64 protein-coding genes and 1 tRNA gene (1 of these 65 running past the window's edge) are annotated in these 42,904 nt (G+C 48.1%); 50 read left to right on the top strand and 15 right to left on the bottom strand.

Going from position 1 to position 42,904, the window contains the following annotated elements:
• The 31 genes from H5985_RS04750 to H5985_RS04600 all read left to right on the top strand — a co-directional run.
• On the top strand, window positions 1-108 hold a 108-nt coding region (locus H5985_RS04750), incomplete at its 5' end, for an EF-Tu C-terminal domain-related protein (RefSeq protein ID WP_478219400.1).
• 103 nt (window positions 109-211) lie between these two features.
• Window positions 212-523, top strand: a complete 312-nt coding sequence (gene rpsJ / locus H5985_RS04745) for a 30S ribosomal protein S10 (RefSeq protein WP_022472433.1) — start codon at window positions 212-214, stop codon at window positions 521-523.
• A 133-nt stretch (window positions 524-656) separates the two neighbouring features.
• Window positions 657-1,301 carry a 50S ribosomal protein L3 gene (gene rplC / locus H5985_RS04740; protein WP_205050163.1) on the top strand — a complete coding sequence of 215 codons (645 nt, stop codon included), beginning with the start codon at window positions 657-659 and terminating at the stop codon, window positions 1,299-1,301.
• 10 nt (window positions 1,302-1,311) lie between these two features.
• Entirely contained in the window at window positions 1,312-1,932 is a 621-nt protein-coding gene (gene rplD, locus H5985_RS04735) for a 50S ribosomal protein L4 (protein ID WP_205050162.1), read from the top strand.
• Window positions 1,932-2,228 (top strand): 50S ribosomal protein L23, encoded by a 297-nt coding sequence (gene rplW, locus H5985_RS04730; RefSeq protein ID WP_205050166.1) that lies wholly within the window; start codon window positions 1,932-1,934, stop codon window positions 2,226-2,228. Before rplD ends, rplW begins: the two co-directional genes overlap by 1 nt.
• Entirely contained in the window at window positions 2,228-3,055 is an 828-nt protein-coding gene (gene rplB / locus H5985_RS04725; RefSeq protein ID WP_205050161.1) for a 50S ribosomal protein L2, read from the top strand. Before rplW ends, rplB begins: the two co-directional genes overlap by 1 nt.
• A gap of 9 nt (window positions 3,056-3,064) precedes the next feature.
• The gene (gene rpsS / locus H5985_RS04720; protein ID WP_205050160.1) at window positions 3,065-3,331 is read left to right on the top strand and encodes a 30S ribosomal protein S19; all 267 of its coding nucleotides are present in this window, start codon (window positions 3,065-3,067) and stop codon (window positions 3,329-3,331) included.
• 14 nt (window positions 3,332-3,345) lie between these two features.
• Entirely contained in the window at window positions 3,346-3,693 is a 348-nt protein-coding gene (gene rplV, locus H5985_RS04715) for a 50S ribosomal protein L22 (RefSeq protein ID WP_205050165.1), read from the top strand.
• A 9-nt stretch (window positions 3,694-3,702) separates the two neighbouring features.
• Entirely contained in the window at window positions 3,703-4,533 is an 831-nt protein-coding gene (gene rpsC, locus H5985_RS04710) for a 30S ribosomal protein S3 (protein WP_022472426.1), read from the top strand.
• Between the two features lie 3 nt (window positions 4,534-4,536).
• Entirely contained in the window at window positions 4,537-4,953 is a 417-nt protein-coding gene (rplP, locus tag H5985_RS04705) for a 50S ribosomal protein L16 (protein ID WP_022472425.1), read from the top strand.
• Between the two features lie 17 nt (window positions 4,954-4,970).
• Entirely contained in the window at window positions 4,971-5,165 is a 195-nt protein-coding gene (rpmC, locus tag H5985_RS04700; RefSeq protein ID WP_205050159.1) for a 50S ribosomal protein L29, read from the top strand.
• Window positions 5,162-5,437, top strand: coding sequence for a 30S ribosomal protein S17 (gene rpsQ, locus H5985_RS04695; protein ID WP_205050158.1), 276 nt, complete (start codon window positions 5,162-5,164; stop codon window positions 5,435-5,437). The genes rpmC and rpsQ overlap by 4 nt, the downstream gene beginning before the upstream one ends.
• 217 nt (window positions 5,438-5,654) lie before the next feature.
• Window positions 5,655-6,023 carry a 50S ribosomal protein L14 gene (gene rplN / locus H5985_RS04690; RefSeq protein WP_022472422.1) on the top strand — a complete coding sequence of 123 codons (369 nt, stop codon included), beginning with the start codon at window positions 5,655-5,657 and terminating at the stop codon, window positions 6,021-6,023.
• Between the two features lie 11 nt (window positions 6,024-6,034).
• Window positions 6,035-6,355: a 50S ribosomal protein L24 gene (gene rplX / locus H5985_RS04685; protein ID WP_205050157.1), complete on the top strand. Its 321-nt coding sequence runs from the start codon at window positions 6,035-6,037 to the stop codon at window positions 6,353-6,355.
• A 14-nt stretch (window positions 6,356-6,369) separates the two neighbouring features.
• The gene (gene rplE, locus H5985_RS04680) at window positions 6,370-6,909 is read left to right on the top strand and encodes a 50S ribosomal protein L5 (RefSeq protein WP_205050156.1); all 540 of its coding nucleotides are present in this window, start codon (window positions 6,370-6,372) and stop codon (window positions 6,907-6,909) included.
• A gap of 13 nt (window positions 6,910-6,922) precedes the next feature.
• Complete coding sequence (rpsN, locus tag H5985_RS04675) at window positions 6,923-7,228, top strand: 30S ribosomal protein S14 (protein WP_205050155.1); 306 nt, start codon at window positions 6,923-6,925, stop codon at window positions 7,226-7,228.
• Window positions 7,229-7,242: 14 nt separating this feature from the next.
• The gene (gene rpsH, locus H5985_RS04670; RefSeq protein ID WP_205050154.1) at window positions 7,243-7,638 is read left to right on the top strand and encodes a 30S ribosomal protein S8; all 396 of its coding nucleotides are present in this window, start codon (window positions 7,243-7,245) and stop codon (window positions 7,636-7,638) included.
• A 20-nt stretch (window positions 7,639-7,658) separates the two neighbouring features.
• Window positions 7,659-8,192 (top strand): 50S ribosomal protein L6, encoded by a 534-nt coding sequence (gene rplF / locus H5985_RS04665; protein WP_022472417.1) that lies wholly within the window; start codon window positions 7,659-7,661, stop codon window positions 8,190-8,192.
• A 17-nt stretch (window positions 8,193-8,209) separates the two neighbouring features.
• A complete protein-coding gene (gene rplR / locus H5985_RS04660; protein WP_205050153.1) occupies window positions 8,210-8,578 on the top strand; it encodes a 50S ribosomal protein L18 in 369 nt (122 codons plus the stop codon).
• A 9-nt stretch (window positions 8,579-8,587) separates the two neighbouring features.
• Complete coding sequence (rpsE, locus tag H5985_RS04655; RefSeq protein WP_205050152.1) at window positions 8,588-9,109, top strand: 30S ribosomal protein S5; 522 nt, start codon at window positions 8,588-8,590, stop codon at window positions 9,107-9,109.
• A gap of 20 nt (window positions 9,110-9,129) precedes the next feature.
• Window positions 9,130-9,309: a 50S ribosomal protein L30 gene (gene rpmD, locus H5985_RS04650; RefSeq protein WP_022472414.1), complete on the top strand. Its 180-nt coding sequence runs from the start codon at window positions 9,130-9,132 to the stop codon at window positions 9,307-9,309.
• Between the two features lie 13 nt (window positions 9,310-9,322).
• Window positions 9,323-9,757, top strand: a complete 435-nt coding sequence (gene rplO, locus H5985_RS04645) for a 50S ribosomal protein L15 (RefSeq protein ID WP_205050151.1) — start codon at window positions 9,323-9,325, stop codon at window positions 9,755-9,757.
• A 22-nt stretch (window positions 9,758-9,779) separates the two neighbouring features.
• Entirely contained in the window at window positions 9,780-11,108 is a 1,329-nt protein-coding gene (gene secY / locus H5985_RS04640) for a preprotein translocase subunit SecY (RefSeq protein WP_205050150.1), read from the top strand.
• 230 nt (window positions 11,109-11,338) lie between these two features.
• On the top strand, window positions 11,339-11,452 hold the full coding sequence (rpmJ, locus tag H5985_RS04635) for a 50S ribosomal protein L36 (RefSeq protein ID WP_008810441.1): 114 nt from the start codon (window positions 11,339-11,341) through the stop codon (window positions 11,450-11,452).
• An 11-nt stretch (window positions 11,453-11,463) separates the two neighbouring features.
• Window positions 11,464-11,829 (top strand): 30S ribosomal protein S13, encoded by a 366-nt coding sequence (gene rpsM, locus H5985_RS04630; RefSeq protein WP_205050149.1) that lies wholly within the window; start codon window positions 11,464-11,466, stop codon window positions 11,827-11,829.
• 16 nt (window positions 11,830-11,845) lie between these two features.
• Complete coding sequence (gene rpsK / locus H5985_RS04625; RefSeq protein WP_022472410.1) at window positions 11,846-12,259, top strand: 30S ribosomal protein S11; 414 nt, start codon at window positions 11,846-11,848, stop codon at window positions 12,257-12,259.
• Between the two features lie 83 nt (window positions 12,260-12,342).
• On the top strand, window positions 12,343-12,978 hold the full coding sequence (gene rpsD, locus H5985_RS04620) for a 30S ribosomal protein S4 (protein WP_205050148.1): 636 nt from the start codon (window positions 12,343-12,345) through the stop codon (window positions 12,976-12,978).
• 174 nt (window positions 12,979-13,152) lie between these two features.
• Entirely contained in the window at window positions 13,153-14,157 is a 1,005-nt protein-coding gene (locus H5985_RS04615; RefSeq protein ID WP_205050147.1) for a DNA-directed RNA polymerase subunit alpha, read from the top strand.
• A gap of 164 nt (window positions 14,158-14,321) precedes the next feature.
• Window positions 14,322-14,723 (top strand): 50S ribosomal protein L17, encoded by a 402-nt coding sequence (rplQ, locus tag H5985_RS04610; RefSeq protein WP_205050146.1) that lies wholly within the window; start codon window positions 14,322-14,324, stop codon window positions 14,721-14,723.
• A gap of 79 nt (window positions 14,724-14,802) precedes the next feature.
• The gene (locus H5985_RS04605) at window positions 14,803-15,459 is read left to right on the top strand and encodes a YczE/YyaS/YitT family protein (protein WP_275096283.1); all 657 of its coding nucleotides are present in this window, start codon (window positions 14,803-14,805) and stop codon (window positions 15,457-15,459) included.
• Complete coding sequence (locus H5985_RS04600) at window positions 15,460-15,852, top strand: RNA-binding S4 domain-containing protein (RefSeq protein WP_205050144.1); 393 nt, start codon at window positions 15,460-15,462, stop codon at window positions 15,850-15,852.
• Window positions 15,853-15,909: 57 nt separating this feature from the next.
• On the opposite strand, the gene hemB is transcribed toward H5985_RS04600, so the two are convergent.
• From hemB to lptM, 5 genes are all read right to left on the bottom strand, one after another.
• On the bottom strand, window positions 15,910-16,926 hold the full coding sequence (gene hemB, locus H5985_RS04595) for a porphobilinogen synthase (RefSeq protein ID WP_205050143.1): 1,017 nt from the start codon (window positions 16,924-16,926) through the stop codon (window positions 15,910-15,912).
• A gap of 26 nt (window positions 16,927-16,952) precedes the next feature.
• Window positions 16,953-17,588 carry a ribosome biogenesis GTP-binding protein YihA/YsxC gene (gene yihA, locus H5985_RS04590; protein ID WP_205050142.1) on the bottom strand — a complete coding sequence of 212 codons (636 nt, stop codon included), beginning with the start codon at window positions 17,586-17,588 and terminating at the stop codon, window positions 16,953-16,955.
• A gap of 108 nt (window positions 17,589-17,696) precedes the next feature.
• Window positions 17,697-19,382, bottom strand: a complete 1,686-nt coding sequence (locus H5985_RS04585; RefSeq protein WP_205050141.1) for a putative transporter — start codon at window positions 19,380-19,382, stop codon at window positions 17,697-17,699.
• A 121-nt stretch (window positions 19,383-19,503) separates the two neighbouring features.
• Window positions 19,504-20,778, bottom strand: a complete 1,275-nt coding sequence (gene lysA / locus H5985_RS04580) for a diaminopimelate decarboxylase (protein WP_205050140.1) — start codon at window positions 20,776-20,778, stop codon at window positions 19,504-19,506.
• Between the two features lie 10 nt (window positions 20,779-20,788).
• Window positions 20,789-20,935 carry an LPS translocon maturation chaperone LptM gene (gene lptM, locus H5985_RS04575; protein WP_205050139.1) on the bottom strand — a complete coding sequence of 49 codons (147 nt, stop codon included), beginning with the start codon at window positions 20,933-20,935 and terminating at the stop codon, window positions 20,789-20,791.
• Window positions 20,936-20,960: 25 nt separating this feature from the next.
• On the opposite strand from lptM, the gene cyaY reads away from it, so the two are divergent.
• A complete protein-coding gene (gene cyaY / locus H5985_RS04570; protein WP_205050138.1) occupies window positions 20,961-21,272 on the top strand; it encodes an iron donor protein CyaY in 312 nt (103 codons plus the stop codon).
• 18 nt (window positions 21,273-21,290) lie between these two features.
• Here cyaY and H5985_RS04565 read toward each other — a convergent pair whose 3' ends face one another.
• Window positions 21,291-23,654 (bottom strand): penicillin-binding protein 1A, encoded by a 2,364-nt coding sequence (locus tag H5985_RS04565; RefSeq protein WP_205050137.1) that lies wholly within the window; start codon window positions 23,652-23,654, stop codon window positions 21,291-21,293.
• A 232-nt stretch (window positions 23,655-23,886) separates the two neighbouring features.
• Here H5985_RS04565 and H5985_RS04560 point away from each other — a divergent pair, with 232 nt between their 5' ends.
• The 17 genes from H5985_RS04560 (at window position 23,887) to H5985_RS04480 (ending at window position 35,376) form a co-directional block, all read left to right on the top strand.
• Window positions 23,887-24,372: an acyl-CoA thioesterase gene (locus H5985_RS04560; RefSeq protein WP_205050136.1), complete on the top strand. Its 486-nt coding sequence runs from the start codon at window positions 23,887-23,889 to the stop codon at window positions 24,370-24,372.
• 115 nt (window positions 24,373-24,487) lie between these two features.
• Window positions 24,488-25,288: an ATP-binding cassette domain-containing protein gene (locus tag H5985_RS04555; protein WP_205050135.1), complete on the top strand. Its 801-nt coding sequence runs from the start codon at window positions 24,488-24,490 to the stop codon at window positions 25,286-25,288.
• A complete protein-coding gene (gene mlaE / locus H5985_RS04550) occupies window positions 25,285-26,061 on the top strand; it encodes a lipid asymmetry maintenance ABC transporter permease subunit MlaE (RefSeq protein WP_205050134.1) in 777 nt (258 codons plus the stop codon). Before H5985_RS04555 ends, mlaE begins: the two co-directional genes overlap by 4 nt.
• A gap of 13 nt (window positions 26,062-26,074) precedes the next feature.
• Window positions 26,075-26,563, top strand: coding sequence for an outer membrane lipid asymmetry maintenance protein MlaD (mlaD, locus tag H5985_RS04545; RefSeq protein ID WP_205050133.1), 489 nt, complete (start codon window positions 26,075-26,077; stop codon window positions 26,561-26,563).
• A gap of 11 nt (window positions 26,564-26,574) precedes the next feature.
• Window positions 26,575-27,327 (top strand): MlaA family lipoprotein, encoded by a 753-nt coding sequence (locus tag H5985_RS04540; RefSeq protein ID WP_205050132.1) that lies wholly within the window; start codon window positions 26,575-26,577, stop codon window positions 27,325-27,327.
• 17 nt (window positions 27,328-27,344) lie between these two features.
• Complete coding sequence (locus H5985_RS04535; protein WP_205050131.1) at window positions 27,345-27,992, top strand: MlaC/ttg2D family ABC transporter substrate-binding protein; 648 nt, start codon at window positions 27,345-27,347, stop codon at window positions 27,990-27,992.
• A gap of 20 nt (window positions 27,993-28,012) precedes the next feature.
• Window positions 28,013-28,291, top strand: a complete 279-nt coding sequence (locus tag H5985_RS04530; protein ID WP_205050130.1) for an STAS domain-containing protein — start codon at window positions 28,013-28,015, stop codon at window positions 28,289-28,291.
• 106 nt (window positions 28,292-28,397) lie between these two features.
• The gene (gene murA / locus H5985_RS04525; protein ID WP_205050129.1) at window positions 28,398-29,654 is read left to right on the top strand and encodes a UDP-N-acetylglucosamine 1-carboxyvinyltransferase; all 1,257 of its coding nucleotides are present in this window, start codon (window positions 28,398-28,400) and stop codon (window positions 29,652-29,654) included.
• Between the two features lie 25 nt (window positions 29,655-29,679).
• Window positions 29,680-30,021, top strand: a complete 342-nt coding sequence (locus H5985_RS04520; RefSeq protein WP_022472201.1) for a histidine triad nucleotide-binding protein — start codon at window positions 29,680-29,682, stop codon at window positions 30,019-30,021.
• Between the two features lie 3 nt (window positions 30,022-30,024).
• Window positions 30,025-30,252, top strand: a complete 228-nt coding sequence (gene tatA, locus H5985_RS04515; protein WP_205050128.1) for a Sec-independent protein translocase subunit TatA — start codon at window positions 30,025-30,027, stop codon at window positions 30,250-30,252.
• Between the two features lie 59 nt (window positions 30,253-30,311).
• Window positions 30,312-30,920, top strand: coding sequence for a Sec-independent protein translocase protein TatB (tatB, locus tag H5985_RS04510; RefSeq protein WP_205050127.1), 609 nt, complete (start codon window positions 30,312-30,314; stop codon window positions 30,918-30,920).
• 9 nt (window positions 30,921-30,929) lie between these two features.
• Window positions 30,930-31,715, top strand: coding sequence for a twin-arginine translocase subunit TatC (gene tatC / locus H5985_RS04505; protein WP_205050126.1), 786 nt, complete (start codon window positions 30,930-30,932; stop codon window positions 31,713-31,715).
• A gap of 28 nt (window positions 31,716-31,743) precedes the next feature.
• Window positions 31,744-32,487, top strand: a complete 744-nt coding sequence (locus tag H5985_RS04500; protein ID WP_205050125.1) for a Nif3-like dinuclear metal center hexameric protein — start codon at window positions 31,744-31,746, stop codon at window positions 32,485-32,487.
• 140 nt (window positions 32,488-32,627) lie between these two features.
• Window positions 32,628-33,230, top strand: coding sequence for a glutathione S-transferase N-terminal domain-containing protein (locus H5985_RS04495; RefSeq protein ID WP_205050124.1), 603 nt, complete (start codon window positions 32,628-32,630; stop codon window positions 33,228-33,230).
• A gap of 22 nt (window positions 33,231-33,252) precedes the next feature.
• Window positions 33,253-33,633, top strand: coding sequence for a stringent starvation protein B (locus H5985_RS04490; RefSeq protein ID WP_205050123.1), 381 nt, complete (start codon window positions 33,253-33,255; stop codon window positions 33,631-33,633).
• 13 nt (window positions 33,634-33,646) lie between these two features.
• A tRNA-Thr gene (locus H5985_RS04485) sits at window positions 33,647-33,722 on the top strand.
• 229 nt (window positions 33,723-33,951) lie between these two features.
• The gene (locus H5985_RS04480; protein WP_205050122.1) at window positions 33,952-35,376 is read left to right on the top strand and encodes a tyrosine-type recombinase/integrase; all 1,425 of its coding nucleotides are present in this window, start codon (window positions 33,952-33,954) and stop codon (window positions 35,374-35,376) included.
• A gap of 83 nt (window positions 35,377-35,459) precedes the next feature.
• Here H5985_RS04480 and H5985_RS09535 read toward each other — a convergent pair whose 3' ends face one another.
• The 9 genes from H5985_RS09535 to H5985_RS04440 all read right to left on the bottom strand — a co-directional run bounded on the left by H5985_RS09535 (window position 35,460) and on the right by H5985_RS04440 (window position 42,133).
• Window positions 35,460-35,588: a hypothetical protein gene (locus H5985_RS09535; RefSeq protein WP_275096270.1), complete on the bottom strand. Its 129-nt coding sequence runs from the start codon at window positions 35,586-35,588 to the stop codon at window positions 35,460-35,462.
• A 1,224-nt stretch (window positions 35,589-36,812) separates the two neighbouring features.
• Window positions 36,813-37,133 carry a hypothetical protein gene (locus H5985_RS04475; RefSeq protein ID WP_205050121.1) on the bottom strand — a complete coding sequence of 107 codons (321 nt, stop codon included), beginning with the start codon at window positions 37,131-37,133 and terminating at the stop codon, window positions 36,813-36,815.
• A gap of 74 nt (window positions 37,134-37,207) precedes the next feature.
• Window positions 37,208-37,528: a hypothetical protein gene (locus tag H5985_RS04470; RefSeq protein WP_205050120.1), complete on the bottom strand. Its 321-nt coding sequence runs from the start codon at window positions 37,526-37,528 to the stop codon at window positions 37,208-37,210.
• 80 nt (window positions 37,529-37,608) lie between these two features.
• On the bottom strand, window positions 37,609-37,929 hold the full coding sequence (locus H5985_RS04465) for a hypothetical protein (protein ID WP_205050119.1): 321 nt from the start codon (window positions 37,927-37,929) through the stop codon (window positions 37,609-37,611).
• Between the two features lie 75 nt (window positions 37,930-38,004).
• Window positions 38,005-38,325: a hypothetical protein gene (locus H5985_RS04460; protein WP_205050118.1), complete on the bottom strand. Its 321-nt coding sequence runs from the start codon at window positions 38,323-38,325 to the stop codon at window positions 38,005-38,007.
• 205 nt (window positions 38,326-38,530) lie between these two features.
• Window positions 38,531-39,799, bottom strand: a complete 1,269-nt coding sequence (locus H5985_RS04455; RefSeq protein ID WP_205050117.1) for a hypothetical protein — start codon at window positions 39,797-39,799, stop codon at window positions 38,531-38,533.
• Window positions 39,800-39,884: 85 nt separating this feature from the next.
• Complete coding sequence (locus H5985_RS04450; protein WP_205050116.1) at window positions 39,885-41,132, bottom strand: hypothetical protein; 1,248 nt, start codon at window positions 41,130-41,132, stop codon at window positions 39,885-39,887.
• Window positions 41,133-41,137: 5 nt separating this feature from the next.
• Window positions 41,138-41,362 carry a hypothetical protein gene (locus H5985_RS04445; protein ID WP_205050115.1) on the bottom strand — a complete coding sequence of 75 codons (225 nt, stop codon included), beginning with the start codon at window positions 41,360-41,362 and terminating at the stop codon, window positions 41,138-41,140.
• Window positions 41,363-41,398: 36 nt separating this feature from the next.
• Complete coding sequence (locus H5985_RS04440) at window positions 41,399-42,133, bottom strand: helix-turn-helix domain-containing protein (protein WP_205050114.1); 735 nt, start codon at window positions 42,131-42,133, stop codon at window positions 41,399-41,401.
• A gap of 498 nt (window positions 42,134-42,631) precedes the next feature.
• On the opposite strand from H5985_RS04440, the gene H5985_RS04435 reads away from it, so the two are divergent.
• A protein-coding gene (locus tag H5985_RS04435) for an AAA family ATPase (protein WP_205050113.1) crosses the window boundary here: on the top strand, window positions 42,632-42,904 show its 5' end (the start). It continues 804 nt past the right edge of the window; only the first 273 of its 1,077 coding nucleotides appear in the window; the start codon lies at window positions 42,632-42,634; its stop codon lies beyond the right edge, outside the window.

Genomic DNA, 42,904 nt, shown 5'->3' with positions numbered 1-42,904 from the left:
ACGGTTCAATTGATCAGCCCGATCGCCATGAACGAAGGCTTGCGTTTCGCTGTTCGTGAAGGTGGTCGTACGGTTGGCGCCGGTGTGGTGGCCAAGATCATCGAATAATTTCAGAAACTTAGTCTCTGAAAATATTTGACAAACAGAGGATGCAGAGGTAAACTCCGCATCCTCTGTTGTTCTTTAGTGTTCTTTTTAAAGGAAAAACGAAATGCAATCTCAACGCATTCGCATTCGCCTTAAGGCGTTCGATTACAAGCTGATTGATCAATCCGCTCAAGAAATCGTTGACACGGCCAAGCGCACCGGCGCTGTGGTTCGCGGTCCTGTTCCTCTTCCCACTCGCATCCAACGTTTCGATATTTTGCGTTCTCCGCACGTCAACAAGACGAGCCGTGACCAATTCGAAATCCGCACTCATCAACGCTTGATGGACATCATTGACCCGACCGATAAGACGGTTGACGCTTTGATGAAGTTGGACTTGGCTGCCGGCGTGGACGTCGAAATTAAGGTACAATAATTTTTTGCTTTTGACTTGCAAGCTTTTTATTTGCAAGGTACAATCGCGCCTTTCTCGTGGAAAAATTTTGATATTTTGACACGACTTTTCTTAAAAATGGTCCCGGCCAATCGTAGCCGGGGTGGAGATAACAATGAGTGAAAAACTCGGCTTAGTCGGTCGTAAAGTCGGCATGACGCGCATCTTTACCGAGGATGGTGAATCCATTCCGGTGACCGTGCTCGAAGTGGCTGGCAACCGTGTCACACAAGTGAAGACGGAAGAAACCGACGGATACAATGCCATTCAAGTTGCATTCGGCTCTAAGAAGCTGTCTCGCGTGAGCAAGCCGCTCTCCGGTCATTATGCTAAGGCCGGTGTCGAAGCTGGCGAAATGCTCAAAGAGTTCCATATTGATGCTGATAAGCTCGCCGAATTGAAGGTGGGTACCACGTTGTCCGTGGAAATGTTCACGGTCGGCCAAAAGGTTGACGTGACCGGTATCACAATCGGTAAGGGTTTTGCCGGCGCTATCAAGCGTCACCACTTCTCTTCCAACCGCGCTTCTCACGGTAACTCCGTTACGACCCGTGCCCCGGGTTCTATCGGTAACCGTCAAGATCCGGGTCGCGTTTTCCCGGGTAAGCGTATGGCTGGTCACTTGGGCGATGTGCAACGCACAACGCAAAACCTCGTGGTGGCTCGTGTTGATGTCGAACGTCAATTGTTGCTCGTTCGTGGCGCTGTCCCCGGTGCTAAGGGCGGCAAAGTTATTGTCCGTCCGGCTGTGAAGGCCTAAGGAGCGATCAATGGAACTGAATGTCCTGAACGAACAAGGTAATGAAACCGCCAAGGTGGCGGCTTCCGACGCCGTGTTTGGTCGTGAATACAATGAAGCTTTGGTGCACCAGATCGTGGTGGCCTACCAAGCTAACGCCCGTCAAGGTACTCGCGCTCAATTGACGCGTGCTGACGTGCATCATTCGACCAAGAAGCCGTGGCGTCAAAAGGGCACGGGTCGTGCCCGCAGTGGTATGACGAGCTCTCCGGTGTGGCGTGGAGGCGGTCGTGCTTTCCCGAATACCCCGAATGAAAACTTCGGTCATAAGGTTAACAAGAAGATGTTCCGTGCCGCTATGGCCGTGATCTTCTCCAAGCTTGTTGCCGATGGCCGTCTCGTGGTCGTTGACTCCATCGGAGCCGACAGCCCGAAGACCAAAGCCTTTGCTCAAAAGTTGAAGGCAATGGGTCTCGAATCCGTCATGATCATCACCAAAGAAGTTGACGAAAACCTCTATTTGGCTTCTCGCAACTTGAAGAATGTTTTCGTGGTGGAACCGCGTTATGCTGATCCGCTTTCCTTGATCTTCTACAAGAAAGTTGTAGTGACCAAAGAAGCGATCGCTCAGCTTGAGGAGATGTGGGGATGATGAGCCAAGATCGTTTAATGAAGGTGCTCCTTGCTCCGGTGGTCTCCGAAAAGAGCACGATGGTTGGTGAAAAGCATGGTCAAGTGGTTTTCCATGTTGTTCCCGATGCCACGAAGCAAGAAGTCAAGGCCGCAATCGAATTGCTCTTTAAGGTGCAAGTCGAAAGCGTTCAAATGGTCAACATCAAGGGAAAGACGGCTCACTTTGGCCGTTTCGCCGGCAAGCACAGCGATGTGCGCAAGGCTTATGTGACCTTGAAGTCTGGTCAAGAAATTAACTTTGCAGAGGTGAAGTAATGGCTCTCGTCAAATTGAAACCGACGTCGGCCGGTCGTCGTCACGCTGTTAAGGTTGTGAGCCCCGAGTTGCACAAGGGCAAGCCTTTTGCCGCTCTTCTCGAAAAGAAGAACCGTATCGCCGGTCGCAACAACAATGGTCATATCACCTGCCGTCATAAGGGTGGTGGCCACAAGAAGGCATATCGTATCATCGACTTCAAGCGCAACAAGGACGGTATCCCCGCTCGTGTTGAACGTCTTGAATACGATCCGAACCGTTCTGCTCATATCGCTCTCGTGCTTTATGCTGACGGCGAACGTCGCTACATCATTGCCCCGAAGGGCTTGACTGTTGGCGCTGAATTGATGAATGGTCAAGAAGCCCCGATCAAAGTGGGTAATGCGCTTCCGTTGCGCAACATCCCGATCGGTTCAACGATTCACTGTATCGAAATGAAGCCGGGTAAGGGCGCTCAATTGGTGCGTTCTGCTGGTTCCTTTGCTCAATTGATCGCTCGTGAAGGCGAATACGCTCAAGTGCGTTTGCGCTCCGGTGAAGTGCGTTACATTCACATTGAATGCCGCGCCACGATCGGTATGGTTGGCAATGAAGAAAACAGTTTGCGTGAACTCGGTAAGGCCGGTGCCAAGCGTTGGCGCGGTATTCGTCCGACGGTGCGTGGCGTTGCCATGAACCCGGTTGATCACCCGCACGGTGGTGGTGAAGGTCGTACTGGTACGGGTCGCGCTCCTGTGACGCCCTGGGGTCAATTAACCAAGGGTTATCGTACACGTAATAACAAGCGCACCGATGGTATGATCGTGCAGCGCCGGAACCGTAAATAAGGGGGCCAAATGTCTCGTTCGTTAAAGAAAGGCCCGTTTGTTGATGGGCACTTGATGAAGAAAGTCGAAGCTGCACAATCCAGCCGTGACAAGCGTCCGTTGAAGACCTGGTCTCGTCGTTCGACGATTCTTCCTGAGTTCATCGGTTTGACGATTGCCGTCCACAACGGTCGTCAACACGTCCCGGTGTACATTAATGAAAATATGGTCGGCCACAAGTTGGGCGAATTCGCTATGACCCGTACTTTCAAGGGTCACGCGTCCGACAAGAAATAACTAGTAGGAGTTAGATAATGGAAACCTCTGCTATTGTTCGTGGCGTTCGTCTTTCGGCTCAGAAGGGCCGTTTAGTCGCCGACCTCGTCCGCGGCAAGCCCGTGGATAAGGCTTTGAATATTCTTACGTTCACGCAAAAGAAAGCTGCCGTGATTATCAAGAAGGCACTTGAAAGCGCGATCGCCAACGCCGAACACAATGACGGCGCTGACATCGATGAATTGCGCGTGACGAAGATCCATGTGGAAAAGGCCAAGACGCTGCGCCGTTTCGGTGCTCGCGCCAAGGGTCGTGGTACTCGCATCAACAAGCAAACGTGCCACATCTACGTGTCCGTTGGTGACGCTAACGCTAAGAAGTAAAGGTGAATTATGGGACAGAAAATTAATCCCACCGGCTTCCGTCTCCCCGTGACGCGTGACTGGACCTCGCGCTGGTATGCGGAAGGCCGTAACTTCGCCCGTACCTTGGGTGAAGATTTGAAGGTTCGCTCCTTCTTGCAAAAGAAGTTGCGCAATGCCTCTGTGAGCCGTATCTTGATCGAACGTCCTGCTAAGAACGCTCGTATCACGATCTACTCTGCCCGTCCGGGTGTGGTGATCGGCAAACAAGGCCAAGACATCGAAGTTTTGAAGAACGAAGTTCAAAAGATGATGGGCGTGCCTGTTCACGTTAATATCGAAGAAGTTCGTCGTCCTGAACTTGATGCTCAATTGATCGCTGACAGCATCACTCAGCAATTGGAAAAGCGTGTGATGTTCCGTCGTGCCATGAAGCGTGCCATGCAAAACGCTATGCGTTTGGGCGCTCAAGGCATCAAGATCATGTCCGCCGGTCGTTTGAACGGTGCTGAAATCGCTCGTACCGAATGGTACCGCGAAGGTCGTGTGCCGCTTCATACGTTGCGCGCCAATATCGACTACGGCTTCTCCGAAGCCAACACGACTTATGGCGTGATCGGTGTGAAGGTATGGGTCTACAAGGGTGACAACTTCGGTGAAGAAGCTCAAGCCCAAGAAAAGACTGAACGTGAAGATCGTCGTTCTCGTCGTCCCGCCGGCGAACGTGCAGCTAAGCCTGCTCGCCGCGCTCGCAAGACTGCTGAGAAGACGGAAGCTGCTGCAGCTGATGGCGAAAAGGCTGAAAAGAAGCCCGCTCGTCGTGCTAAGAAGGCTGTGGCTGCTGCTAAAGACGGAGAATAAGCGATGTTGCAACCTAATCGACGCAAATACCGCAAGGATCAAAAGGGCCGCAACTATGGTCTCGCTACCCGCGGCGCCAATGTTTCCTTCGGTCAATTTGGTCTGAAGACGCTCGAACGCGGTCGTCTGACGGCTCGTCAAATTGAAGCTGCTCGTCGTGCCATCACCCGCCATATCAAGCGTGGTGGCCGCGTGTGGATCCGCGTGTTCCCGGATAAGCCCATTTCTGAAAAGCCTGCCGAAGTCCGTATGGGTAACGGTAAGGGTAATCCGGAATACTGGGTGGCCTTAGTGCAACCGGGCCGTGTGCTTTATGAAATGGACGGGGTTGACGAACAATTGGCTCGCGAAGCTTTTGCTCTCGCTGCCGCCAAGTTGCCTGTCAAAACCACGTTTGTTGTCCGCCAAATCGGCATGTAATGTAAGGAGAGACGGCAATGAACGCAAAAGAATTGCTCGCCATGGACGAAGCTGCGCTCAAGAAGGAACTGGCTGACTTGATGCAAGCGCACTTTAAACTGCGCATGCAACACGGCACTCAACAACTTCAAAACCCGAATCAGTTGCGCACGACGCGTCGTGATATCGCGCGCGTTCGCACGATTCTCGCTCAAAAGGCGGCTTCGAAATGACACAAGAAACTCAAAAGACTACGTTAGCTCGTACGTTGGTCGGCAAAGTTGTCAGCAACAAGATGCAAAAGACCGTTACCGTTCTCGTTGAACGTAAGGAAATGCATCCGCTGTATGGCAAGTTTGTGTTGGTCTCCAAGAAGTATCATGCTCATTGTGAGTCCAATGACCTGAACGAAGGTGATACGGTTGAAATCTCCGAAACCCGTCCCATTTCCAAGACTAAGGCTTGGACGGTGACGAAGGTTTTGAAGAAGGCCGAAATCATCTAATAAAATTAGCCTTGCAAGTTTTCTAAATCTTAGATATACTTGCGGCTTCGTGGTTGGGGTTGACACTTTGTCGACCCCAGCCGTATTCGTCAAGGGCAGTTATTTGGTCAAGCAACCTGCACCAAGCAGGCTTCAGCAAAACTGAAAAACTGTTCTTCCTCCCAATAACGGGACCAATACTATCCGCATAGCGGAATAAGTTGGGAAATAGGTAATCATGATTCAGATGCAAAGCAAACTGGACGTGGCCGATAACACGGGCGCTCGTTCAGTGATGTGTATCAAGGTGTTGGGCGGTTCTAAGCGCCGCTACGCCAACATCGGTGATGTCATCAAGGTGACGGTTAAAGAAGCCGCGCCGCGTGGCCGCGTCAAGAAGGGCGAAGTCTACAACGCTGTTGTGGTTCGTACCGCCAAGGGCGTGCGTCGTGCTGACGGTTCTTCCATTTCTTTCGATGGCAACGCCGCTGTGTTGCTCAATTCTAAATTAGAGCCGATTGGAACTCGTATCTTCGGACCGGTTACGCGTGAATTGCGTACGGAACAATTTATGAAGATCGTTTCCTTGGCTCCGGAAGTTTTGTAAGGAGACGCGCGATGCAACGCATCCGTAAAGGTGACGAAGTTATCGTTATCACCGGCCGAGACAAGGGCAAGCGCGGTACCGTGCTCTCCCGAGTCGACGATCGTCACGTGACGGTCGAAGGCATCAATGTTGCTAAGAAGCATACTCGCCCGAACCCGATGACGGGTGCAACCGGCGGTATCGTCAACAAGGTTATGCCGATCGATCAATCGAACGTCATGCTCGTCAATCCGGCCACTGGTAAGGGCGAACGTGTCGGCTTTAAAGTAGTCGACGGTAAGAAGGTTCGCGTGTTTAAGAGCGACGGCAGCATTGTCGGCGCTAAGGCTTAATAGAGGGTAAATCGATGTCTCGTTTCCAAACTCTCTACCGTGAAGCCATTGTGCCCGAATTGATCAAGAAGTTCGGTTACAAAACCACAATGCAAGTTCCGCGTATCACGAAGATTACGTTGAACATGGGTGTCGGCGAAGCGGTTAACGATAAAAAGTTGATCGACAACGCTGTTGCCGATCTCACCAAGATTGCCGGTCAAAAGCCGGTTGTGACAAAAACTCGCAAGGCTATTGCTAACTTTAAGATCCGCGAAAATATGCCGATCGGTTGCATGGTGACCCTGCGTGGTGAACGTATGTATGACTTCTTGGACCGTTTGATCACGATCGCTTTCCCGCGTGTTCGTGACTTCCGTGGTGTCTCCGGTCGTTCTTTTGACGGTCGCGGCAACTACAACATCGGTCTTAAAGAACAAATCATCTTCCCGGAAATTGAATACGACAAGATCGATAAGCTCCGTGGGATGAATATTTCTATCACGACGACTGCGAAAACTGACGAAGAAGCTAAGGCTTTGCTCGCCGCTTTCCGCTTTCCGTTCCGCAATTAATCGAGGTGGTGAATTGGCTAAACTCGCACTGATTAACCGTGACTTGAAGCGCGCCCGTACGGTCGCGAAGTTCGCGGAAAAGCGCGCCGCTTTGAAGGCGGTTATTAATGACGCCACCCGTTCTATCGAAGAACGTATGGAAGCTCGTCAACAATTGCAATTGTTGCCCCGCGACGCTAATCCGTGCCGCCTGCGCAACCGCTGCGGTTTGACGGGGCGTCCCCGTGGTACGTTCCGCAAGTTCGGCTTGGCTCGTACCAAGATTCGTGAAGCCGCAATGCGCGGCGATATTCCCGGCCTTATCAAGGCTAGCTGGTAAGCGAGGAGATTATCATGAGCATGAGTGATCCGATCGCCGATATGTTGACCCGCATCCGCAATGGTCAAACTGTCGACAAGACGGAAGTGGTGATGCCCTCCTCGAAGTTGAAGGTGGCCATCGCTCAAGTCTTGAAGGATGAAGGATACATTGATGGCTTTAGCGTTGTGGAAAACAACGGTAAGGCTGAATTACACGTCGGTTTGAAGTACTACGCCGGTCGTCCCGTGATCGAACGCCTTGAACGAGTTTCTCGTCCGGGCTTGCGTGTGTACAAGAACCACCAAACGATTCCGCAAGTGATGAACGGTTTGGGTATTGCTATCGTTTCCACGCCGAAGGGTGTGATGACCGATCGCAAGGCCCGTGCAGCCGGCATCGGTGGCGAAGTCATTTGCTACGTGGCTTAATGAGCGAGGAGGGATAGAGAATGTCGCGAATCGCTAAAGAAGCCGTGATCATCACCAAGGGTGTCGACTGCAAGATCGACAACGGTGTGATCTCTATGAAGGGCCCGAAGGGTGAATTGAGCCTGAAGCTCAATCCTTTGGTGACCATCAAACAAGACGGTGATCATTTGCACTTCGAAGCTGTTGACAGCAGCCGTGAAGCCAATGCTGCTTCCGGTACGATCCGTGCTTTGGTCAACGATATGAACAAGGGTGTCAGCGTCGGTTTCGAAAAGAAGTTGACGTTGGTTGGTGTGGGCTTCCGTGCTCAAGCCAGCGGTGACACGTTGAATTTATCGCTCGGCTTTAGTCACCCCGTGGTGCACAAGTTGCCCGCCGGTGTGAAGGCTGAAACCCCGAGTCAAACGGAAATTGTGATCAAGGGCGCTGACAAGCAGAAGGTCGGTCAGACCGCTGCCGTTATTCGTGGCTACCGTCCGCCGGAACCCTACAAGGGCAAGGGCGTTCGTTATGCTGACGAAGTCGTTGTGATCAAGGAAACCAAGAAGAAGTAAGCGGGGCGGAGACAGAAATGATCGATAAAAAAGCAAATCGTCTGCGTCGTGCACGTGCTACGCGTGCCCGCATCAAGTTGCAAAAGATGGATCGTTTGACGGTTCATCGTACGAACTTGCACATTTATGCCAGCATTATCAGCGCTGACGGTGGTCGCGTGTTGGTTTCCGCCTCCACGCTCGAACCCGAAGTTCGCGCCCAGTTGGCTAACGAACAAGGCCGTGGCGGCAACGTCAAGGCTGCTAAGTTGATTGGTACGCGTTTGGCCGAAAAGGCGAGAGCCGCCGGCATCGAAACGTGTGCTTTTGACCGTTCTGGTTACCGTTTTCATGGCCGCATCGCTGCGCTGGCTCAGGCCGCGCGTGAAGCTGGCTTGAAGTTCTAAGAGGGACTTATGGCTAAGGCTCAAGGAAAGAATGCGGCTGTCGACGCTATCGACGACGGCATGCGTGAAAATATGATTGCGGTTAACCGCGTTACCAAGGTTGTGAAGGGTGGCCGCATTATGGCTTTTGCCGCTCTCACTGTTGTTGGTGATGGCGACGGCCGTATTGGTATGGGTACGGGTAAGAGCCGTGAAGTTCCGGCTGCCGTTCAAAAGGCTATGGAACATGCTCGCCACAACATGGTTCGTATTCCGTTGAACAACGGTACGATCTACCACGCTGTGGAAGCTCATCACGGTGCTGCTCGCGTTATGTTGCTTCCTGCCACGGAAGGTACCGGTATCATCGCCGGTGGTCCGATGCGCGCAGTGTTTGACGCCATGGGCGTTCGCAACATTGTTGCTAAGGCTCACGGTTCCACGAACCCGTACAACATGGTTCGTGCTACGTTGAAAGCGCTCGAAGCTCTTCGTTCTCCGGCTGAAATTGCTGCCAAGCGTGGCAAGACGGTCGAAGAAATTTTGGCTTAATTCCGAAGGAGAGATTCGAAATGGCAAAGAAGACCATTAAAGTTACGTTGATCAAGAGCCCGATCGGCACGAAGGCCGATCATCGTGCTACGTTGCGTGGCTTGGGCTTGTCTAAGATGAACCAAACACGTGAACTCGAAGACACGCCAGCCGTGCGCGGTATGATCACGAAGGTTGCCTACTTGGTTCGCGCCGAGTAATTAGGGGTAGATGATGCAATTAAATACTTTGCAACCCGCTGTGGGTTCTAAGAGCGCTCGTCACCGCGTTGGTCGTGGTGTGGGATCCGGTTGGGGTAAAACGGCCGGCCGTGGCCATAAAGGTCAAAAGTCCCGCGCTGGTGGCTTCCACAAGGTGGGCTTCGAAGGCGGTCAAATGCCGCTGCATCGTCGCTTACCGAAGCGTGGTTTCACGTCCTTGACACGTCGTTTCTGCGAAGAAGTTCGCTTGAACGAACTCCAAGGTTTGTCTGTGGAAGAAATTGATTTGGCTGTCTTGAAGGCTGCTAACATCGTTTCTGCTCGCGCTTTGTCCGCTCGCGTGATTTTGTCCGGTGAAATTTCCCGCAAGATCGTGTTGCGTGGTTTGAGCGCTACGAAGGGTGCCAAGGCTGCTATTGAAGCTGCCGGTGGTTCCGTCGAAGAGTAACTCGCTTTTTAGGAAGAACAACGTGGCGACCAGCCCTAGTTCCAATCAGGCAAGCGGCCCGAAGTACGGTGATTTAAAGCGCCGGATTATCTTCTTGCTGCTTGCTTTAGTCGTGTACCGCATCGGCGCTCACGTGCCGGTGCCGGGTATCGATCCCGACATGCTGTCTCGTTTATTCCAAGAACAACAAGGCGGCATTCTCGGGCTGTTCAACATGTTCTCTGGTGGCGCTTTATCGCGCTTCTCAGTGTTTGCGTTGGGGATCATGCCCTACATTTCTGCATCCATTATTATGCAGATGTTGTCCTATGTGCTCCCCTCGCTTGAAAGTTTGCGTAAAGAAGGCGAATCCGGTCGTCGGAAAATTACTCAATACACGCGCTACGGTACGTTGTTATTGGGCGTTTTCCAAGCTTTCGGTATCGCCGTCGCGCTTGAAAGCCAACAAGGCCTCGTTTTGGATCCGGGCTTTATGTTCCGTTTCACCTGCGTGGTCTCTTTGGTTACAGGTACGATGTTCTTGATGTGGCTCGGTGAACAAATCACTGAACGCGGTTTGGGTAACGGTATCTCGATTATCATTTTCGCCGGTATCGTTGCTGGTTTGCCCAGTGCTATTTCTGGTTTGTTCCAGTTGGTGAGCACCGGTGCTATCAGCCCTTTGTCCTCGATTTTCGTGATTGCCATTGTCGCGCTCGTGACGGCCTTCGTGGTCTTTATTGAACGCGGTCAACGCCGAATTACGGTGAACTATGCTAAGCGTCAGGTCGGTAACCGTCTCTATGGCGGACAAACTTCTTACCTGCCGTTGAAGATGAATATGTCGGGTGTAATTCCTCCGATTTTCGCTTCATCTTTGATTTTGTTCCCCGCAACATTGGCCGGTTGGTTCACGACGGGGGATTCCACCCGTTGGATTCGTGATTTGGCTGCGGCTTTGTCGCCCGGTCAACCGTTGTACACATTGCTTTATGCTGCAATGATTGTGTTCTTTGCCTATTTCTACACGGCTTTGGTTTTCAATCCGCGTGAAACGGCTGAGAACTTGAAAAAGAGTGGTGCGTTCGTCCCAGGTATTCGTCCCGGCGAACAAACGTCTCGCTACATTGATAAAGTGTTGCTGCGTTTGACGCTCGGCGGTGCGATTTATCTGGTGTTTGTCTGCTTGGTTCCGGAATTCTTGAATATGCGTTTCAATGTTCCGTTCTATTTCGGTGGTACGTCGTTGTTGATCGTTGTAGTCGTAACGATGGACTTCATGAGCCAGGTTCAGGCATACATGATGTCGCAACAATATGAGAATTTGCTCAAGAAGACTAACTTCAAGGGCTTTGGTTCTGCCGGGATGTAAGTTTCGGAAGAACAAATGAATGAGTCCGCTCGGGGCCATACTTCACGCCTCGAGGGCACGCAGAAAAGCGGAGGAGAGCAATCTCCTCCCGATTCTGTCTCAGAAAGTTGTTACTCTGATGCACTACGTCTGAGTAAGAAACTTGAAGAGTAAGGAAAAAGAGAGTATCCTCTCGAACTTCCTGTCGTGTGGACAGCAATGATCCGTGTAAAACACGGTTGGAGATAACAATGAAGGTTAACGCTTCGGTCAAAAAAATGTGCCGCAAGTGCAAGATCATTAAGCGCAAAGGCGTTGTTCGTGTGATCTGCTCTGATCCGCGTCACAAACAGCGTCAAGGCTAAAGAGGTAAAAGATGGCTCGTATTGCCGGTATTAACATTCCGCCGAACCAACATGCCGAAATCGGTTTGACTGCCATTTATGGCATCGGCCGTGCTCGCGCTCGCGACATTTTGTCCAAAGTTGGCGTGGAATACACCAAGAAAATTAAAGATCTCGACGACGCTGAACTCGAACGCATCCGTGATGCGATCAGTCAGTACACCGTTGAAGGTGACTTGCGTCGTGAAGTTCAACTCTCGATTAAGCGCCTTATCGACTTAGGCACTTATCGTGGTATGCGTCATCGTCGCGGCCTGCCCGTTCGCGGCCAACGTACTCGTACGAACGCTCGTACGCGTAAGGGCCCGAAGAAGGTCGGCGTCGCGCTCAAGAAGTAAACATTAAAGGATAACAATGGCTGGCAAAACTCCTAGCAGTCAGCAAGTTGCTCAGCAACGTGCTCGCAAAAAGGTGAAGAAGGTCGTTACGGAAGGTATCGCGCACGTTCACGCTTCCTTCAATAACACGATCATCACGATCACCGATCGCCAAGGTAACGCGATTGCCGCGTCGTCTTCTGGCGCTCAAGGTTTCAAGGGTTCTCGTAAATCCACGCCGTTCGCCGCTCAAGTGGCCGCCGAACACGCTGGTCGTATTGCTCTTGAATATGGTTTGAAGAATGTCGAAGTTCGCATCATGGGTCCTGGCCCCGGCCGTGAATCCAGCGTGCGTGCGCTCAATGCGCTTGGCATTCGTGTGACGTCGATCCAAGACGTGACCCCCATTCCTCACAATGGTGTGCGTCCGTCCAAGCGTCGTCGCGTCTAACTACTTTTTCTAATCCCGCGTCTGTTTATGAGGATAGACAGACTGAATGTGACACTGATCACAGGATAAGAGAGGCATATTAAATGGCACGATATACCGGTCCCAAACTCAAGCTCGCGCGCCGCGAGGGTTGTGACCTTAATTTGAAGAGCGCGCGTCGCTCCTTGTCGAGCAAAGTCGGCAAGGGCTCCGATTCGATCACCAAACCGGGCCAGCACGGTAAGACTTCCGGTGCTCGTCAATCGGACTACGGTGCCCAATTGCGTGAAAAGCAAAAGGTGCGTCGCATGTATGGCGTTCTCGAACGTCAATTCCGTCGTTACTTCGCCGAAGCCCAACGTGAAAAGGGCCATACCGGTGAAGTGCTTCTCGACTTGCTCGAAAGCCGTTTGGACAACGTTGTTTATCGCATGGGCTTTGGTTGCACCCGTGCGGAAGCTCGCCAGTTGGTGAGCCACTGCGCCGTTTTGGTCAATGGTAACAAGGTGAATATTCCTTCTTACCGTGTCAAACCCGGTGATGTTATCTCTATTCGCGAAAAGTCCCAAAAGCAAGCCCGTATTACGGAATCTTTGGAACTTGCCGCTCAAGTCGGTTTCCCGTCTTGGGTGTCTGTTGATGCGAAGAAGTTTGAAGGCACGTTCAAGGCCTTGCCGGCTCGCGACGAAATCTGCCAAGACGTCAACGAAGCGTTGGTCGTCGAATTCTATTCGCGTTAATAGCTAAGCTTGACGATGCGTTTGGTGTAGTGCGCTCAAATGCATCGTTCTTGCTAAAATTCGTGCGATCGGTCCTATTTGGGGCGCCGATCGCATTTGTTCTCCCAAGCCCCAGACCATCCATCAGCCTTATCGGTGTAACGAGCCGAGGGTATTGAAAAGGACAGTCTACAAATGGCCAATACTACTTTGTTGAAGCCGACCACCATTGAAGCCGTGGTCGACGAAAACAATCCTAATCTTGCAGTTATCACTCTTGAACCTTTCGAACGTGGCTACGGTCATACATTGGGCAATGCGCTTCGTCGTATTTTGCTTGCCAGCATGGTCGGTTATGCTCCCACGGAAGCTCAAATAGCAGGTGTCGTTCACGAATATTCTCAAATCGACGGCGTCCTCGAAGACGTGGTAGACATTCTCTTGAACCTCAAGGGTGTTGTCTTCAAGCTCGAAGGTCGCGATGAAGTGACCTTGACGCTTCGCAAGAGCACTGAAGGTGTTGTCACTGCAGCCGACTTTGATTTGCCGCACGATGTGACCGTTGTGAACCCCGATCACGTGATCGCTCACTTGGCTGCTAACGGTAAGTTGGATATGCAAGTGAAGGTCGAAAAGGGTCGCGGTTACCAACCCGGTGATATGCGTGCCTTCCGTGACGATTACTCCAAGAGCACGATCGGTCGCATCATTATGGATGCTTCCTTCAGCCCGATTCGTCGCGTGGCCTATGAAGTCAGTGCCGCTCGTGTCGCACAGCGCACCGACCTCGATAAGCTCGTGATGACGATTGAAACCAACGGTGCTATTGATCCGGAAGAAGCCTTGCGCGAAGCCGTTTATATCCTGCAAGATCAATTGACGGTCTTCGGTTCCATCAAGAGCGAACAAGCCGGTAAGGCTGCTCAGGAAGAAGACGTGAACAATCCGCCGCCTCTGGATCCGATCCTTATGCGTCCGGTCGATGATCTCGAATTGACGGTGCGTTCTGCCAACTGCTTGAAGGGTGAACAAGTCTTCTACATCGGTGACTTGATTCAACGCACTGAAAATGAATTGCTCAAGACCCCGAACTTAGGCCGTAAGTCCTTGAATGAAATTAAGGAAGTGTTGGCTGCTCATGGTTTGACCTTGGGTATGAAGTTGGAAAACTGGCCGCCTGCCGGTCTTGACCAACACTAATTTGGCATTGATTTGCTAAATGAAGGACGAGAAGCTAAAATCTCGTCCTTCGAGTCTGTCAGACTCGATGTTTTACCCGCCCGCCGAGGAATCTCGGATAGAAGAAGATGGGAAATTGCTCCGCAAGGAGCTCAATAGACTAACTTTTATAGGAAAAAACTAAAATGCGTCACCGTCATGGTTTACGTAAGCTGAATCGTACCAGCGCTCACCGCCTCGCTATGCTCCGCAACATGATGAATTCTTTGTTGCGTCACGAAGCTATCAAGACCACGTTGCCGAAGGCTAAGGAACTTCGTCGTGTTGTCGAACCGATGATCACCCTCGCTAAGGTTGACACGGTTGCCAACCGTCGCTTGGCTTTCGCCCGTTTGCGTGATCGCGAAATGGTTACGAAGCTCTTTACCGTTCTCGGCCCCCGTTTTGCCGCTCGCAACGGCGGTTATACCCGTATCTTGAAGATGGGTTTCCGCGTTGGCGACAATGCTCCGATGGCTTACATGGAATTGGTTGAAAAGACCGCTCCGGTTGTTGAAGCCACCGAAGAAGCTCAGAAGGCTGAATAATTTGAACCCTTAACGTTCAAGTTAATTAATGAGGGGAGAGTCGATTTTCTGACTCTCCTTTTTTCATTCCTAAAACACCATGAAGAAATTGAGTTTGCCACCCGCACTGGGCAATGTTTGGCAATTGTTGCTGGGCATTGTGTTAATGTCATTTGGAATTTGTCTGATTTCGGCTGTTCATTTGGGTACTACGCCCATCAGCAGTCTTCCATGGGCGTTGGCAAAAATTACGGAATTCAGTTTCGGTACGACCACATTTTTTTGCAATCTTTGTTTTCTGCTTATCCAAATTATCCTGTTAAGGAAAGAGTTTTCAAAACTCAACTTTCTTCAGATTCCTTTGGTCTTTTTATTCAGCCTGAGTACAGACTTTTGGATGTGGTTTTTATCCGATTTACCTGATCTGTCGTATTGGATGCTTTTACTTTTGTCCCTACTGGGAAATGTTTTTTTGGCTTTGGGAGTCGCTTTTGAGGTCCGCTCAAAAAGCATTCCGCTACCGGGTGAAGGACTGGTGATAGCGGTTTCCGTTGTTTCGCGTCAGCCTTTTTACCGAATTAAAATCGGCAATGATGTCACCATGGTGATTTTGGCTGCCATTGCGGGTTGGGTTTTTCTGCAGGAAATATATGGGATCCGCGAGGGCACGATCATATCAGCCTTTGTTGTTGGAATTTTCGTTAAATTTTTCTCAAAATTACTGGATCGGATCTGGCCACTTAATCAGGAAGGATAAATGACCGAACTAAACAGCGAACGTATTGACAAATGGCTCTGGGCCGCCCGCTTTTTTAAGACGAGAGGCTTAGCGCAGGAGGCAGTTGAACTCGGACGCGTGAAACTCAATGGTGAGAGAGTCAAACCGGCAAAAGAAGTGAAATTATCCGATCGCCTGGAAATTCATCGTGGTGAAGAAACCTACGAAGTATTGGTGGCGGGTTTTAACCTTCAGCGTGGTCCGGCTTCTGTGGCTCGGGAACTTTACATGGAAACGGAAGAGGGACGCAGAAAGCGTGAAGCGCAGGCAGCACTTCGTAAGTTAGCTGTGGAGCCCGCTTTGGACAGAACAACCAAAGGGCGTCCGACAAAACGTGAAGGACGAGAATTAAGACGCTTGAGAGGCTATTAAAGGGTGGCTCGGAAGGGAGAGCCTTCCGAGCAGATTTAGGGCGTTTTTCGACCCGTCTTAGAGGCTTACAGGGGTTTCCTTAAGCCAGCGGGCAACATCGAGTGCGCAATAGGTCAGGATGCCGTCAGCACCTGCTCGCTTAAAGCACATCATGGTTTCCAAAGTGAACTTCTTTTCGTCGATATAACCGGCAGCTGCCGCCGCTTTCAAAAGCGCGTACTCGCCGCTGACGTGGTAAGCGAAAGTCGGTGCTTGAAATTCATCTTTAACACGGCGAAGCACGTCAAGGTAGGGTAGGCCCGGTTTAACCATCACCATGTCTGCGCCTTCTTCGAGATCAAGACCGACTTCCCAAAGGGCTTCATCACTATTGGCCGGATCCATCTGATAGACAGCCTTGTTACTTTTGCCGAGGTTGGCAGCCGATCCCACCGCATCACGGAAAGGACCGTAAAAAGCACTGGCGTACTTAGCGGAATAGGCCATGATGCGTGTGTGAATAAAACCTTCTTTATCCAGTGCTTGGCGAATAACACCGATACGTCCGTCCATCATGTCACTCGGAGCCACGACGTCAGCGCCGGCTCGGGCTTGTGCCAACGACTGTTTGACGAGCATTTCAATGGTTTCATCGTTGAGGATGTAACCGGTCTCATCAATCAGACCGTCCTGACCGTGCGTCGTATACGGATCCAGTGCTACGTCACACATTACACCGAGTTGCGGGAATTTTTCTTTAAGCATTCTTACAACACGGGGAATTAGGCCGTCAGGATTGGCCGCTTCGCGCCCATCAGGTGTTTTCAGATGGTCTTCAATGGCGGGGAAAAGCGCAATCATCGGAATGCCGAGATCGACCATCTCTTGGGCCACTTTGCACAGTTCGTCGGGCGTCATGCGCTCGACTCCGGGCATTGTGGGAACCGCCTGTCTGCGACCTTCACCTTCCATCACAAAAACCGGCAAGATCAGATCGGAAGCGGTGAGTGTGTTTTCGCGCATCAGGCGACGGGAAAATTCATCGTGGCGCATACGGCGCATACGTTTTTGAGGGTAATGACCTAAAACGTGCATTTGAAATGTCCTCTTAAAAATTTTGTTCAGACAGCGAGCTCTTCGCGACGTATCCAACGCAAGAGCGTTTCTCGCAATTCATCAACTCCTTCCCGCTTCATACCGGAAAAAAGCTGTACTGAAACATGCGGCCCGATTTCAGCGGCTCGGGCTTTTACCTTGTAAAGCGTTTCTTTTTTAGCCTGGTTATTGAGCTGATCACATTTATTCAGTAACCAGTGCATTTTGACAGGCCTTGTATTTAAGAAATCAATCACCCATTCATCGGTCGGCATCAAGGGACGCCTGGCATCCATCACGACGACGATACCTGTCAAGGTATCTCGACTGGCTAAATAGCCGCCAATTAATTCCGACCAGGTTTTACGAGTGCCTTCTGCAGCTTTGGCAAAGCCATAACCGGGAAGATCCACGAGACTGGCCACGCACTGGCGATGTCCGTGCTCGTCTTTTTCAGAAAGATCAAAAAAGTTAATTAACTGTGTACGCCCCGGTGTTTTAGAGGCAAAAGCCAAACGGCCTTGTCGGGTCAGAACGTTGATGGTTGTCGATTTTCCGGCGTTGCTTCGACCGGCAAAGGCAATCTCGGGAACGTCCCCCTCGGGCAAACCGGCCAGTTGAGACACAGAAAGACGGAAACGGGCACTGTCAAATAAACTCAAAATTCATTCCTCTTAATTTTTACGGGGGCAATCTTAGCCCCGCAATCTTATGCGTAGTTTAACTTTTTTAAAAATATCGGACCTGTTGGAGCAGGCCCGATATTGAAATTAAGCAACCGTCACAAAGGACCACATGACCAGAAGAACCAATTGACCGGTCAAAATGCGTAAGAACATCGCCAAAGGATAGACGGTTGAGTAAGCAACCGCAGAGGAATTTTTCTCAGAAAGCGTTGCTGCATAAGCAAGAGTGGGAGGATCGGTCGTTGCACCAGCCATCAACCCTACAATACTGTGGTAATTGATGTGGAAAAAATGACGGGCAATGCATCCGACAATCAAAAGCGGAATGATGGTGACCAAAAGCCCGAGCACAACATAAAGTGGACCGTTGCCGACCAGAAGGGCATCAACAAAATTTTCACCCGCAGCCAATCCGACACTGGCAAGAAACAGAGCTATACCGAGTTCCCGGAGCATGAGGTTGGCCGAAGAAGTGGTGTAGGTGACAAGACGGAAAAGGGAACCGAAGCGCCCCAACAAAATAGCAATAATCAGGGGGCCGCCTGCCAACCCCAATTTTAAAGGTACCGGCATTCCCGGAATGGCAATGGGTAATGAACCGAAAAGAATCCCTACAGCAATGCCGATGAAAATGGCAATGAGATTGGGGTGTTCCAAGCGTTTGATTTTGTTGCCGACCCGATCTTCCAGACGTTTGATGGAATTTGAGGGGCCCACGCAATACAGTTCATCGCCCATCTGTAGGTGAAGATTTTGGTATGGGAAAAGCTGCATGCCGGCGCGGTACACACGGGTGATGTTGACACCGTCAGAGTGACTCAAGTGTAAATCGCCTACCGTAGTACCGTTGATTTCTGCGCGTGTCACCGACAGACGCTTGCTGGTGATCGGAGAGTGTTCCGTAGCCAGATCGGCTTCTTTGTCTTCTTCGCCGAAGAAGGCAACGATGGCATCTTTATTTTCTTCACCGGAGACAATGCGGACAATATCTCCGACATGCACAACAGATTCGGCGCTGGGGCTGGAAATCACCCCGTCGTGTTGAATACGCGAGCAAATAAAGGGGCGGGCAATAAAAGTTCGGATATCGCCGATATTGCGGCCTTCCAGTGCTCGGTTGGTGACATGCACGTGAAAGAAGATGGAGACGTGGTTACTGGCTTTTTCCTCAGCTTCCCAGTGTTGATCTTCTTCTTTCATATCAATTTTGAAAATAAAGCGCAGTGCAATAGCGGTGCCGATGATACTCACAACGCCCAAAGGATAGGCGCAAGCATAGGCGACAGCAATATCTTCACCCTGGTAGTTAAGTTGAGCAAGTGCTTCCTGAGTAGCCCCCAAGCCCGGAGTGTTAGTGACAGCTCCGTAATGCACACCAAGCATTTGAGCAAGGGAGACCGTATCCGAAAAGAGGAAATACAACACAATCGTGACGACGACACTCAGAACGACCGCCAGAATCATCAGGCCGTTCAACACAATGCCCCCGCTTTTAAATGAAGAGAAAAATGACGGGCCAACTTGAAGACCGATGAAAAATACGAAAAGGATCAAACCGAAATCTCGAATAAAACCTAAGACCGTCGGATCAATTTTCATTCCGAAATAATTAAGCAGCAGTCCGGTAAACAGTACGAACGTTACACCGAGCGAAACGCCGAAAATTTTTATTCTCCCCAATCCCATTCCCAAAGCGATGACAATGGAGTACACAAAAAGGATATGTGCAATTGAGCTGGGGTTGGAAAACAATGCGACAAGCCAATCCATGATGACGCAATCGCCTCTTTAATTAAAGACTAAAAATAAAGCGGCAATTTAACACCAAAAAGGGTAACTGGATATAGAAAAAATCCCTAAGTTCTCAATGAATTAACTTAGTTTTGGAGCATTAAAGTTCGGCCGGCACAATCTCATTGGCCCATAGATCCTCCAGGGAGTCCCTGCGACGAATGAGGTAGGCGAGTTTGCCGTCAACCAATACTTCTGCGGGTAGTCTTCTGGAATTGTATCGGGAGGCCATACTCATACCGTAGGCACCGGCCATCGTGACTGCCAACAATTGTCCGGTCTCAGCGGGTAGCGCACGATCTCTGCCGAGCCAGTCACTTGATTCACAGACAGGGCCCACTACGTCAAATAACATTTCCGAGCAATGGCGTTCAACAACGGGTAGCACCGGCATCCATGCGGCATAGAGCGCCGGTCTGATCAGATCATTCATACCGGCATCGGTGATGAGAAAGTGTTTGACAGGTGTGGTTTTGACGTATTGAACGGTACCCAGAAGAATTCCGCTGGCGGCAACGACTGAGCGGCCGGGCTCCATCACGATTCTCAGATGCCCGAAGCCACGACCCGCTAACCTTTCCCGCAGTCCGCGGACAAGCTCACCCAGGGGTTCAATTTGCTCATCTCGATAGCGGACACCCACGCCGCCACCGAAATCGATGTCTTTGAGCTCAATGCCGGCTGTGCGCAATTTTTCCAGTAAATCGATGAGCCTGTCGCAGGCATCAAAGTAGGGGGAAAAAGATGTCAGCTGTGAGCCGATATGGCAATCAATACCGGCTAACTCAACGTGGCTGCAAGCTGCTGCCCGTTTGATGAGTCCGTAGGCACTGAAAAAGTCGATTCCGAATTTATTGGTTTTAAGACCGGTAGAGATGTAGGGGTGGGTGTGTGCATCCACGTCGGGATTAACACGGAAATACACCCGAGGGCGGCAGCGCATTTCTTCTGCAATGCTGCTTAAACGCTCAAATTCAGCCTCACTTTCAATGTTAAAAACACCGACCTTGGCAGATAGGGCCACACGAATTTCTTCCTCGGTTTTGCCTACGCCGCTGAAAACGATTTTGCGCGGATCGGCTCCGATCTGCAGTACACGTGCAAGTTCCCCCATGGACACAATGTCAAAGCCCCAGCCTTTTTTTTGAAATATCCGCAATATGGCCAGATTGGAATTGGCTTTGACGGCGTAGCAGAACTTATGCGAAACACCGTCAAAGGCGCTTTCGTAGTTGTCAATGGCTTCATTGATGCATTGACGAGAATAGACGTAAAGCGGGGTGCCGTAGCGATCGGCCAAATCACGGATATTGACCCCTTCGCAAAAGAGGACACCATTGCGATATTGAAATTGTGAGCAGGGTAGCGAATCCATGAATAACGCCTTATTGCTCAACGTTTAACGGGTCGGCTTCAATATCAGAGACCGATTCCTGCGGGGCCTGTCCACGATCGGGCAAATAAAGGTCACCCTTAATACCGCAAGCGGTCAGAAGAAATGCGGCAGCTAAAATCGCTAAAATTTCTCTCATCTTTGATACATGAAAAGTTAGAACCATGACGGAAACAGAGTTTACCGAACTTGCAGAGTCAACTCTACAACGAATCCAGACGGCTGTCGAAGCCGTCGACGATGATTTAGATGTTGATCGCCAAGGCAATGTGCTCACCATTGAATTGGATGACGGCTTTCAAATTGTTATCAACATGCAAACGCCGACGCGTCAATTGTGGTTGGCCAGTCTCAAGGGCGGACACCATTACGAGCGAAGCGGAGATGATTGGCTCGATACCTGCTCACGGCACAGCATCAGCCGGGATTTGGCGGCGCTTTTGACAGAAAAGCTCGGCCGAAGGGTCGAGCTTTAACCGGTCTGAGCCGATGGATCAGAAAATCTGATCGCGAATGGTTTCGGTAATCGGATCAACTTCGCCCGGAGTTGTACTTTCTCCTAAGCCGAGCGTCTGAACGGTGTCCCCGACTTGGTCGGCATAGAAAGGTTGGCCGTTGATTTCTACGACATCAGCCGGTTGCGGGCGATAGTATTCCGGCGCATCCTTTAAAACATTTTTCATGTAGTCAACCCATACCGGAAGCACCAGACCGGCGCCGTAGGCGTTCGCACCGAGAGACTTCGGTTGGTCATATCCCATCCAACCGACAGCGGTGATTTCTCCGGCGTAGCCGGCAAACCAAGCGTCCAAAGCATCATTGGTGGTACCGGTTTTCACTCCCATATCTTCACGCTTTAAAGCGTTTCCGGCTCGTCGTCCCGTTCCTCGAACAGCAACTCCGTGCAAAAGCGAATGCATGACATAGGCGTTACGGGCATCGAGTGTGCGTGGAGCGCCGTCGCCCACTTTGGCGTTATGCGCTTGCATCAGCACGTTGCCTTGAGAGTCCGTGACTTTCTCGATCAAATAGGGCTGCACGAGGTAGCCGCCGTTGGCAAAAACCGAGTACCCGGTCACCATTTCCCACGGCGTGACGGAGCCGACACCGAGGGCCATCGTCAGAAGCGGCGGATGATTTTTCGGGTCAAATCCGAAGCGGGAAACAAATTGTTGGGCGTAATACGGATCAATGGCCTGAACAATGCGAATAGAGACTAAATTCTTTGACCGTGCAATAGCATCAGCCAATGTCATCGGGCCATCGTACTTGCGGTCGTCATTTCTGGGCTCCCAAAGCTTGCCGCCCGTTAAGCGCGGGTCAATGGAAAGGGGCGCATCGTTGATAACGGTTGCAGGCGTAAAGCCTTTATCGAGTGCAGCCGAATAGATGAAGGGCTTGAAACTTGATCCGGGTTGACGCCAGGCTTGGGTGACGTGATTGAATTGATTGATCTTAAAGTCAAAGCCGCCCACCAGGGAATAGATGGCGCCGGTATTGAAGTTAGCCGAAATAAAGGCACTTTCAACCGCCGGGATCTGTCCGAGTGACCACTTACCCTTTCTGTCCTGTGTAACGCGAACAACCGCGCCGACCTTTAATTCTTTTTCCTTGTAACGACCCTTGAGTGTTTGGCCTTTCTTGGCGATAAAGCGTTGTGCAAAGGCAAAGCCCTTGTCATCCAACTGAACCGTTTCACCATCGTAGAGTTGAACGGTCATGCGCTTGGGGGTCAGTTCGGTGACAACACCGGGTAAAAGGTTGGAGCTGGAAATCACTTTAGATAAGGCCATCCGAATATTGGCCTCACGGGTTTCCTCGTGGGACAAATCTGCGTACCCTTCGACACCCCGGTATCCGTAGCGACGATCGTATTCGATCATATTTTGGCGCACGGTGTTGCTGGCAATCAGTTGATCACGACTTCGGATGGTGGTGTAAACATTGATGCCTTGATCGTAAATGGTGTCTTTGAAGTAAGGCACCATGAGCATACGAGCTAACTCGGCAATATAGCCGGCGTGCAATTCCTGCGTTTGAAGCTGTGTTTTTTGTTGTTCGGCAGTTGTCTGACGAACTTCAATCGGTTGGGCGATGGCCGAAGCGTAGGTGATCTCGTCAATGTAGCCCAAATTAAACATGCGGCCCAATACATAGTTACGACGCATGGTAGCTCGGCGCATATTAACCAAGGGGTTATAAGCACTGGGGGCGACAGGTAACCCTGCAAGCACAGCAGCTTCAGAGATAGAAAGATCTCGAAGGTCTTTACCGAAATAAGTTTTCGAGGCACTGCCAAAGCCGTAAGAGCGATGGCCTAAGAAAATTTGATTGGCGTAGACCTCAAAAATTTTATCTTTTGAAAGGTTTTGTTCAATCTTAAAAGCCAAGGCGACTTCGTAAAGTTTACGGGTATAGCTGCGCTCAGAACTCAAAAAGAAATTACGGGCCACCTGCATGGTGATGGTACTGCCCCCCTGACCGCGCCGTCCGGTAATGATATTGGCCAAAGCCGCCCGGATAAAACCGGTCAGTTCAATGCCGGAGTGCTCGTAGAAACCGTCATCTTCTGCCGCTAAAATAGCGAGCTTTACATGACGGGGAATTTCTTCAAAAGGCACATAGTCGCGACGTTCCTCTCCGAATTCACCGATCAGATCACCGTCAGCGGTATAAATGCGCAAAGGAACTTTGGGGCGATATTGAGTGAGCGCATCAATGGGTGGAAGTTGGTAATACACAACAGAAAAGACAACCAGTCCGATACCGATGGCAGCGCCTGCACCACAAAAGCCCGTGATGGTTAACCATTTAAACGCTTTTTTTAACCAGGAATTTTGAGTTTTCTTTATTTTCATACCGATTTATCTAGATTGCGGCATTGGCGGGGAGGTGAAAGTTATACAAAAATGGGAAATAAAGCCCCGCGACGCATAAATTGAACGGACTGAATGCTACCGTTTTTATGTTTATTTTGCGAGAACTTAGGCTAAAAATTGCTGTAAAAGATTTGACAGTATGTATAAAAAGCCTTCTCCATTGCTTTTTCTTGTGTCAAAATCCATTGTCTCGTTAAAAAAAACAGTAAAAATGATGGAAATTTACCAGTACAGTTTTAAAGTCGGCCCAGAGTCCATTGATATTTTGCGTCATGTCAACAACCGTGAGTATTTACGTTGGATGGAGATGGCCGCGATGAAGCACGCTTCCCTTTTAGGTTGCGGCGCAAAGGAGTGTTTGCAACAGGGAGAGGTTTGGGTTGCTCGTGAGCATTGGATTGAGTACCTCAGGCCTTGCTACGAGGGTGATGAATTAACGATTTACTCTTGGGTTGAAACAATGGACGGTCCTCGATCCTTGAGACGTTATGCCATTAAACGGGGAGCCAGACTTGTGTGCGTGGGAGCAACCGAGTGGGTATATATCGACTACAAAAGCGGAAAAGTCAAGGATGTTCCGGCAGACGTTGCTTCCCGCTTTACGATTATCGGCAGTGATGATGAGCGACTGATTGATTTAGGGATTGCGCGCGGAGTTCGATTTGAACCGCATTATCCGACGGAAAAATTGCCATAAGAGAGCGTGAATTTAAAAAATTACGCAAAAGATAGAGGGTATCACAGCGTATAATGGTGCAATTCCTGAATGCTTATTCAGTTTCAATTGATTTGAAGTTAAAAAGGGATCACGAGTGAGTGATTTTGTAACGGTTCAAGGTGTCACTTTTGGCTATGGCCGCCGTGTGATTTTGGATGATGTCACACTGCATTTCGGCCGTGGCCAGGTGGTGGCGATTATGGGCGGCTCCGGTATGGGCAAGACGACCCTTTTGAAGTTGATCGGCGGCATTGAAACGCCTGATAAGGGGGCGATCTACATCGACGGGGAGTTGCTCGATACGTCTGATAAAGAAAAGTTATATGCTCAGCGCCGGCGGATGGGCATGCTTTTTCAGTTCGGAGCGCTTTTTACCGATATGTCGGTTTTGGATAATGTGGCTTTTCCGCTGCGTGAGCAAACCCATCTAAGTGAGGAGCTGATTGAGCGGATGGCTTTGATGAAATTAAATGCCGTAGGCCTTCGTGGAGCGGCCGATCTGATGCCAAGCGAAATATCGGGCGGTATGTCTCGGCGTGTAGCGTTGGCACGCGCTACAGCACTGGATCCGGAATTGATCATGTACGACGAGCCCTTTGCCGGATTGGATCCGATTTCGATGGGGGTGACCGCCCGTTTGATTCGAGATTTAAGCAATGCGCTTAACGCGACCAGCATTATCGTGACTCACGACGTGCCGGAAACCTTTGCTATTGCTGATTATGTTTACATGATTTCATCGGGTCGTATTGCTGCAGAGGGTACACCTGAGGAGTTGTCGGCATCGCAGGATCCTTATGTGCGTCAATTCATTGACGGAGCACCGGACGGCCCTGTTGCTTTCCATTATCCGGCTGAACCCATTGATCGAGAGTTTGGAGTGCGCGCGCCATGAATGCATTGATGGATTTGGGAGCTTGGACACTGGAGCAAATTCGACACGTGGGGCGCATGGCAATTTTTGCTATTCAGCTTTTTCGGGAACTGCCCGCTTCGTTGAGTCGATTCGGACTGGTGGTCCAGCAGATTCACTTTATCGGTAATTATTCTCTCTTGATTATTGCTGTATCCGGTCTGTTTGTCGGTTTCGTGTTGGCTTTGCAGGGCTACTATATTCTGGTGAGTTACGGCAGTGAACAGGCTTTAGGCGTGATGGTCGCATTGTCTCTTGCTCGAGAGCTCGGGCCGGTCGTCGCAGCGCTGTTGTTTGCCGGTCGGGCCGGAACCTCTCTGACAGCTGAAATCGGTTTAATGCGTGCTGGTGAGCAAGTGGCTGCCATGGAAATGATGGGGGTTGATCCCGTCAGACGAGTTCTCGCGCCTCGTTTTTTAGGTGTAGTGATTTCTCTACCGCTTCTGGCCTGTATTTTTACCGCTGTGGGTATTTTCGGCGCTTGGATTGTAGGCGTGGTGATGATCGGTGTCGATGGCGGAGCGTTTTGGTCTCAAATGCAGGCCGGAGTGGATGTGTTCTCCGACGTCGGCAACAGTGTGATTAAGGCCGTTGTATTTGCAGTGGCCGTCGGTTTGATTTCTTTATATCAAGGCTACAACGCAAGACCGACTCCCGAAGGGGTGTCTCGTGCCACCACGCGAACAGTGGTGATTTCTTCGTTGATGGTTCTGGGGCTTGACTTTATCATGACGGCCCTGATGTTCTCGGTTTAGAAAGGGGTTTTCGATGGAACGAAAAACAGATCGTAAACGCGGTGTGGAGCTCATGGTGGGGCTCTTCGTGGTTGCCGGTTTTGCTGCTTTGCTGTTTACCGCTTTGCAAGCGGCTAATTTGGGAAGTTTTTCCTGGACTCAGAAAACGTATACGGTTGAGGCAATGTTTGACAATATCGGCGGTCTGAAACCCAGAGCCCCGGTTAAAAGTGCCGGTGTGGTTGTCGGGCGTGTGGAAAATGTGACGTTTGATAATAATCTTTTTCAGGCCAAGGTCACGATGACGATTGACTCCCAGTATCAATTCCCCACTGACACCGAGGCGCAAATTCTGACTTCCGGTCTTTTGGGCGAACAATATATCGGTTTTGTGGCAGGAGCCGATGAAGAGGTGTTGGAAAGCGGCGGCAAGATTCGGCGCACGCAGTCGGCCATGGTACTTGAACAAATGATCAGTAAGTTCATGTACAGTTTTGTGGAAAATAAAGACAATAATCAATAGGAAAACGAGTTATGTCCAGCATGCTCAAAACCTCTCTGGTGGCAATTGCCTTGGGTTCAGTACTAACCTCCTGTGCGGTTGTCCCTCCGACTTCCGGTGATAATCCGAACGATCCCTGGGAAACATTTAATCGTCAGACGCATGCCTTCAATATGACGTTGGATGAAAGGATTTTGCATCCGATTGCACAACGTTATGTTGAGTATGTCCCTAATCCCGTGCAAGACGGCGTGAGTAACTTCTTCTCCAATTTAGGAGAACCCGGCAATATGCTCAATAACCTCCTTCAAGGTAAGGTCAAAGAAGGGGCGGTGAGTTTTGCCCGTTTTCTGATCAATTCTACGGTGGGTATTGCCGGACTTTTTGATGTTGCCTCTCATATGAATTTAGAAGAGGCTCCGGAAGATTTCGGTGAGACGCTGGGCGTCTGGGGTGTCAAGCCCGGTCCGTATATCGTCTTGCCTTTCTTGGGACCGAGTACTGTTCGCGATACGGCCGGCATTCCGGTTGATTGGGCAACTTATCCGCCGACCTATTATTTCTGGGGCGAAAACGATAAACGTTACTATGCCTATGGGTTGGGTGCTTTAAATGCAGTGGATACCCGGGCAAAGTTATTGGCGACCGATGCGATGCTTCAGACAGCATTGGATCCCTATGTGGCTGTGCGTGAAGCTTATCTGCAAAATCGGGAAAACCTCGTCTGGGATGGAAATCCCCCGTTGGTGTTGATGCCAGACGAGTTTGAAGACGAAGAATATTAATAAAGGAGTAATAGCCTATGTTGCGTCGAATGTTTATGGCCCTGGTAGGCTCTTTAGCAATTGCTTCTTGGGCATTACCGCTTTCAGCGGCCCCGGCTGAAAAATCCCCTGAAGAGTTTGTGCTTCGGGTCTCCAATGAGATTTTGGATGCCATCAAGGCTAATCCCAAATTGCAACAAGGAGAAAAGAAAGCCGTGGAGGCTTTGGTCGATGAAAAGATGATGCCCTACGTTGACTTTTTGCGCATGACCCGTATGGCTGTGGGGCCGAAATGGAGAGAGGCAACACCTGCCCAGCGTGAAACCCTTCAACATCTTTTCCGTGAAACCCTTATTCAAGTGTATTCGGGTGGCTTGAGCATGGCGACGGATCAGAAGGTACGAATTTTGCCTCGCGGTCAAAATGACGGAACCGAAGCGATCGTGCGTACTGGGATGAGTTCAGCTACGGACCCCAGTAAGCCGGAAATCCAGATGGTTTACCGTTTGCGCAATGTAAAGGACCAGGGTTGGAAAGTCATTGATGTGAATGTGGAAGGCGTGTGGTTGGTGAGTAATTACCGTAATCAGTACGGCCCCATTGCCGCTCAAGAAGGTATTGAAGGGTTGATTCGCCGCATGCAGGATCGAGTCAATAATCCTCAAGCACTGGCCGCCAAGAAGTAAGCTCGGCGAGGTTAGCAGCAATGAAAATTGATCAGCAAACCGTTACGTTTGAGGATGTCGGTCACTGGGAGGAGCGGGCAGAAGCAGCGCTCGCCGCCTCCGATGCGGTGTTTGATTGTTCGGACGTTTGCAGCGCTGACAGCGCCCTATTGGCATTGATTCTGAAGTGGCTTCAAGAGGCACAGCAGAAGAATTTAACGCCTCAAATCATTAACTTGCCGGAAGGAATGTGGAGTTTGGCAAAGCTCTACGGAGTGAGGTCTTTGATTCGTCCTTACTGTATAAAAACTCAAAACTGAGAGTCATGGCTGTTGCCGAGGCATCTTTGCCGGGGTCGTCGTGCAGTCGTTTTCAGTATGATTAATAAAAGAAATTTTCCGGAACACTGTCTGAGAATCTGAAAATATGGAAAAACTCAAAGTAACGGGCGGATACCGCCTTAAAGGTGAAGTAAAAGCATCGGGAGCTAAAAATGCGGCTTTGCCGATTCTTGCTGCTTCACTTCTGACGGCTGACGATTTGGTTTTAAACAATGTTCCTCATCTCTCGGATATCCGCACAATGGGTAAGTTGTTGAGCGGCCTGGGTATGGTCGTGGAGCGTGAGGAGCAATCCGAGACAGTACGGTTAAACGCAAAAAGTTTGACAACGTTGACCGCTCCATATGAATTGGTCAAGACGATGCGGGCTTCAATTGTTACGTTAGGCCCGATGCTTGCCCGTTTCGGAGAAGCAAGAGTGTCTTTGCCGGGAGGCTGTGCCATCGGTGCCCGACCGGTCGATCAACATATCAAGGGTCTGCAAACGCTTGGTGCCGAGGTTGTGATTGATCACGGCTATGTTGTCGCTAAGGCTAAAAGATTAAAAGGTGCCCATATTGTCACCGATATGGTCACGGTAACCGGAACGGAAAATCTCCTGATGGCAGCAACTCTGGCCGAGGGTACGACAGTGATCGAAAATGCAGCCCGGGAACCGGAAGTGGTCGATTTGGCTAACTGTCTGACTGCGATGGGGGCAAAAATTCGAGGAGCGGGGACGCCTGTGATTGAAATCGAAGGAGTTTCCTCATTGCACGGAGCCACGCACTCGGTTTTACCCGACAGAATTGAAACGGGGAGTTTTTTGGTTGCGGCTTTGATGACTCGAGGTGACGTGACGGTTACCCATGCTGCTCCGCATACGCTGGATATCGTGTTGGATAAATTGCGCGAGGCGGGGGCTCAGATTGAGACCGGTGAGGATTGGATTCGGGTGAGTATCGATAAGCGTCCCAAAGCGGTCAGCGTCAGAACGGTCCCGCACCCGGGGTTCCCGACAGATATGCAGGCGCAATTTATGGCGCTTGATACCATTGCGGAAGGGACGGGTCGTATCACGGAAACTATTTTTGAAAATCGTTTCATGCATGTGCCGGAATTGCAACGACTCGGTGCCAATATTACGGTTGACGGCCATACTGCGGTGGTGACCGGTGTTGAAGAACTTTCCGGTGCTAATGTCATGGCAACCGATTTGCGGGCATCGGCCTCTCTGGTCATTGCCGGTTTGGTGGCTAAAGGTGAAACGATAGTCGATCGTATATATCACCTGGATCGTGGTTACGATCATATGGAAGTAAAATTGGCCTCGTTGGGCGCATGCATTGAACGCATCGCTTAATCGGATTATTTTCGAAGGAAGTATTATGCAAGACTGTATCTTCTGCAAAATTATTAAGGGTGAGATCCCTTGCAAGAAAGTCTATGAAGACGAAGATGTATTGGCTTTTCATGACATCAATCCTTCCGCGCCGATTCATTTTCTTCTGATTCCGAAAAAACATTTGGTTTCTTTGGCCGAGGCCCAGCCCGAGGACACGCCGCTTTTAGGTAAAATGCTTGCCTTGGTGCCCCAGTTGGCTAAAGAGCAAGGCTGTCAGAACGGTTTCCGGGTAGTGATCAACACCGGGCGCGACGGTGGTCAGGAAGTGGGTCACTTACATATTCACGTAATGGGCGGTCCGCAACCGTGGCCGCGTAGGAGTTAAAAGATGGGAAGTTTTTCCATTTGGCACTGGTTAATCGTTCTTTTGATTGTGGTGTTGGTTTTCGGCACCAGCAAATTGAAGAATCTCGGCCGTGATTTAGGCGGTGGTATCAAGGGCTTTAAAGAAGGTCTCAAGGAAGGCCAAGAAGAAGAGCCCAAGAAAGTGACAGATGACAGTCAACACAATACTGTTGATGTGACCGCTAAAGAAAAGGCTGAAACGAAGAAATAAAAGTTATAGAGTCAAGCAGGGCGGAGGTCTTTTGATGCTTCGCCCGCTTTTTGTTGCTCATGTTTGATCTAGGCTTTACAGAAATCCTGGTAATCGGTGTGGTGGCACTTGTGGTGCTGGGACCGGAGAAAATGCCTGAGGTGGCTCGGGCAGCGGGGCGCTTTTTTGCTAAAGCACAGGGCTATATCTCACAGGTTAACGGCGAATTTGAACGTGAATCACAGCTGTCCGAAATAAAAAAATTGCGTGAGGAATTTGCTTCCTCGGCCGAGGGACTTCGCCGATCGGTTACCGAGGTTCAGACAACATTGACGCAAGAAGCCAAAGATGTGAATCACGCTCTCGATGATTTGACCAGCCGTGATAATCAGAAGACCGAGACGCCGGATCCATATACGCAATTTAATCAGGCGGAATCTACTTTGGTAGCGTCTCAAACCCCGAATTCTCCGAGCCCATTCAGTTGGGAAACTGACCCGACGAGTTCCGATGCCTACCGTTCACAATATGTTCCGCGTCGTTATAAACCGAGTCCCTCGCTTGATGACGTCATTGCCGAATTGGAAGAGCTGCGCCGAGAGATGGCCCTGCCTCGTAAAACGCTCGGTGGCTACAACAGACGCTATGCTCCGAGGGCGCGGGTTAATCGTCCCCGCATTTATCGATGAGAGTCACCGATGAGTGAAAATAAAAAGCTCACATACGAGAGTCCGGAAGATGAAGAGGTTGATCGCGAGCAGCCTCTGATGTCGCATCTGCTCGAGCTCAGAAGTCGTTTGGTGAAAGCGGCCGTGAGTGTATTGGTGGTATTTGCCGTACTCTCACCTTTCATGAAACATATTTTTGACTTTTTGAGTCAACCGCTGATGGCGGCCTTGCCTCAAGGGGTGAAGATGCTTTCCACCGGCGTGGTGGCTCCCTTCTTTGTTCCGTTGAAGGTTACCCTGTTTCTGGCGTTTTTAGTTGCCTTGCCTTATGTGCTTTATCAGGTTTGGGCTTTTGTGGCTCCTGGGCTTTATAAACGGGAAAAACGACTGATATTTCCGATTCTTGCCTCCAGTATCGTGATGTTTGCTGTGGGGATGCTCTATTGCTACTTCATTGTTTTTCGGATGGTTTTCATGTTTATTGCAGGCTTTAGTCCTGAAAGCGTGAATTTTGCTCCGGATATTGATGCCTATTTCAGCTTTGTGATCACCATGTTCTTTGCTTTTGGGGCAACTTTTGAAGTACCGATTGTTGTCATGGTGTTAAACCGCATGGGAGTGGCAAGCTATCACGGATTGACGAAAGTCAGACCTTATGTCATTGTCGGCGCCTTTGTGGTGGCGGCAATCGTGACGCCGCCCGACGTGATGAGTCAGTGCCTGTTGGCTGTGCCTTTGGTTGTACTCTATCAGGTAGGTCTTTGGTGCGTGAAGTTGTTTGGTAAAAAAGACGAAAATCCCGACACTCAGTCTTAGTTTTTCTCTTTTAGGTTGAGAGGTTTTTATGCATAGATCAGAACTGATTGGGCAACTCAATAACCTTTTGCATCCTGAATTCTTCAAAGATTATGCCCCAAACGGTTTGCAGGTTCAGGGGAAGACAGAAATCAGACGTATTGTTACGGCGGTGTCGGCGACACAAAATGTGATTGATCGAGCGATCGAATTACAGGCAGACGCATTGCTTGTGCACCACGGGTGGTTTTGGAAAAACGAAAACCCGACTGTGACCGGTACAAAATACAAACGACTTAAATCGATTCTGTCTACTGATATGAATCTTATAGCCTATCACTTGCCCTTGGATGCTCATGAAACGCTTGGCAATAATGCTCAAATGGCGAAACTGTTAAAGGCAACAAACGTTTGCGGCGGACAGGAGGGGAGCTTTGTCTGGAGCGGAACCATTGAACCGCGCTCCGTCAGAGATTTGGCAAACTTTTTAAGTCGGGCGCTTAATCGCCAAGCTTTGGTTTTGGGTGATGAATCACTTATTGTCTCTCGTTTGGCATGGTGCTCGGGTGCAGCAGAAGATTTCTTCGAATCAGCCATTGCCATGGGGGCTCAGACTTACATCAGCGGAGAAGCGACCGAGCGTACCACTCATATGGCTCGGGAAAGTGGCGTTCCTTTTTTAGTTTGCGGACATCACGCCACTGAGCGTTTGGGCATTCAGGCACTCGGGATATGGATCAAAGAAAATTTAGCTCTGGAGTGCGTTTTTGTTGATGATGATAATCCGATTTAACAGATTGATTTAAAAGAAATATTTGTTGAATTAATGGCGAATTTCAGTCGAAACTTTTAAAATTAATCTATGGTGCGTCTATAAGGTAGCGTGTATTTCTGCTCATTTGAAAAATGTTGCGCCTCAAGGAGTAAGAAGAGATGATTTTATATTCTGGTACGACTTGTCCGTTTTCTCACCGTTGTCGTTTCCTTTTGTATGAAAAGGGAATGGATTTTGAAGTACGAGATGTGGACGTAAACAATATTCCGGCTGATATTCTCACGATGAATCCGTACGGAGAAGTGCCGGTGTTAGTCGAACGGGAATTCTTTCTCTATGAAGCTAACATCATTTGCGAATATTTGGATGAACGTTTTCCGCATCCGCAACTGATGCCGGCGGAGCCCGTTTTGCGCGCACGGGTTCGTCTGTTTATGTTCAATTTTGAGCGAGAGCTCTTCACGCACGTCAAAACGCTTGAATCCCGTCAGGCTGACGAAACCGCTAAGGAAATCGCCCGGACCAATATCCGAGATCAATTAACGGCAATGGCTCCGATTTTTACCAAAAATAAATATATTTTCGGCGAAGAATTCACGATGCTCGACGTGGTGATGGCTCCGTTGCTTTGGCGTCTCGGTGTTTACGGCATCGAATTGCCCAAATCAGCTGCTCCCTTGCATAAGTACGCTGAGCGACTTTTCTCTCGTCAATCTTTCATTGATTCCATGACGCCTTCTGAAAAGGTGATGCGTCGTTAATTTCTGCTACGAGTGGTTATATATGTCGAGACCTTCCATTAAATCGTATTTGGTTCAGGCCATTTGGAACTGGTGTACAGATGTTGGACTGACTCCGTATGTGTTGGTGAAAGTCAACGACAATTGTGTCGTCCCAGAGGAATTCGTGGAGGACGGTCAGATTATTTTTGATATTTCGACCGAAGCGACACATAACCTTACTTTTGATGACCGAGAAATCAGTTTTGAAGCTCGTTTTGGAGAGAGGGCGCTGCGTTGCCGGGTGCCTTATCGCAATATTGCAGGGATGTTTCCGCAAGAAGAACCTAATAAGGGCATGATGTTTAGTCCCAATAGCGATGAGCCTGAAGAAGAGGAAATTCGCTCTACCCCTCCCAAACCGGTCTTTTCTCGTGTAAAATGACGACTCCTTTGATGCCCGTTTAGCTCAGTTGGTAGAGCAACCGCCTTGTAAGCGGTAGGTCGTCTGTTCGAGTCAGTCAACGGGCACCAAAATCAGTCGCTAGCTTGGAAAAGCTGGCGATTTTTTTTGACATCTGAATCTTTAAAAAATCTTTTAATATCAAATAGTTGTAAAAAGTTGTTCGACGTTCTTGGACTCGCTTGGACTTGCTGGCTATAAAGTTACATTTACTCAAAAACTACACAACGACCTACACAATGAACTACACAATGGAACGGCATAATTCTTCAAATTGTTACAAATTCAGTAGAACAAAATATGCCAAAAAAGCATTTCCAAGATTCAAAAGGTCGACGCATAGAACGGATTGCAAATGAAACTCAATTGAAACAATATTTGCAGGGTTCTTGGGCGGAAAAAAGTTTAGGTATCGCCATTGAGCCTGGCTTGAGAATTAATCATGCAACTCATGCTTGGGATTTACTTTTCGAGCGCAACAAATGTCGCACTCATCGTACATTAGGGAAGTACCCAAAAGTTAGCTTAAAAGAAGCCGTAGAAAAGGCAAGAGAATGCAAAGTAGTAGTTAACCCGCGAAAACAAACCTCTTCTGTCCAGTCCTCATTGGAGACTCAATTACTGATAGATGATGTGATTGAAGAGTATTTCCAATACAGATATAAGTCACTATGTGAAAGGCGAAGCAATAAAGATCCGTACAAAAGTGTAGAAAGGATGCGTTATCAATACGCAAAATTTATAAGGCCAGTCATTGGAAATCTGCCTATATCTATGATTAAAACTTCTCACGTTATCGCAGTGTTGTCACCAATTACTGCCAGTGAGACAACTCGATCAAAGACGAAGGCAGTACTTTCTAAACTCGTTCAATGGCTAGTGTTTTCAGGCAAGGTAGATGTTGATCTCATGCAGATTGATTGGTTTTTAGTTAATCGGGCGCTACCACCGTGTTCAAACATTGAAAGACATTACGCGAGGCTTGGTTATGATCGGATTCCAGAGCTAGTGGAAGATATTTTTCTGCGGTTAAATATTGAGAAAGAAAGGGACTATGTAAGTTCGTTAGCACTTTTGCTTCAACTATTAACAGCTCAACGAGCAGGAGGTTTTTTGGCATTTGATAGAGCGATTATTGGGGAGGGCAGAATGTGGTTTTCTACCTGGTCAAATGTCAACTTTGAGGACAAGATTTGGACAATTCCGCCCAATTGTTTAAAGGTAACAATCATAAGAAACCAATATGCTCAGCCTCTAAAAATTCCTTTGGCAGAGGAAACTATCATTGTCCTTAAACTCATTAAAAAGTTTTGGAAGGAACGTCGCGGAATTAATTTGGCTCCGATCGACTTTGTTGTTCCTAAATACGATGATCTGACGCGTGCACATTGCTCTCATTGTCTTCGGCTTCTTTTGAAACAGATGCACCGGGAATCCCTCCAACGTGGGGGAATTGGGTATCATGACCCAGATCAGCCCGGCCGAATTATTACCCCTCACGGTTTTCGTTCGACATTTGAAGACTGGTGCTTATCTCGAGGCTTTTCTTTAATCGATGTTAATAAGGCATTGGCACATATTGGAAATAAGGTACAGGAAGCCTATCAGAGGGAGGCTCTTTTAAAAACACGTAGGCCCATGATGGACGCGTGGGCAAAGTTTTGTTTTTCAAAAGTCGATCCGACTGTACTGGCGCGTTTTGCTCAGTCCGTTGCTGGATATTGACTGTCATAAAAATGAAATTTCCTCGTGAAACGTGCCACGTAGGAACATACAGGGTAAACACTTGTGAAACTCGGCCCCACCTGTTACGGTTTCGTGCGGATTACCACATACAAGACGAAGCTTGCGAGCATCAGGTCAAGCCTGATATCGCCCGTGACACTCACGTCAAAGTGTGCGATAATCAACGAGCACGAGGTAAGATCATTGAACATACATCACCTCATGTTGAAGGACTAGGCTCGGTGTTCGCGCGCTGGGCTTTGTCATTTTCGCTCCTATTGTTGGTGCTTGAGGGAACTTATTATCGGGTGCTTCGAATGACAATTAGGCACGAAAATTAAACGAGAAGTGATGGTCAAAAATATGCGATAATCAACGAGCACGAGGAGAGCATATTGTGCATGGCATCACCTCATGTTGAAGGACTAAGCCCGGTGTTGCAGCACTGGGCTTTGTCTATTTCACCCCCCTTGCGGGGACCCTTTCGGCTTTCGGTGTAATTCTTTTCGCGCGAATTTCTAACCATCGTGTCATTAGCTTCAAAGATATTGCTTCTGTGTTCAAGTCTCAATTGTGTAAGGGGCGGAAAGGGAGTTTTTTACTGTCGAAATAAGGGTAGATATTTCCACGTCGCTTAAAGTGGACTACAGCTCGTTTTAATGCGTTTAGGCGCTGATTGTGATGATGGGTAAGATGTAACAAGAATGTGGTAAGGCTGTTTGTGGAGAAACTAAAAAAAGTCGTTTGACAACAAGCTAAAAAATTCTCTTTTTGAGTGATGTCATTTTCCTAAAATTCAAAAAATATTACCCTTCTTATCTTATTGGTAATATAAATCGAATTTTAAATTTTAAGGGTGTTTTTCAGTAATTCTTTCAAAAATCTAAATTACCATCAGAAATTCCCATATAGGTAATAAAAAATTTTTTTTAGGTTTTTCTTCTGAAGGAAAAAATCAAGCATTAATCAACAAAATCAAAATTGAATTTATATTACCAATATTGGTAATAAAAGAAGAATTAAAGCTTTTTCTTTTGAATAAACTCAAAATTGAATTTACATTACCAATATTGGTAATAAAAGAAAAATTTAAGTTTTTTTTTGAACAAAATTAAAATCGAATTCATATTACCAATATATTGGTAATAAAAATAAAATTTCGAGTTTTTAGTTCCAAAAAAAACATTTCAAAGTCAGTACGGCTTGGATAAAGTGATACTAGTGAAGTTATTCGTAATGAACTAACAAAAATAGTTTCCTACACAGAAAATTCTGTGGAAGATAAGTGAGGATTAGTTGGGTTATTCGTCAATGAATTAAAAACGATTTTTGGTTGGTCTTTATCTTTTTTCTGTGTCCAAAGACTTTTAACCCAACCTCGAAAGTTCTTTCTTTTCTTAAGTTTTTAGAAAAGACTACTGTTCAAAAGAGTTTTGTTATTTCGAATACCACTTACGGCAATACGCATACATTTCAGCAGAGGTAAGCTTGAGTTCATTCTTTTGCCTCTTATAGTGGGTAAAACAGGCTAAGTCAGGCCAATAGAGCTTGCCCTCTTTTCTCATCGTCCAGCGGATTGAAACATCCAATACGACCGTGGTGTTGTAGTCATCCCAACGGTCAAGGTCTTTGAGTAAAACCTTAAGCTTCATCCGCTCACGCCTACGAAAGCGTTTATGCCAACGGCGCTTATCGGGCGCTTCAGAGACATCTCCGTGCCAGCCTAAAAACGGCGAGTGTCTGTAAGAGCGACTCATGTCATTTTTCCTTCATGTAGTTGAACTTATGACATGGCGCACCTCCTGTAATCGTTTGGTTTTGAAGTGCCCCGTTATTTCGTATGCCACTTGCGGTAGTAGCGGAAAGCTTCGGGATCCTTCAATTTAAATTCATTCTTTTGACGCTTAAACCAGATGAAGTACGACAACTCCCTCCAGTAGCGGCGTCCATCCTTGCTCATACCCCATGTATCGGACACATCCTTATGATGGGTGGTGAGGTACCCGTCCCAACGATCCATGAGCTTGACAAGGGATTTAAGTTTCATGCGTTCACGCCCCCGGAACCGCTTGTGCCAAAGACGTTTGTCGTAAGCTTCGGACTCAACATTGCAAATGCCAACAAAGGGTGAACGTCTGTATGAACGACTCATGATTGTTTCCTTTTAGTGTTATACCTACGTCATGGGCACCTCCTTATTTGTCCGGTTGATTGTTTTATTCCTTGTTAAGCTCATTTGAAATAGTGTTTAAGGTAGAGCCAAAACCATTTAGGATCATCATTTTTTAGTCTGGCTTTCCCGTTTTTTAACCAAGTCAGATAAGCCAATTTCTTTGAGAAATGGTGATCTTCTTTCAACATGACCCATTCGTCCGATACCTCAATGGGGAGAGTGGAGAAATACTCTTCCCAGTAGTCAGGATCCCGCACGAACTTGAGCATTTTGGTGCGTTCTGCAGCACGGAGCTTTTTGTGCCAAATACGCTTTTCCTGCGCTTCCGACAATTTTTTGTTGAAGGCAGAAAACGGCGAATGCCTATGAGAACGGCTCATTTTTAACCTCTTTGAGTTGTTGTAACTAAGTCATAGGCACCTCCTCATCATCATGTTTAGGTTGACATTTAATTGTTAAGGGTTGGACTCCAGCCGTTTCCGTTCTTCTTCCCGGCGGCGTTTGGCCATGTCCGAAATGTAGAAGAACACCTGTTGGCTTCCATCGGCCTCACACTTGCCCAGATCTTTGGGCAGCCACTTCAACAGGTCTTTGCGCTTAAAAGGCAGACGGATACCGTAGCTAAATTTCAGATCTTCAAGAGCTGGGAATACATCAGTATTCCGGTCAATGATTTCATAGAGTACATACAGATCCTTCAATTTGTGATTCTCACGAAGCCAACGGTGGAGCAACCGTTCCGTAGACTCCAGCGTTTCCAAAGAGTAAGCCCTCATGAAATGAAACAAAGCGCTTTGTTTCTTAAAAATACGAGCGTCTCTGGTTGGTTGAGGTCCATATTTCATGAATTTCTCGAAGCTTCTCCAACCTTCCTTGGAGAGCTTCAATTTAGAGCCAGAACTCTGTGCGCAGTAAAGAGGATCGTGGTAATGCCAAAAGAGGGAATCCTTCCATTTGCGCAAGACCCGAAGCGCAAGATATCTATTTTTTCGAATCTTCATCTCTCATTATCCATCTCAAAGGCACAAAGGGTTTGTTTCGATCAATCAGCGGATCAACCTTACCATCCCAGTCAACGAATGTACCATCGGTTGCTAGTTTTACGCCCAGCTTGTCCTCCAATGCCCAGACACGATCCCGATAAGTCCAGCGTGTTTGGTTGATGATGTCGCCCTCAAGATGACCATTGGTCAAACCCAAAATATGGGCAATCAAGATCCAGTGTCGCCACTCAAACAGATAAGATGTAAAGATCATGTCTCTGGCAGGCAAAAATGTGGCTGCCCACCGCCCTTGATCGTCTTTACCGATCTCGCATCCAAAGAGCAAGGGACAATGAGTCGTACGATCCTCGAAGTGGTAAGACACTAGCGCTTGGGAGGCTTGCTGGCAAATGGTCTCTAAATGCTCCCTATTCTTATCTGACCAAGTTGAATCTTTTTCAACCGATTGAGTCATCGTAATGTCGAAACCCGGAAAAAGAGCAGATTGAGTTGTGTGATATATGAATGCCAAAAGGGCTTGAGCGTCCGAATCCTCCAGCTGGGTGACTCGAGCAATAGTCAGTTCCTTTAATAAGGGCAGTTGATTTTCAAATTCTGAGGCCGTCATCCCATCGGGGATAAAACGTCCTCCTTCATCTACTTCTCTGTTAAGCTCGGGTGCACGTATTTCCTTGGCAAGAATCTTATCGAGAACATTTACCCATTCTTCGGCTTTTTCATCATTATTGAAGTTCAAAATCCGAGGATGCTGAACATTCATTTGGAACTGTTTTTCAAATGCTGCCAACTCTTCTTTCAGACTTGCTTCAATGGCTGCTGGCTCAGATGAGGATGCTTGAATCAACTGCCCCACCAAAAGCCACTTCTCTTCATTGGAGAGTTCGCTCTTGAGCATTTGCCTCAGATCGGAATCGGTCTCTATCTTTAAAATCCAACGTTTCCCATCATCAACAATTAACTCCTTGAATCGAGGAAAGAGATATTTGTTGATAGAAATTCCAATCATGGAGTCAACAATTGCTGTTTCAAGAAGCTGACGCACGGTAGCAAGCAGAGCCTCTTTGTTTGTAAGCAAATTCGGATTGGTTTCTTCATCAGGAATGTAATAATCCACCTCCAAAGCTTCGCTGTCTGAGTGCTCTAAAGGGAGATGCTGAATTACCAATGCCAACAGAAACAGAACCCAGCGATCACTTTTTACCCTTACTTTTAAATGATTTTTCAGATCTATGTAGCGTTCAAACATTAGTTTCTTTCCTATAAAAACACTCTTCGCCTTGTGAATTCCTAAGTTTCGTACATTGTTCGATCAAGACTTCTTTGGGATGAGGTCAAGAGTCATTCTCCTCCTTCAGCCTCTTGTTAAGCTCAATTTCGCCTAAGAGTTCTGTGGGATGATGACTCCATACTTTTAACGGCTTGTTTCGGTCTAAAACAGGGCTTATGTCACCATCCCAAAGGAACGAGCCATTGACTGAGATTTCAATACCGAATTCATCTTCAAGGGCCCAGAAATATTTTCGAAATTGCTTTTGCACTTGGGTGACAAAATGAGGGCCGTTCGTGGCTTCTCTTGTTCCGAGTATCTGCCCCATTAGATACCAATGATTCAATTCACCGTCTTGGTAAGAGGGATCGTCAAACTTGAAGCTGGCACGCCAAGGTGACGTTGTTACTTCCAAAGTGCCAGAAATAGGTTGGGTGCGAACATAATTTTGACGGATTTCTGTTTTGGAGGTTTCTATAACCTGTCTGCAAATTGATTCTAAGTACGGAATATTATTATCCGACCAATTGGACCAAGAGGCAGTGTTAGGGTGTAAGTAAATCGAAAAACCAACTAAAGAATGTTCCTTACAGTGCAAGATAAAAGCTTGTAAAGCGCGGGCGTATGGATCCGCTAGAGGGGTGTAGTAACAGGTTGGAGCTGGGAAAAATCTAGAAGCCGAGAGACGCACTTTACATCCCTTTGTGGCTGATAGAGTCCTGATCTCATTGTTATCTGGTCTAACTACTCGAGCGGGGCCCCTATCCCAAAGCATAGTGATATTTACAAAGTTCTTCGGCAACGGTTTTTTAGTAGTGTGAGGAACTACTTTAGAGAACTGAGCACTTATATCTACATCGAGCCCGGACTGGCGCAACTTTCGATATAAGTGCTCTGTAAATCCTAATTTTAGGTTGGAAGAGTACTCAGTTAGCTTCCAAAGAAGGGGAAGTAATCTATCGTAATTTACGTTAGGCTCCATAAGATCCATTGCATCGGGTTCGGGACTAACTTTGAAAATTTTCCATCCATTCTGTGTGCTTACCTGTACTGCTTTAAATAATTGCACTGAATAATCATCGTGAAGGATCATTGTTGATGCAAGTGATCGGATGGATACACGCAGATCCTCAATTTTCTGATTTCCCTCTTCTTGCGAAAGAGGATAGGAGATAACGAGCGAGTGCCACGGCTTCACTTCTGACGATCTACAAAAGCTGAGGTAAAAAGCTAGAAGAATACGAGCAAAGATGTCAGAGGGAGCATCAAGAGATGTATTGCTCGGAATAGAGAATTCAAAATCACTAGACATACTCTTTACATTTCCTTTTGAAGTTTTGTTGAGCCGCATTCACTCGTTATGCATACACTTGATGAAGAATCCTGAATAACTTCATCGTTATTCAATAAAGAATCAGTTTCAGGATTGTGGAAAATATTTTGTAGCAGGTAACAAAAACGAGGATCTGTTACCGTTGTTAAGAAATCAACCTCGGCGTCTTCGCCTAGCTTGATACTCGAGATGTCTTGTAACTCAGGCATGATGCCTCCGCAGTTTATACGGAGACAAGACCGAACTTATTCAGTTTTGCTCAAATCAGTTAAGTCTGCTTTGTTATAACGATCCAACAGAATCAGATGTTCTTCCAGACAAAATGATTTTTGCAGATCTTGCTCCAATAACCTCAAAAGTATGTTGGATGGTCCTGTTGGTTGGCTTGCGCCACTTTCCCATTTTTCGATGGTGCTGGTAGCGACATCAAGGAAAGAAGCGAATTCCTCACGTGACATCACATAGGCTTGTCTGATTGTTTTTATCCTATCCGGAGAAATTTGTTCTCTAGGTAGTCTTTTCCTTGCCGCACTACCATCTTTAATTTGTTTAGCTAATTCTTTGATGGCGGTTACGTAGGGTACGACGTCACGCTCTTTTGCTTCAGTTTTTATTTTTTCCCCTAGGGTGGACTCGTTAATAGTTTGAGTCTCTCCAACTTCAAGCATAAGATAAGTTCGAAGTCCAATTTTCTCAATGAGAGCCATGAGTGAACTAACTTGAGGAGGAATGGCCTCATTGGGCCGCTTCTCCCATCTTGCGATAGTTGTTGCATCAGTTCGCAAAACAGTGGCTAACTCAAACTGAGTTAAGTTTTGCAACTTCCGGTAATCAGCAACTGCCTTTCCTGTCCATTTAGGCCTATCCATATACCCTCTGTGAAGACAATAGAGATACCAATCAATGCTGGAAATCCCTTCTCTTCTCAATAAAGCGACAACAGTCTCGTAGGGTGAATTTTTAATCTGACCGAGTTGCATGGTGTAATGGACTCTCACATATTGATAGTGCATCACATAATAACATGCATTTTTTTTACCGTAATTTTTGCAAGATTTTTGTTTATATCCCGTAAAATTTACGATATTAAATCAGATTAAATGTATAGTTCAATACTATAAGATGCATTATATAGTATCGTAAACTGACTTTTCCATCTGAAGTTGTCTCAAAAATTAAACTCGGTATGTAAACCAGTTATAAATTCTTTTTTAGGGTTGGTTGAGGCAATAAAAATTACTATCGGAAATGCTCATTTCCGTGACTTGTGAAGCCTGAAATAGATTGTTCTTGGAAAGAGTCTTTGGGAGAAAAATAGTGAACACAGATCTTTTCGTATTGGATTACTTACTGAACGGTCAACTGACGACAGAACGAGCTAAGAGTCAGAGTCCGTCTATGGGTAATTTTCTAATTGCGTCATTACGCAATTTTGCGTAATATTAACTACGCAAATTTTCGTTACGAAAATTCTTGATATGGCAAATAATCCTTTTAAATACGGCACGATTGTTCAAGAACCCTACTTTACTGACCGTAAAGAAGAACTCGCAACCATCAAAGAGTCTTTGAATTCGGCCAACCACCTTATTTTGATCAGTCCGCGTCGCTTCGGTAAGACGAGTTTAATTCTTAAAGCTGTTCACGCTACTAAGCGTCCTTACATTTTTATTAATGTTCAAAGGGCAGTCAGTACAGCTGATTTAGCTGAATTGATTGTCAAAGAAACACTAAAGCGGTATCCGCTTGAA

Source organism: Parasutterella secunda (assembly GCF_016901835.1).
Classification (GTDB): domain Bacteria; phylum Pseudomonadota; class Gammaproteobacteria; order Burkholderiales; family Burkholderiaceae_F; genus Aphodousia; species Aphodousia faecavium.
Note: the sequence above shows the minus strand (reverse complement) of the source record. Positions and strands in the feature narration are given on the sequence as shown.

Bases quoted from the DNA above. Each gene is read 5' to 3' on its own strand.
- rpsJ (WP_022472433.1), top strand. From the start codon at position 212: ATGCAATCTCAACGCATTCGCATTCGCCTTAAGGCGTTCGATTACAAG.
- rplC (WP_205050163.1), top strand. From the start codon at position 657: ATGAGTGAAAAACTCGGCTTAGTCGGTCGTAAAGTCGGCATGACGCGC.
- rplD (WP_205050162.1), top strand. From the start codon at position 1,312: ATGGAACTGAATGTCCTGAACGAACAAGGTAATGAAACCGCCAAGGTG.
- rplW (WP_205050166.1), top strand. From the start codon at position 1,932: ATGAGCCAAGATCGTTTAATGAAGGTGCTCCTTGCTCCGGTGGTCTCC.
- rplB (WP_205050161.1), top strand. From the start codon at position 2,228: ATGGCTCTCGTCAAATTGAAACCGACGTCGGCCGGTCGTCGTCACGCT.
- rpsS (WP_205050160.1), top strand. From the start codon at position 3,065: ATGTCTCGTTCGTTAAAGAAAGGCCCGTTTGTTGATGGGCACTTGATG.
- rpsC (WP_022472426.1), top strand. From the start codon at position 3,703: ATGGGACAGAAAATTAATCCCACCGGCTTCCGTCTCCCCGTGACGCGT.
- rplP (WP_022472425.1), top strand. From the start codon at position 4,537: ATGTTGCAACCTAATCGACGCAAATACCGCAAGGATCAAAAGGGCCGC.
- rpmC (WP_205050159.1), top strand. From the start codon at position 4,971: ATGAACGCAAAAGAATTGCTCGCCATGGACGAAGCTGCGCTCAAGAAG.
- rpsQ (WP_205050158.1), top strand. From the start codon at position 5,162: ATGACACAAGAAACTCAAAAGACTACGTTAGCTCGTACGTTGGTCGGC.
- rplN (WP_022472422.1), top strand. From the start codon at position 5,655: ATGATTCAGATGCAAAGCAAACTGGACGTGGCCGATAACACGGGCGCT.
- rplX (WP_205050157.1), top strand. From the start codon at position 6,035: ATGCAACGCATCCGTAAAGGTGACGAAGTTATCGTTATCACCGGCCGA.
- rplE (WP_205050156.1), top strand. From the start codon at position 6,370: ATGTCTCGTTTCCAAACTCTCTACCGTGAAGCCATTGTGCCCGAATTG.
- rpsH (WP_205050154.1), top strand. From the start codon at position 7,243: ATGAGCATGAGTGATCCGATCGCCGATATGTTGACCCGCATCCGCAAT.
- rplF (WP_022472417.1), top strand. From the start codon at position 7,659: ATGTCGCGAATCGCTAAAGAAGCCGTGATCATCACCAAGGGTGTCGAC.
- rplR (WP_205050153.1), top strand. From the start codon at position 8,210: ATGATCGATAAAAAAGCAAATCGTCTGCGTCGTGCACGTGCTACGCGT.
- rpsE (WP_205050152.1), top strand. From the start codon at position 8,588: ATGGCTAAGGCTCAAGGAAAGAATGCGGCTGTCGACGCTATCGACGAC.
- rpmD (WP_022472414.1), top strand. From the start codon at position 9,130: ATGGCAAAGAAGACCATTAAAGTTACGTTGATCAAGAGCCCGATCGGC.
- rplO (WP_205050151.1), top strand. From the start codon at position 9,323: ATGCAATTAAATACTTTGCAACCCGCTGTGGGTTCTAAGAGCGCTCGT.
- rpmJ (WP_008810441.1), top strand. From the start codon at position 11,339: ATGAAGGTTAACGCTTCGGTCAAAAAAATGTGCCGCAAGTGCAAGATC.
- rpsM (WP_205050149.1), top strand. From the start codon at position 11,464: ATGGCTCGTATTGCCGGTATTAACATTCCGCCGAACCAACATGCCGAA.
- rpsK (WP_022472410.1), top strand. From the start codon at position 11,846: ATGGCTGGCAAAACTCCTAGCAGTCAGCAAGTTGCTCAGCAACGTGCT.
- rpsD (WP_205050148.1), top strand. From the start codon at position 12,343: ATGGCACGATATACCGGTCCCAAACTCAAGCTCGCGCGCCGCGAGGGT.
- H5985_RS04615 (WP_205050147.1), top strand. From the start codon at position 13,153: ATGGCCAATACTACTTTGTTGAAGCCGACCACCATTGAAGCCGTGGTC.
- rplQ (WP_205050146.1), top strand. From the start codon at position 14,322: ATGCGTCACCGTCATGGTTTACGTAAGCTGAATCGTACCAGCGCTCAC.
- H5985_RS04605 (WP_275096283.1), top strand. From the start codon at position 14,803: ATGAAGAAATTGAGTTTGCCACCCGCACTGGGCAATGTTTGGCAATTG.
- H5985_RS04600 (WP_205050144.1), top strand. From the start codon at position 15,460: ATGACCGAACTAAACAGCGAACGTATTGACAAATGGCTCTGGGCCGCC.
- hemB (WP_205050143.1), bottom strand. From the start codon at position 16,926: ATGCACGTTTTAGGTCATTACCCTCAAAAACGTATGCGCCGTATGCGC.
- H5985_RS04585 (WP_205050141.1), bottom strand. From the start codon at position 19,382: ATGGATTGGCTTGTCGCATTGTTTTCCAACCCCAGCTCAATTGCACAT.
- lysA (WP_205050140.1), bottom strand. From the start codon at position 20,778: ATGGATTCGCTACCCTGCTCACAATTTCAATATCGCAATGGTGTCCTC.
- lptM (WP_205050139.1), bottom strand. From the start codon at position 20,935: ATGAGAGAAATTTTAGCGATTTTAGCTGCCGCATTTCTTCTGACCGCT.
- cyaY (WP_205050138.1), top strand. From the start codon at position 20,961: ATGACGGAAACAGAGTTTACCGAACTTGCAGAGTCAACTCTACAACGA.
- H5985_RS04565 (WP_205050137.1), bottom strand. From the start codon at position 23,654: ATGAAAATAAAGAAAACTCAAAATTCCTGGTTAAAAAAAGCGTTTAAA.
- H5985_RS04560 (WP_205050136.1), top strand. From the start codon at position 23,887: ATGATGGAAATTTACCAGTACAGTTTTAAAGTCGGCCCAGAGTCCATT.
- mlaE (WP_205050134.1), top strand. From the start codon at position 25,285: ATGAATGCATTGATGGATTTGGGAGCTTGGACACTGGAGCAAATTCGA.
- mlaD (WP_205050133.1), top strand. From the start codon at position 26,075: ATGGAACGAAAAACAGATCGTAAACGCGGTGTGGAGCTCATGGTGGGG.
- H5985_RS04540 (WP_205050132.1), top strand. From the start codon at position 26,575: ATGTCCAGCATGCTCAAAACCTCTCTGGTGGCAATTGCCTTGGGTTCA.
- H5985_RS04535 (WP_205050131.1), top strand. From the start codon at position 27,345: ATGTTGCGTCGAATGTTTATGGCCCTGGTAGGCTCTTTAGCAATTGCT.
- H5985_RS04530 (WP_205050130.1), top strand. From the start codon at position 28,013: ATGAAAATTGATCAGCAAACCGTTACGTTTGAGGATGTCGGTCACTGG.
- murA (WP_205050129.1), top strand. From the start codon at position 28,398: ATGGAAAAACTCAAAGTAACGGGCGGATACCGCCTTAAAGGTGAAGTA.
- H5985_RS04520 (WP_022472201.1), top strand. From the start codon at position 29,680: ATGCAAGACTGTATCTTCTGCAAAATTATTAAGGGTGAGATCCCTTGC.
- tatA (WP_205050128.1), top strand. From the start codon at position 30,025: ATGGGAAGTTTTTCCATTTGGCACTGGTTAATCGTTCTTTTGATTGTG.
- tatB (WP_205050127.1), top strand. From the start codon at position 30,312: ATGTTTGATCTAGGCTTTACAGAAATCCTGGTAATCGGTGTGGTGGCA.
- tatC (WP_205050126.1), top strand. From the start codon at position 30,930: ATGAGTGAAAATAAAAAGCTCACATACGAGAGTCCGGAAGATGAAGAG.
- H5985_RS04500 (WP_205050125.1), top strand. From the start codon at position 31,744: ATGCATAGATCAGAACTGATTGGGCAACTCAATAACCTTTTGCATCCT.
- H5985_RS04495 (WP_205050124.1), top strand. From the start codon at position 32,628: ATGATTTTATATTCTGGTACGACTTGTCCGTTTTCTCACCGTTGTCGT.
- H5985_RS04490 (WP_205050123.1), top strand. From the start codon at position 33,253: ATGTCGAGACCTTCCATTAAATCGTATTTGGTTCAGGCCATTTGGAAC.
- H5985_RS04480 (WP_205050122.1), top strand. From the start codon at position 33,952: ATGCCAAAAAAGCATTTCCAAGATTCAAAAGGTCGACGCATAGAACGG.
- H5985_RS09535 (WP_275096270.1), bottom strand. From the start codon at position 35,588: ATGTTCAATGATCTTACCTCGTGCTCGTTGATTATCGCACACTTTGAC.
- H5985_RS04475 (WP_205050121.1), bottom strand. From the start codon at position 37,133: ATGAGTCGCTCTTACAGACACTCGCCGTTTTTAGGCTGGCACGGAGAT.
- H5985_RS04470 (WP_205050120.1), bottom strand. From the start codon at position 37,528: ATGAGTCGTTCATACAGACGTTCACCCTTTGTTGGCATTTGCAATGTT.
- H5985_RS04465 (WP_205050119.1), bottom strand. From the start codon at position 37,929: ATGAGCCGTTCTCATAGGCATTCGCCGTTTTCTGCCTTCAACAAAAAA.
- H5985_RS04460 (WP_205050118.1), bottom strand. From the start codon at position 38,325: ATGAGGGCTTACTCTTTGGAAACGCTGGAGTCTACGGAACGGTTGCTC.
- H5985_RS04455 (WP_205050117.1), bottom strand. From the start codon at position 39,799: ATGTTTGAACGCTACATAGATCTGAAAAATCATTTAAAAGTAAGGGTA.
- H5985_RS04450 (WP_205050116.1), bottom strand. From the start codon at position 41,132: ATGTCTAGTGATTTTGAATTCTCTATTCCGAGCAATACATCTCTTGAT.
- H5985_RS04445 (WP_205050115.1), bottom strand. From the start codon at position 41,362: ATGCCTGAGTTACAAGACATCTCGAGTATCAAGCTAGGCGAAGACGCC.
- H5985_RS04440 (WP_205050114.1), bottom strand. From the start codon at position 42,133: ATGCAACTCGGTCAGATTAAAAATTCACCCTACGAGACTGTTGTCGCT.